A 51,132-nucleotide genomic window follows, 5' to 3' on the forward strand; every position below is an offset into this window, starting at 1 on the left:
GCCCGGATGGCAGTTATGCGCCGGCCGTGGTGCATATGACGATTGATCCCACGACGCTCATCGGCGTTTTGTCGGCGGATTCGAATGGCACTTGCCCGGGCGGTATCACCAGCGCGACGCCATTCCAGCTGAAAGCGGTCTGACACGCGATTTGTGGAGTTGTACCCGTAATGATTACGGGTACAACTCCACAAATCGCGGAGAGGGTTAGCGCTTGCCGGGGCGCCGCGCTCCCTTGGCGATGCCCAGCCCGACGACCGGTGCCTCGTCACCGACGACACGATCGTCACCGTTGGACGACGGCTTCGGGGCCTCGGTTGCGGCTTCCTCGGCGGGCTCGGTTTCCGGCTCGACAGCGGCTTCCGGCTCAACAGCTTCCGGCTCGGCTTCGGGTTCGGCGGGTGCGGCCGGCGCGGGAGCTGCCGCCTTCGGCGCGGCCTTGCGGGCGCCGGGACGGCGTGCCCCGGCGGCGATCCCGAGTCCGACGACCGGCGGTTCCGGCTTGGCCGCTTCCAGGCCCATATCGGAATCCGCGGTCTCTTCCTTGGCGCCGGCCTGCGCTTGATCCGGATCGACGTTGGGCGGCTGGGTGACCGTCGGTTCATCCTCGTTGGGAGCGGCCTTCGGCGCCGCAGCCTTCTTGGCCCCGGGACGGCGTGCGCCGGAGGCGATACCCAGACCCACCACGGGTGGTTCGGCCTTGGCGGGCTCGGCTTCGGCGGCCGGTGCTGCCTCAGCTGCCCGAGCCGCAGGCGCGGCTGCCGGAGCGGCCTTCTTGGCGCCGGGACGCTTGGCGCCGGCGGCCATGCCCAGTCCCTTGACCGGAGCGGCCTCGGCGGCCGGTGCAGCCTCAGCCGGAGCAGCGGCCGCAGCGGGCGCGGCCTTCTTGGCTCCCGGACGCTTCGCGCCGGTGGCCATGCCGAGTCCCTTGACCGGAGCTGCGGGAGTCTCGGCAGCCGGAGCGGCCTCTGCCGCAGGAGCGGCGGCCTTCTTGGCGCCGGGACGCTTGGCGCCACCGGCCATGCCCAGACCCTTGACCGGGGCTGCAGCAGGTGCTGCCTCGGCTGCCGGTGCGGCGGCCTTCTTGGCGCCCGGACGCTTCGCAGCGCCAGCCATCCCGAGACCGGTGACCGGCTTGGCCTCGGAGGCCGCGGCGGGAGCGTCGTCCTCTGCTTCTTCGACTTCCTCGACCGCCGGGGCGGCGGCTGCAGCCGCGGCTTCCGCCTCGGCCTCGGCTTCGGCACGCTTCTCGGCCAGCTCCGCGGACCACTTTGCGGCAGTGCCCTTTTCGGGCAGCGTGTAGACGCTGGTCTCCAGCGAGGCGAGCAGCAGCTGCGCCACGTCGAGCACCTCGGCCTTCTGCCGATCCGAGTCGGCGGTGACCTCGTCCACACCGTCGGTGATCATCACGCGGCAGAACGGGCAGCCGGTCGCGATCGCCGAGGCACCGGTGTCCAGGGCCTCCTCGGTGCGCTCCTGGTTGACGCGCTTGCCGATGTGCTCTTCCATCCACATCCGGGCACCGCCGGCGCCGCAGCACAGGCCGCGGTCGGCGTGGCGGGGCATCTCGGTGAGCTTCGCGCCGGCGGCGCCGACCAGCTCACGCGGAGCCTCGTACTCCTTGTTGTGGCGACCCAGGAAGCACGGGTCGTGGTAGGTGACCTCCTGGCCGACCGGGTTGATCGGGATCAGCCGCTTGTCCCGGACCAGCCGGTTGAGCAGCTGGGTGTGGTGCACGACCTGGTAGTCGGATCCCAGCTGGGGGTACTCGCGGTTGATCGTGTTGTAGCAGTGCGGGCAGGTCACCACGACCTTGCGCTGCGACGTCTCGACACCATCGAACAGCTCGTTGATGGTCTCGATGTTCTGCGCGGCCAGCTGCTGGAACAGGAACTCGTTGCCGGCGCGGCGGGCGGAATCGCCGGTGCAGGTCTCGCCGGTGCCGAGCACCAGGAACTTCACACCCGCGGTAGCCAGCAGTTCGGCGACGGCCTTGGTGGTCTTCTTGGCGCGGTCCTCGTACGCGCCGGCACAGCCGACCCAGAACAGGTACTCGAAGCCGTCGAAGGACTCCACGTCCTGGCCGTAGACCGGGACATCGAAGTCGACCTCGTCGATCCAGTTGGTGCGGTCCTTGGCGTTCTGGCCCCAGGGGTTGCCCTTGTTCTCCAGGTTCTTGAACAGCACGCCCAGCTCACCGGGGAACTCGGATTCGACCATCACCTGGTAGCGGCGCATGTCGACGATGTGGTCGATGTGCTCGATGTCCACCGGGCACTGCTCGACGCAGGCGCCGCAGTTGGTGCAGGACCACAACACGTCGGGGTCGATGACGCCGCCCTGTTCGGCGGTGCCGACCAGCGGGCGCAGTGCCTGCTCGGGGCCGTGGCCCTCGATGCGGGCGAAGCCGTCCTCGGGCACGCCGTGTCCGTGCAGGCTGTCGCCCAGCTCGGCGAAGTCGACCGAACCCTCCTCGGGCATCGGCTTGCCCTCGATCAGGTAGGGCGCCTTCGCGAACATGTGGTCGCGGAGGTTCATGATGACGAGCTTGGGGGACAGCGGCTTACCGGTGTTCCAGGCCGGGCACTGCGACTGGCAGCGGCCGCACTCGGTACAGGTGGTGAAGTCGAGGTAGCCCTTCCAGGTGAAGTCCTCGATCTTGCCGCGACCGAACACCGCGTCCTCGGCGGGATCGTCGAAATCGATCGGCTCGCCCTTGTGCTCCATCGGCAGCAGCGGTCCCAGGCCGTTCGGCAGTCGCTTGAAGGTGACGTTGATCGGAGCCAGACCGATGTGCAGGTGCTTGGAGTGCAGCACGATCAGCAGGAACACCAGCATGACGCCGATGTGGCCCAGCAGCGCGATGGTCTCGATCCACATGTTCGCGGTCGCACCGAGCGGGGCGAGCAGCCAGGCCATGCCGTCGGACAGGAATGCGCCGGACTGGTACGGGAAGGCCTCGCCGAGCACGTTGACCGCGGCACCGCGGAACACCACGTAGGTGGCGATGACCAGGAAGATCATGAACAGGATCTCCCAGGCGCCACCGGTGTGGGAGCCGTAGAACCGGGAGTCGCGGCCGACCTTCTTGGGTTCGCGGGCCACCCGGATGATCGCGAAGGTCACGATGCCCAGCAGCACCATGAGGGCGAAAAAGTCCTGCAGGAAGCCCAGCACCGCCCAGCGGCCGACGAACGGGATGTGGAACTCGGGGTCGAACAGCACACCGAAGGCCTCGACGTACACCGAGCCGAGGACGAAGAAGCCCCACATGGTGAAGAAGTGCGCGATACCGGGGATCGACCACTTCAGCAGCTTCGACTGGGCGAAGACTTCCTTGTTCTGGTTCAGGAAGCGCGTGACGATGTCGTCCTTGCGGCCGCGCTCGTCGCCGAGTTTCTGGCCGGAGTTGATCAACTTGGTCAGCCACAGCACACGCTTGGCGGCGAAGTACAAGACGACGGCGGTCGCCAGCATGGCGATGACCAACCTGGCCACTTCGAGCGTGTGTTGCACCGCGTGCCTCCCGAGATGTAGTTACTGATCGGTAACTTAAGGCTGGTTACTGATGAGTAACTTAGGCTATTTGCCTGCTCATAGTTACATCACGATTCCGGGCACCGCTAGCAAGGCTGACCTAACTAGTCGGTTGGTTACCCGATTGAACCGATTCAGGCAGGGGTGCCGAGAAGGGCTCGCAGCATCGACAACATCTCCGATCGGGACTCCGCGCCGAGGCGCCGACGGATGCGGGCAACGTGATGTTCGACGGTCTTGGCCGAGATGAACAATTGGCTGCCGATGTCGCGATAGGGCATGCCGAGCAGGAGGAGTTCGGCGACTTCGCGCTCGCGTTCCGACAGCCGTGAGGACGCCGGCCGCGACGACTCGGGGGGTGGCGCGGCACGCACCGCAACCGCGCCGCGCACCTCGGTATCGGTGGTGTGTGCAACATCACCGTCGTCGGCGATGGTGACCTTGAGGTCGCGGGCCAGTTGCAGCATCACCCCGGAGACCCGTGGATCCGGGGTCTGCAGCGCCGCTTGGCCGGCCAACCGGGTCGCATCCCAGGTCAGTCCGAACTGTGCCAGACCGCGCGCCGCCACCGTCACCTCATCGGCGTCCACCTGATTGGCCAGCACCCGCAGCCAGCCGCGCCCGGCGGCGGCCAGCGCGCGGGCGTACGGGCTGTGTGCGGCCGCCGCGGTCAGCGCATGCCCGTGTGGTGCGACCGCATCCGGCGCGTTGGCCAGGATGCCCGCGTGCACCCCGGACCAGTGCAGTGGCACCGCCCAGAGCACCGGCCGACCCAACCGATCCAGCAGGGCCGCCGCCGCGTCGAGGTGGTGCTGGATGCGGTCGACCTGCCGTAGCCGGGCGGCCGCGACCCACAGCTCGCCCAGCGGCAGCAGCGAGAACAGATCCACCGAGTACTCCGCCAACACCTCCATGGCGGCATACCAGTGCTGCTGGGTCGCACCGCTGTCCCCACCGCGGCGAGCGATCGCGGTACGCAACGTCGCCGCCCACAGCGCGTCCCGGCGGTGCAATGCCGCGCCGTCGACCGCCGCGAGCTCGGCCGCGGCGCCGGCGAGCTGTCCGTCGAGCATCCGGGACCACCCCAGCAGCAGCCGGTGCCGGTGCGAGGTGAACACCTCGCCGTCGGCGCGGGCCGCCCGCCCGATGATGCTGCGCGCCCGCACCGCGTCGCCCCCGTGCAACGCTGCCAGGGTGACCAGCGCCGGAGGGCTGTCCGGGATGACCGCACCGATCGGCCGGTCGGCATTGATTGCCTGACTCAGTTTCGCGATCGCGGTGGGAAACGGTTCGTCGAGCGTGCTGAGCAGTCCGACGGCCAGACTGCGGGCCGCCCGCGCGGTCGAGGTCGGCGGCCCGGAGTCCGGGACATCCAGTGCGGCCCGCGCGGCTGCGGCATCACCGGCGGCCACCGCGACGACGGTCGCGGCCGATCCGATCAACGCGTCCGGGTAGGGGCCGAGCCAGCCGAACAGATCCGCGGCCTGGGCCGCAGCACCGTCATGCATGGCGATGCTTGCCGCAATGCGCACCGCCGCGGCGCGCTGCACCGGGTCGGTGGAGCCGAGCAGGTCATCGGCCAGCCCGGCGGCGGCCGCGCAGTCCCCGGTGAGGGCCAGCGCGTCGGCCAGTTCGGTGCTCGGCTCGGTCGAACCGGCGTCGGCGGCGGCGCGGTAGAGCCGGGCCGCCTGCACCGGACGGTCGGCGTGCTGGGTGGCCAGAGCGGTCAGCGCCTCGGCCAGGCCGGGATCGCGCAGACCGTGTTCGGCCAGGTTGACCGCAAGCTCGGCGGACAGCGTCGTCATCTCGAGTTGTGAACGCAGCAGCGACATCTCGATGTCGTGGTGGTGGGCGGTGCCGACCACTTCGGCTGCGGCGCGGTGCACGGTGCGGGCGAAGGCGCGGTGCCGGCCCGGTTCCAGCAACCCGGTGGCGTGGGCGCGGTCGATCAACACCTGCGCCCGGTCCGGGTCGACCCGCAAGGCTGCGGCGACGTCATCGGGTCCCAGGCCGGGGCCCAGCGAACCGAGCAGCAGCGTGTCGAGGATCGGTTGGTCCAGCCGCCGCAGCCGCTCGATGAGGGCGAACCGGGCCGAGTCGGTGGGCGGGCGGGCGGGAGCGGCGACTGCGGCCGCCACCAGGAACGCCACGCCGCCGGTCGCCGTCGATACAGCCTGCACAAAATCCGGTGTGGCCAAGGACTTCTCGGCGACGAACCGGTGGATCTCAGCACCCGTCCACGGGTCGAGATGTACCGCGGGGGACTCGCGGGTGAGCGCCGCGGTCAGGGCGCGCAACCCGTCGTGGTGGGCGAGCGGTTCGGCGGCCACCACCACCGTCCGGTCCGTGGCGGCGGCGTGGTCGGCCAGCCGGGTCAGTTCGTCATCGTCGAGCAGGTGGGCGTCGTCGATGACCAGGGCCGCACCATCCGGATCGCCGGAACGTGGCGACCGGCTCAACACCGGCACACCGGCATCGCGCAGTGCCCCACGCACCGAGCCCAGCAGGGTTGTCTTACCGCTTCCCATTCCGCCGGTGACCAGCACCCGGACCGGAACGGTCGGGGCCTGCAGCAGCGCCGGGATCACGGCCGAACTAGGCCGAACCGTCGCCGGGATCAACCGGATCCGGCACCACCGGCTCGACGGGCTCCGGCTCGGGTTCCGGCTGTGGAGGCACCGTCGTGGTGACGACCGGCTGGGTTGTCGTCACCGGCTGGGTGGTGGTCGGTTGAGTGGTCGTCGTCGGGGGAGTGGTCGTGGTGGTGGTTGTCGTGGTCGTCGTCGTTGTGGTCGTCGTGGTGGTGGTCGTGGTCGACGAGGTGGTCGACGGCGTCGTGGTCGTCGTGGTGCTGCTCGACGGGGGCGGTGGAGGCGGCGGGATCTCCGAGGTCGTGATGACGCCGTTCTCACCCGTGACGGTCACCGTCTCGGTGGTCCGCACCGGCTCGGTGGAGAAACTGGTCGCGGTCTCGGTGACCGGCCCGCTGGGGCTGCTGGTCCCGGTCAGGGTGATGGCGAGCCCGCCGATCGCCACCAGGGCGGCCGCGGCGGCCGCACCGAACAGCAGCGGCGGACGCTTGTACCAGGGCAGTGGCGCGGGCTCGGCCGGGCCATCGTCCTCACCGGTGGCGAATTCCAGTTGCGGGCGTGCCTCGGTAGGGCTTGGCGTGTAACCGGTTTGGTAATCCGGACCCTGATAGGGGACCGGCTCGCCGGTCGGGGCGTCCTCGTCCTGGGACCAGGCCAGGCCGCCCGACGGACCCTCCTCGGCGGGCGGCGCACCGGCCCAGCCCATGGTCGGCGCCATCCCGGTGGGGGCGGAATCCGGCGTCGCCACCGGCGCGAGCCCGGTCGCCGCGCCCGCCTCGGAGGCGACATCGGCGACCAGCGCCGCACCCACCGCGGCACCGGTGGCCGCCTGTGGGGCGGTGAGCACCGGGGCCTGCAGCCGCTCCGAAAGTCGCTGGGTGACAAGCGGAATGGCTGCGCCGCCACCGACCGTCGCGACCGCGGCGAGATCGCTGCGGTCGATGTTGTTGTGCTGCAACAACTCATCGATCGCACCGAGCAGTCCGGCCAGCGGGGTCTCCATCAGCTGATCGAGTTCGGCCCGGGTGACCCGGACATCGGAACTGAACCCGGGCAGCTCGGCGGGCACCGCTGTCGCAGTATCGGCCGACAGCCTTTCCTTGGCGCGTCGGCATTCGTCTCGCAACCGGCCCAGTGATCCGACGGCGGCGGTCCCGGCCGGGTCGGCGTCACCGGCCGCGGTGATACCGCTGATGACATGGTTGAGCAGCGCCTGGTCGATATGGTCACCGGAGAAATCGGGGTAGCGCAGGGTCGTGCCGATCGGGGCGAGCTGGGCCCCGGCATCGGCCAGCGTGATGCTGGTGCCGCTGCCGCCGAGGTCGACGAGGGCGATCACCCCGGCCGCGGGCAGACCGCCGGCCGCGCGCAGACCCGCCAGCGCCGCCACCGAATCGGGCACCACCGCCGCGCCCGACAGGCCCGGCTTGTTGCGCAGCGCCGCCTGCAGGGCCGCAACCACATTGCCCGTCCAGTGCGCGGGCACCGCGATGGTGATCGGATTACCGCCGCCGACGGTGTGCGCCATGGCGTCCAACGCCTCGGCGAGCACCTGGTCACCGCGGTGCGAGGAGCCGTCGGAGGCCACCAGCGGAACCGGGTCGCCGACACGATCGACGAACCCGCCCAGCACCAGGCCGGGCCGGTCGAGGTTCGGGTTCTCGCTGGGGACGCCGACCTCGGGTGCCCGGTCGTTGAACACGGTCAGCACCGACCGGCGGACGACCGGCGCCCGCCCGTCGCGGGCGGCCACCAGATTGGTCGTCCCGACGGACAACCCCAGCGAGTCGCTCATCGATTGAGCCCCTCTCCTCATGAGTCAGCCCACACCTTATCGGCTGGGATACCGCCGCCGCGGGAATCCCCCTAACGTGTCGGAACCCCTAATGGGTCATCCCCTAACGGGTGTTGCCGACAGGTGGGTTCAACACCGATCTCGATGGACACTTCCGTCGATAACATCGGTGCACGAGCTTCAGGTGTAACGGAACAGGGACGGGGACTCATGAGCAATTCACTGCTCGACTTCGTGATGGCGTTGGTGCGTGATCCCGACGTCGCGGCGCAGTACGCCGCCGATCCTGCGCAGGCGATCGCTGCCGCCGGGTTGGTCGGTGTCAGCAGCGCCGACGTCGACCAGTTGATCCCGGTGGTGTCCGAGTCTGTCGCGGCGGTGGGTTCTGCGGCCTCGTCGGGTCCCGTCGCCGATGCCAACGTCTGGGCCAGTGGCGCGGCCACCGCCGCCTTCGATGCCTTCGGAATCGACGACTCGGTACCGGTCTCGGTCGCTGACCTGCATGATCTGGATATTCCGGCGATCGTCGACACCGCGCCCGAGGTCGTCACCCAGGTCGGTGGCATCGACGATGTGTTCGCACCGCAGGATCAACTGGTCAGTCCAGTGATCGACGAGGTGCCGATCGTCGACCCGGTCTTCGAGGCCGATGTCCCGGTCTGGGCCGCGCCGGACGCGCCGGTCGACCCCGCGCATCCGGACCTCGACCTGTTCGACTGATCTCCGACCGCGACGCCCGCCCACAGACATGTGGGCGGGCGTTTTTCATGTGCCGTCGGCTACCCCGACACCAGCCCCTAATCCCCTAATGGGGGCATCCCCCTAGGCCCCGTACGGGGTTGGTTCAGGAGGGGATTCTGCCCCGTTTCCGCCATGCCGGTGGGCCCATAACGTTGTCTCCAGATCGCCGGACAGCCAGCGACACGAACTCCAGACAGATTCAGACCACGACGAAAGGCACTGACATGACCACCATCATCGACTACATCCTCGACCTGTTCCGCAGCCCCGACCTGGCCGGCGCATTTGTCGCCAACCCCGAGCAGGCCATGCGCGATGCCGGTCTGCCCAACGTCACTGCCGCCCAGCTGCAGGCCGTCGCCGCCACCGCGGCCCCGGCCGGCGTGGCCCTCGGCGGCGGCGACCCGGTGCTCGGCCTGCAGCGTGCGGTCGCCGATCATCACAGCATCGCCAACTCGTTCGCCCCGATGTACGCCCCGCAGCGGACCTTCGCCCCCGAAACCGATATCGCCAGCCACAACCGGACCAACGCTGAGTTCCTCAGCCCCGACCAGAGCTCGGGCGCCAACTCCCAGGTCGGCGGGTTCAACCTGGGCTTCGGTGACATCACCTTCGGCAACAAGACCTCCAACACCGCCACCGACGGCGGCGTCGTGGTCGACGGTGACAACGCCGGCACCATCACCACCGGCAACGGCAACGTGGTGGGCGACGAGAACGTCGTCGGCGAGGACATCGTGGTGGGCGACGAGAACGTCGTCGGCGAGGACATCGTGGTCGGTGACGACAACACCAAGGTCGACGTCGAGACCGGAAACCACTCGCCCGTCATCATCGGCGACGACAACGATGTCGAGGACAACTCGCAGATCGCCGGCGACGACATCATCTCCGACAACAAGGGCCCGGTGCTCAACGATGTCGACACCAGCGGCGGCAACGGCGGCGGCTCGGTGGCCGGCGGCGGCCTGCTCGGCGGTGGCAACTCCGACGGTGGGGCCGGCGGCAACGGCGGCGGCATCGTCATCGTCGACAACTCCGGTGTCATCGACAACAGCGCCGACGACACCCTGGTCGACAACTCCCTGAACGTCGACACCGACATCGATAATTCAGTGGACAACTCCGTCGAGCTCAACAACGAGATCGACACCACCATCGAGACCAACGTCGACGCCGGGCTGTTCTGACAAGACCGGACACCGAGAACTGGCGGGGACCGCTTCCTGGTCCCCGCCAGTTCGCACGCCTACGGTTTGATGGTCAGGAGAGGACACCGATGAAGACGAACGCGCAGACCCACTCTGACCCGCGCAAGGTCAAGGTGATCGTCGAACTCATCGACCACACCACCAAGATCGCCGAGCTCTACGACCGCAACGACCTGATCGAGCGGCTGCGGGTGGCCAAGGCCAAGATCACCGACCCGCAGGTGCGGGTCGTGATCGCCGGTCAGCTCAAACAGGGCAAGAGCCAGCTGCTGAACTCGCTGCTGAACCTGCCGGTCGCCCGCGTCGGCGATGACGAGAGCACCGTGCTGGCCACCGTCGTCTCGCACGCCGAGGAACCCACCGCCCGTCTGGTGGTGATGGGCGCCGAAGGTCTGGAGTACGTGCCGATCGTGATGACCGACCTCAAACAGGATCTGCGCCGCTGGCCGGCCGCCGAGGGCCGCGAGGTGCTGCGGGTCGAGGTCGGCGCGCCCAGCCCGATGCTCAAGAACGGACTGGCCTTCATCGACACCCCCGGCGTCGGCGGGCACGGACAACCGCACCTGTCGGCGACGCTGGGTCTGCTGCCCGACGCCGATGCGGTCCTGATGGTCAGTGACACCAGCCAGGAGTTCACCGAACCCGAGCTGACCTTCATCCGTCAGGCCGTCGAGATCTGCCCGGTCGCGGCGGTCGTCGCCACCAAGACCGACCTGTACCCGCACTGGCGCGACATCGTCGCCGTCGACACCGCGCACCTGCAGCGTGCCCAGATAGACGTGCCGGTCATCCCGTCGAGCTCGGTGCTGCGCGGACATGCGATCTCGCTCAACGACAAGGAACTCAACGAGGAGTCGAACTTCCCGGCCATCATCAAGTTCCTCTCCGAGCGGGTGATGTCGCGTGAGAACGACCGGATCCGTGACCATGTGGTCAGCGAAATCCGCGCCGCCGCAGAACATCTGCGGCTGTCGATCGACACCGAACTGGCCGCACTGGATGATCCGGATACCCGGGAGAAGCTGACCGCGGAGCTGGAACGCCGCAAGGCCGAGGCGCAGGATGCGCTGCAGCAGACCGCGCTGTGGCAGCAGACGCTGAACGACGGTATCGCGGACCTGACTGCCGATATCGACCACGACCTGCGAAACCGCTTCCGGCACATCACCGCTCACACCGAGAAGGTCATCGACGGCTGCGACCCCACCCACCACTGGGCCGAGATCGGGGCCGAGCTCGAGGATGCCGTCGCCACCGCCGTCGGGGACAACTTCGTCTGGGCTTACCAGCGTGCCGACGCCTTGGCCGCCGAGGTCGCCCGGCTGTTCATGGAGGCCGGTCTGGACGCCGTCGAACTGCCCCAGGTAAGCGCCCGCGACATGGGGGCCGGGTTCGGTGAGTTCAAATCGTTGGCGCGGTTGGAGGCCAAACCGATCAAGGCCGGTCACAAGGTCGTCACCGGTATGCGTGGTTCCTACGGCGGCATCCTGATGTTCGGCATGCTCACCAGCTTCGCCGGGCTGGGCATGTTCAACCCGCTGTCGCTGGGCGCGGGATTCCTGTTGGGCCGCAAGGCCTATAAGGAAGACATGGAGAACCGCATGCTGCGGGTGCGCAACGAGGCCAAGACCAACATGCGCCGCTTCGTCGACGACGTCTCGTTCGTGGTGAACAAGGAATCCCGGGACCGGCTGCGGGCCATCCAGCGCCAGCTGCGCGATCACTACCGCAGCATCGCCGACCAGACCAGCCGCTCGCTCAACGAGTCATTGCAGGCCGCGCTCGCCGCGGCGAAGCTGGAGCAGGCCGAGCGTGACACCCGGATCAAGGATTTGCAGCGGCAGACGAACATCCTGCGACAGGTCATCGAGAACACCGACAAATTGGTTGCCTGAAGCTGATTAAGCTGGCCAGGTCATGAGTACCAGCGAACATGTGCGCGCCATCCTCGGCGGCACCATCCGGGCCTACCAGGCGGATCCGGCCTACCGGAACCGGCCCGAGGTGCACGCCGAGCTGGCCCGCATCGGCGACCGGCTCAACGAGCCGATGCGCATCGCGCTGGCCGGCACCCTCAAGGCCGGTAAGTCCACACTGGTCAACGCGCTGGTGGGCGAGGACATCGCCCCGACCGACGCCACCGAGGCCACGCGCATCGTCACCGCCTTCCGGCACGGACCGACACCGAAGGTGACGGCCAACCATCGCGACGGCCGTCGGTCCAATGTGCCGATCGCCCGGACCGCCGGCGAGCAGCAACGCAGCCTGACATTCAGTTTCGCCGGCCTGAACCCCGACGATATCGACGACCTGGACGTGCAGTGGCCGGCCGCCGAGCTGATCGACGCCACCATCATCGACACCCCGGGCACCTCCTCGTTGTCGCGCGATGTCTCCGAACGCACCCTGCGACTCCTGGTCCCCGAGGACGGTGTGCCACGTGTCGACGCCGTGGTGTTCCTGCTGCGCACCCTCAATGCCGCCGATATCGCGCTGCTCAAACAGATCGGCGAGCTGGTCGGCGGGGAGGCCGGTGCATCCGGCGCGCTGGGGGTGATCGGGGTGGCGTCGCGCGCCGACGAGATCGGGGCAGGCCGGCTCGACGCCATGCTGTCGGCCCGCGATGTGGCCACCCGGTTCACCGCCGAGATGGACAAGACCGGGATCTGCCAGGCCGTGGTGCCGGTGTCGGGGCTGCTCGCCCTGACTGCGCGCACCCTGCGGCAGAGCGAGTTCGTCGCGCTGGAGAAGCTCGCCGGTGCTGAACCCGCGGAACTGACCAAGGCGATGCTGAGTGTGGACCGGTTCGTCCGCGAGGACGACACCCTGCCCGTGGACGCCGCGACCCGTGCCGCGCTGCTGGAGCGGTTCGGCATGTTCGGACTGCGGATCTCGATCGCGGTGCTGCGCGCCGGGATCGGCGACTCGGTGGCACTGGCCGACGAACTGCTGGAACGCAGCGGTCTGATCGCACTGCGCGATGTCATCGACCAGCAGTTCGCGCAACGCTCGGATCTGCTCAAGGCGCACACCGCGCTGCTGGCGCTGCGCCGAATCGTCGTGGTGAACCCGATCTACGCGGCACGACAGATCCAGGCCGACATCGACCCACTGCTGGCCGACACCCACGCCTTCGAAGAACTCCGGCTGCTGAGCCAGTTACGTTCGCGGCCAACCACATTGACCGAGGAAGAGATGGCCTCGCTGCGTCGAATGATCGGTGCCGCCGGCACGGATGCGGCCAGCAGGCTGGGGCTCGGCCCACTCGCCCCCGATGACGGGCCGCGTGCCGCGTTCGCTGCCACCCAACGTTGGCGCCGGCGTGCCGAGCACCCGCTCAACGACCCGTTCACTGCGCGCGCCTGCCGGGCGGCGGTCCGCAGCGCCGAGGCCCTGGTCGCCGAGTTCCACGCTCTCGGCCGCTAGCGCGTCGGGTAGTTCGGGTACAGCGTCCGGGTCTCGTTCTGCCGATGCCGGCGGGTGGTGGTGGTTTCTTCTTCGTCGTCCTCATCGCGTTCCCGGGAGCGCGGGGTCCGCCGTGTGGTCGTGGTCTCCGAGGACGACGTGATTGACGGGGCCAGGATGTCGCTGGTCTCCGGCGGCACGTAGCTGCTGGTGGTGGAGGTCGATCCGGTGGTGGTCGAGGTGGCGCTGGATTCGTCGGCGAAGGTCGGTGTCACATATTCCGGCGGCGGGACAGGCTCGTTGACCTGACGGACCACAAAAAGGGACAGCCAGACCACCAATCCGATGGCGACCAACCCGGCCACACTCGCGGCGAGAAGGGTGGGCGTTCGCTCATGCCATTTGGGATCGCCCGTCACGGCCACCGATCGTAGCGGGCACTCAGTCCAGCTGCCGGATCACCTCGGAGGCGAAGAACGCCAGGTGGTCCAGATCGGACATGTCCAGTACCTGCAGGTAGGCCCGCTGCACCCCGGCCCGGGTGAACGCGCCGAGCTTGTCGACGATCTCCGAGGGGGTGCCGGCCACCGGCGAGTTCCCGCGCATCTCGTCGAGCTCCCGGCCGATCGCGGCGGCGCGGCGGGTCAGCTCCGGCTCGTCGGCACCGGCGCACAGCACAAACGCCGCCGAATAGGTAAGCGACTCCGGGGCCCGGCCCGCGGCGGCCACCGCCGCGGCCACCCGGTCGTACTGGGCGGTCAGGTCCTCCAGCGAGGCGAACGGGATGTTGAACTCGGCGGCGAACTGTGCGGTGAGTGCCGGGGTCCGCTTGGGCCCGAATCCACCGATGATGATCGGGACCGGCTGCTGTGTCGGCTTGGGCAGCGCGGGGGAGTCCTTGACCGTGTAGTGGGTGCCGGTGAAATCGTAGGTCTGTCCGACCGGGGTGTCCCACAGGCCGGTGAGGATCTGCAGCTGCTCGGTCAGTCGTTCGAACCGTTCGCCCAGCGGCGGGAACGGGATGGCATACGCCTGATGCTCGGCCTCGAACCAACCGGCCCCGATCCCGAGTTCGACGCGGCCGCCGCTCATCTCGTCGACCTGGGCGACGGCGATGGCCAACGGACCGGGGTGGCGGAAGGTGGCCGAGGTCACCATGGTGCCCAGCCGGATGGTGGTGGTTTCACGGGCGATACCGGCCAGCGTGACCCAGGAATCGGTGGGGCCGGGCAGCCCGTCGCCGGCCATCGCCAGGTAGTGGTCGGACCGGAAGAACGCGGAATACCCCAGCTCCTCGGCGGCACGGGCGACGGCGAGCTGGTCGGCGTAGCTCGCGCCCTGCTGCGGTTCGACGAATACCCGGAAATCGATGCTGGACATGGGTTCCACCCTAGCTTGGCGGCATCGGCACGATCGCGACGGAGAACTCGGACCGCTCGAACATCTCGGGTGTACAGGTGACCCCGGTGATGCACTCGGCGAGCGCGAAACCGGCGGCGCTCAGATCGAGCGAGGAGACGTCGTCGACATCGAGCGGGATGCCGACGGCCGCGATATCGGGCAGCAGTGCATCGGGCTGGGTACCGAAACGCTCCGTCGGGAACAGCAGATCCAGATCGGTCAGCAGCTCACCGCCGCGCCACCAGTTGAATCGTGATACCCCGTTGACATTGCGGAAGTGCGACACGATGGTGCGGCCCGCCGAGGCCGATTCGATGAGTTCCGTTGTGACACCCATGTATCCGTTCACCTCGGCGATCAGCGACCAGCCGTTGCCGGCATCGGTCACGCCGATCATCGCCGCGTTCGGATTATGGCTGGTGCCCCAGTGGTCGAGGCTGCGCTCGATCAGATCGTCGATCCCGGACACCCGCGCCACGGCGGCGCCGTCGAGCATGTCGAGCACCTGGGCCGGGTTGGCGTCACCGACGAGGGTGACACAGTGCGCCATGGCCCATTCGGGCCGAAACTCCCGCCACCACGAGTAGTCGTCGATGGTCGCGGACATCGGCTACAGGCCGCGGTGGCTGGCCGTCACCGCGGCGACTGCCTCGGCGGTGCCGTCGAATTCCACCCGGGCGGGTTCGCGGCCGACGGCGAACAACAGCAGTTCACCCGGATCGCCCGTGACGGTCACCGGGGCGCCCTTGCCCGCGGTGGCCAGGACGGTGCCGTCCGGTGTGCGCAGCGAGACCGTAGCCGGCGCCTTCGACAGCGTCATCCGCGCGAACTGGCGAACCTGCTTGGCCAGCGACGTCGTCGTCTCCTCATCGAGAACCCTTGGTTCCCAGCTGGTTCCGGCACGCCGGACATCTTCGTGGTGGATGAACATCTCGGCGACGTTGACGAACGGGTCGAGCACCTTGAACGGTGAATAGATCGGCGGTCCGTCGGCCACCTGGCCGAGCAATTCGGGCCAATCGGTGGAGGCGGTGACCTGCTCCTGCACGCGGGCGGTGTAACCGGCCAGTTTGGGTACCAGAATCCCGGGCGCGGCATCCAAGCGTCGTTCGCGGACCACCAGGTGTGCGGCCAGATCCCTTGTGGTCCAACCCTCGCACAGTGTCGGCGCATCGGGGCCGCTGGCGCGCATGGTCTCCACCAGTGCGGCGCGTTCGCGTCGGGCAACACTCATCAGTACGTCTCCACACCCTCGATCCGGACGAACATGCCGTGCCCGGTGCCGTCATTGGTGAACCGGGTGCCGTCCTCGCCCGCGACGATGGTCCAGCCGACCGCGGTGTAGGTGCGGTAATCCAGGGTGACGGTCGGGATATCGCCGAGATTGCCTGTCAGCCAGGTGACTTCACCGCCTGCGGTGACGTTGACACCGTTGGCTGGGAAGCCGTCGACCTCCGGGGAGTTCCGGAACTCGGCCTCACAGCCGACCGCCTTTTCGGAGAGTTGGCAGCGGGTCTGACCGGATTTGGTCTCGACGTAGACGTACCCGTTGCGCGGGGCCAGGTTCTCACCGCCCGGCGGCACGGTGGTCGGCGGTGGCGCGGGTGCCGGGGTGATCGGCTCGCGGGTGATGGTGGTGCGGTCCGGACGGGAGGTGGGGAAGTCCGGTTCGGTGCCGGTGGGGCCGGTGCCGACGGGATTGCCGTCGGTGCGCTCGGAGCACGCGCCGAGCAGTAGCGCCAGCGCGACACCACCGGTGCCGATGCATGCCGCTGTCCGTTTCGCCCCACCCGTCACAATTTTCAGGCTACCGTCGAGTCGGCGGTTAGGCGGGTATCAGCGCCCGCACGGCGGTTTCGGCCAATCGGCGCGCGTGTGATTCGGTCAGTGGATAGTGACCGGTGATCCGGCGAAAGATCAGCGGCCCGAACAAGATGTCGATCACGTCATCGATCGCCAGCTCGGCGCGCACATCGCCGCGGTCCAGTCCGCGTTGCCACAGTGTCGTGATGGCGGCCCGGCGGCCGTCCAGGAAATAGTGCCGGAAGTAGGCCGCGCCGTCGGGGTCCTCGACGCAGGCGGCGAGCAGCTGGGCGAACACGGTGCCGCGTGTGCTGGCGTAGAAGGCGGAGACCCGCACCACCTGCTCGACGAGATCGCCGACCGTGTCGCCGGAGTCGGGCAGCGGGAGCGCCTGGGCCATCATCTCGCCGAAGGCCTCGGCCGCCACCGCGGTGCGTGACGGCCAGTGCTTGTAGATGGTGGCCTTGCTGGCGCCCGAGCGCGCGGCGACCGCATCCACGGTGGCCGCCGGCAGCCCGCCCTCGTCGAGCAGTTCGGCGGTGGCGGCCAGGATGGCGGCGTGGATGCGGTCGCTGCGTGCCCCGGTGGGGCGGGTGAAATCAGGCATCAAAGTCGGTGGACTCGGCCAGCTCTCGCCACAGCGCCAGTTCGTTCTGCACCTGCGCGATCTTGGTCTCCACGACGTGCACCGTGTCGCGGCCCAGCGGCAGCCGCAGCGGTGCCCGGCCCGATTCGACGACGGCGATGATGGCCGCGGCTCCCTTGACCGGGTCGCCGGGCTGGTCGTGGTTGCGGTCGGCCGCGGTGATCCGCATCTGCCCGGCCGGGCCGTCGTCGTAGTCGACGATCCGCTGATCCTGGATCTGCAGGCTCGACGAGTCCAGGAAATCGGTGCGGAAATAACCGGGTTCGACGATCATCGCGTGCACCCCGAGCGGTGCCAGTTCATGGTGCAGTGCCTCGGTGAGGCCCTCGACGGCGAACTTGGTGGAGGCGTAGACACCCCAGCCCGGGGAGCCGGCGAATCCGCCGACCGAGGAGATGTTGACGATGGTGCCTGCGCGTTGGGCGCGCAGCACCGGGGTGACCGCCCGGGTGACCGCCAGCAGGCCGAAGACGTTGGCGTCGTAGACGGCGCGCACCTCGGCGTCGGTGGCCTCCTCGACGGCGCCGAGCAGGCCGCGCCCGGCGTTGTTGACCAGCACGTCGATCCGGCCGAAGCGGTCGACCGCGGCGGTGACGGCCGCCGTGGCCTGGGCTTGGTCGGTGACGTCCAATGAGACTGCCAGCAGATTGTCGCCGGCGTCGGGCAGGGCGGCGGTGACGGTGGCGGCGTCGCGTGCGGTGGCGACGACCTGATGGCCGCGGGACAGTGCGCCGCGGGCGATCTCGAGGCCGAATCCGCGGGACGCACCGGTGATGAACCAAACGCTCATGATGTGTGACCAGCCTTTTGACTCTTAACTGAACTGTACGATCAGTTTAGTTTAATGGGACGGCTGGTTCAACGGGTCGGGTCGGCAGGTTATTCCGGCTATTGATGCAGGGCGAGGCGGACGACTTCGGGCAGTGCGTTGACGGCCTCGGGTTCGCGGCCGAAATGCTCGATCATCACCACCTGGAGCTCGCCGACGACGCCACCGAGAATGGCGCCGACCGCGATCATGGTGGGTTCGTCATCCTTGAACACCGGCCGCAGGATGGACTCGTACTCCTCGTTGGTGAGCTGGCCCATCTTGTCGATGATGGTGTTCTCCAGATCGAGGGTTTTCATGGCGTAGTCCTGAGCCTCGACCAGTGTCGTCGGCAGCCGCTCCAAGACGATCTGGACCAGGTTGTCCTTCAGTGCGTTGTAGCGCTGGGTGCCGACCGCCAACTTGACCAGGGGCGTGGCCACGCCGGTCTGGGAGTCGATCGCAGCGCTGACCTCCTTGCCGACCAGGCTGAACAGTTTGTCGGCACCCGGTCCGCGCAACACCCCGTCGAACAGGATCTCGGGGGAGAACAGATCGTCGGCCAGGATGCGCGCGTAATCGCGGGTGACCTTGTCGCGCTGCGCGTGCAGCAGCCCCTGGAACGGGATGAAGCCCAGGTACTTCTTCGGCTCGATGGGCCGGAACAACATGTTCAGCGCGATGTAGTCGCTGATGAAACCGACACCGAAACCGAAGGCCGGCATGATCCACGGGTTCTGGAACAGCGCCCAGGCGAACATCTGCACCACGCCGATGACCAGCCCGAAGTAGATACCGCTGCGTCGGACGAACGCCATCGCGTCGTCGCCCATGCCGCGCATCAACTTGTTGAGCTTGTCCTTGTTGCGCACGAGCGTGGTCACGGCCAGGAACTGGACGTCGACGAACCGGGGCAGATCGGCTCGCATCTCGTTGAGCAACGACTCGACGACGCGGGGTGTCTCGTCCTGGATGCGCTTCTGGATGGCGCGGCGGGCCTGGTCGGGCAGGGCGTCCCACAGGCCGGGTCGGATCTGCTCGGCGATCTCACGGGAGACCTCGTCGATGGCCTCGGTCAGGGGTTCGCGGAGTGCCTCGACCGCCTCCCGGGCATCGACCCGTTCGAGCAGCTCCTCGGGTTTGAGCAGATTCTGGGTCAGCAGTTCGATGGTCTTGGAGCCCACCTTGCCTGCCCGGCGCGGCACGATCCCCTGCCAGCCGAACGGGCCGATGCCCTTGAATTCCATTGGCCGATAGAGCATCTCGACCGCGACGATCTTGGTGCTCCAGCCGACGAACGCAGCGATGAACGGCATGGACAGGTAGATGAACCAGTTGACCTCGAAATCGGCCGCGATCTCATGCCAGGACTGGATCGCGAGAATCGTCTCACTAGTCATTGGCGACGGCAGCCGCCCACAGGCCCTTGCCGAGCGCTGACAAACTCAGGGACAACTTCTCGGTCCGCGCGAGCAGCGGACCCTTGGAGGCACCCTTGACCGCCTTCAGCACCATCGGTTCGGCCATCAGCACCTCGTAGTCGGATTTCCTGGACGAGTCCTCCGGACCGGTCTCGACCAGACCAAGGGATAGCAGATGATCGACGTACTGCGGGACCATTTGCGGAAGTGCGACGTTTGCGGTGCGCCCGATGAGGCACGCATTTTGCAGCACGACCTGATTGCGGGACCGGCTGTAGACGTTGACCAGTGGAGAGGACGCGCCGTCGGACAGCGCGCCGATGATGCGTGCCTCGTCGGCCACCAGCTGGTCCAGCAGCCGGTGGTAGAGCTCCTGCTGGCTGCCCGCGGTGCTCTGGTCCAGCGCCCGGTCCAGCAGCCGGCCCAGCTTGGTGTGCAGCGAGTCGTGGGCCGAGGATTCGGATTGGGCGGGCTGCAGTGGCCGTGGGTTGGCGTCGATGGACTCCAGCCGGTTCTTGACGTAGGTCGCCACCTGTTCCTCGCCCCAGGTGGCCAGCTTCAGGCCGGTCTTGGCGGCGTCGACGGCACGGTCGGTGAGGCCCAGCGGGTCGAACCATTTCGGCACGACGGGCCGCTGTTTGGGGGTGCGGATGGCGATCGCGATATCTCCGAGCGGCGTGGCGATACGGAACCCCCGCCGCTGAAAACCGTTGCGCTTCACCGGGGCCTTGTCCGTCACGGTGCCCTCGACATGTTCGGGCTCCGGGGTCTCGATCGGCTCGGCCGGTTCGACGACGACACTGTCGTCGGCGGGGTCGGGATCGGAGATTTGCTGTGTCACGGTTGGCGCGACCCCCTGTTACATGATGAGTGGACGGCTCTGCGATCGACCCTGATCCTTTGCCGTGGCTTACGGCACGTTACCTATTGCGCTGCACTTATCGGACATCGGATCGCACCGTCGGCCTTGGGAGTCACCTTAGGAGCCGAACGGCGAAATTGGGATCGGTAGTCGACCCGAGGCCTTTTCCTACTTGCATGAAGATTCTCGTGTCGTCGCTGCCGGTGCTGGCCGCAGCATTGCTCGCCGGATGCTCCGGCGACGGGGAGGCGCCTGCTGACTCGACGCCGGCGGCCTCGGCTCCGGTGCCGACCACGACCGTCGTCGCCTCCCCGCCGGTGACGGTGACCGTCACCGCTCCGCCGGTTGTCGATACGACTCCGGTCCCGTGCACCGACGTCGACCTGGTGGTGTCGAACAAACCGTTGGAGTCGCAGGGCTCGGAGTACCGGCTGGTGCTGCTGTTCGAGAACGTCACCGCCAAGACGTGCACGCTGCAGGGCTATCCGGGCGCCGACATCGTCAACGAGACCGGGCCCGCGGTACACGTCGAGCGCCGCGAGCAGATCGCGGCGCCGCTGCTGACCCTGCAGCCCGGTGAGAACGCCGTCGCCGACCTGCAGTCCAGTGACACCCATCCCGAGACCGAGGGGCCGTGCCCGCGTTGGGGCGAGGTCACCGTGATCGCGCCGAACACCGTCCAGGAGCGCCATCTCGGTGTCGGGATGCCGTTGTGCAAGGCGCTGATCAGCTCGGTGACCTGAGCCCCCTATTTTGTTGGCGAAACTCGCGTACCCGGGGTTCGCGCGGCGGCCGTCGGAACCCCGGGTACGCGAGTTTCGCCGCATCTGAGTAGAGTCGTAGTGACCAAAGTTGCATATTCGGTCACTACGAAAGGTGGGCCATGCCCCGGCCATGCATCCCGGACCGGCGGGAGCGCATCCTGGCGGCGGCTCGCGGCCTCGCGCTCGACAAGGGGTGGTCGAGTACCACCATCGCCGATATCGCGACCGCGGCGGGCATTGGCAAAGGTGCTGTCTACCTTGAGTTTTCGGACAAGTCGGCGATCCTGGACGCGACGCTGATCCGCAGCATGGGAGTGCTCACCGCCGACGTGCATCGCCGCGTTCTGGAAGCCGCCGATGTCGTCGACCTGCCCACGGCCTACCGGTTCGGCGTCGAGGCGCTGCTGACGGAGCCGCTGATGCGCGCGCTCTACCTCGGTGACGAGGCGATCCTCGGGAGCCATGTCCGCGGCGTGACCGACGACCGCTACCAGCGTCGGTTCGACTGGCTGGCCGAATACGTCGCCGCCCTACAGGGCAGCGGCGTCATCGACCCCGACGTGGCCCTCGATCCCTTGGTGCGCATGCTCGGCGTCTTCACCATCGGGCTGCTGAACGCGCCCGGTGGCACCGATGACCAACTCCGCGAGGCCGTCGGGCTGTTCGCTGATCTGCTCGGGCGCGGCCTGGCCACCGAAGCGCCGGTGGATGCCGAAGCCGCACGACGTGCGCAGGTGACCCTGCTCGACAAGCTGGCCGCCCAACTCCGTGCGCTGGAGGAGATCTGATGTCGCATATCGATCTGACCATCTGCGGCGGCCCCGTCCGGCTGTACCGGGCGGGCGAGTCCGGTCCGGAGCTACTGCTGTTGCACGGTGCCATGCTCGACACCGGTAAGGGGGTGTGGCACGACGTCATCCCGGAGCTGGCGCGCGACCATCGTGTGTACGTCATCGACATGCCCCGGCACGGCGGCAGCCGGCCGTGGACCGGATGGCTCGACGACACCTTCTATCGGCGTTTCGTCCTGGCGCTGCTCGACGAGCTCGGGCTGGACCGGGTCGGACTGGTCGGCCTGTCGATGGGCGGCGGCGTGGCGGTGGGCTTCGCCCTGGACCACCCCGACCGGGTGCGCAGCCTGGTGGCGATCGGCCCCGGCGGCATCGACGACCGGCGCCCCTACCAATTCCTCACCTGGGCGACCATGTGTACGCCGGGTGTCCTGCGCTTGTCCAGCCGGCTGCTGGCCCGGTTCCCCGGTGTGATTCGGTCCTCGCTGGCGGCCAATCTGACCGCGGGCGTCGACACCCCGGGCTTCGGCCGCATCATGGCGTCGGCCGTCGAGGAGGCGCGAGCCAAGGACACGCACGGCGAGCCAGCGCTCGACGATTGGCAGGTCGCCGCCTACGGGCCGCGGGCGATGCGGCTGAACCTGGCACCTGAGCTGCACCGGCTGGCGGTGCCGACACTGTGGATGCGGGGTGACCGTGATCCGTTGGTGGGGGAGGCCGCGCTCGAAGCGGCACATGCGCTGACGCCGGATTCGCGGCTGGTCACGATTGCCGACGCCGGCCATATCGTGCCGTATGACCAGCCCGCGGAGTTCGTCCGCGTGGTGCGGCAGTTTCTGGCCAGGGTGCGCTGACCTGCGTGCGCAGGGCCCGGGAACAAATCCGGACGGCACCCCGTTGAGCAGATTGACAACTTGAGTGAAACAGACTCAAGTCTGACTTGACAGGACAATCCTCTCAGGTGCAGGCTTGAGCGAGGTTCACTCAGATACCTATTCAAGCCAACTCAGGAGGCAACAACTATGGCTCGTGCGGTCGGTATCGACCTCGGGACCACCAACTCCGTCGTCGCAGTGCTGGAAGGTGGCGACCCCGTCGTCGTCGCCAACTCCGAGGGCTCCCGGACCACCCCGTCGGTCGTCGCGTTCGCGCGCAACGGCGAGGTGCTGGTCGGCCAGCCCGCCAAGAACCAGGCGGTCACCAACGTCGACCGCACCATCCGCTCGGTGAAGCGTCACATGGGCAAGGAATGGTCGGTCGCGATCGACGGCAAGGACTACACGCCGCAGGAAATCAGCGCCCGCATCCTGCAGAAGCTCAAGCGCGATGCCGAGGCCTACCTCGGTGAAGACATCACCGACGCCGTCATCACGGTGCCCGCGTACTTCAACGACGCCGAGCGCCAGGCCACCAAGGAAGCCGGCCAGATCGCCGGCCTGAACGTGCTGCGCATCGTCAACGAGCCGACCGCGGCCGCGCTGGCCTACGGCCTGGACAAGGGCAGCAAGGAGCAGACCATCCTGGTCTTCGACCTCGGTGGTGGCACGTTCGACGTGTCCCTGCTGGAGATCGGTGACGGTGTCGTCGAGGTGCGCGCCACCTCCGGTGACAACCACCTCGGTGGCGACGACTGGGACGACCGGATCGTCGAATGGCTGGTCGACAAGTTCAAGAGCACCAGCGGCATCGACCTGACCAAGGACAAGATGGCCATGCAGCGGCTGCGTGAAGCCGCCGAGAAGGCCAAGATCGAACTGAGCTCCGGACAGAGCACCTCGATCAACCTGCCCTACATCACCGTCGACGCCGACAAGAACCCGCTGTTCCTCGACGAGCAGCTGACCCGCGCCGAATTCCAGCGCATCACCCAGGATCTGCTCGACCGCACCCGTGCGCCGTTCCAGCAGGTCATCAAGGATGCCGGTATCTCGGTCGGCGAGATCGACCACGTCGTGCTCGTCGGCGGCTCCACCCGGATGCCCGCCGTCACCGACCTGGTCAAGGAACTGACCGGTGGCAAGGAGCCCAACAAGGGCGTCAACCCCGACGAGGTCGTCGCCGCGGGTGCCGCGCTGCAGGCCGGTGTGCTCAAGGGTGAGGTGAAAGACGTTCTGCTGCTTGACGTCACCCCGCTGTCGCTCGGTATCGAGACCAAGGGCGGCGTGATGACCAAGCTCATCGAGCGCAACACCACCATCCCGACCAAGCGGTCGGAGACCTTCACCACGGCCGATGACAATCAGCCGTCGGTGCAGATCCAGGTGTTCCAGGGTGAGCGCGAAATCGCTTCGCACAACAAGCTGCTCGGCTCCTTCGAGCTGACCGGCATCCCGCCGGCCCCGCGCGGCGTGCCGCAGATCGAGGTCACCTTCGACATCGACGCCAACGGCATCGTGCACGTCACCGCCAAGGACAAGGGCACCGGCAAGGAGAACACGATCAAGATCCAGGAGGGCTCCGGCCTGTCCAAGGACGAGATCGACCGGATGATCAAGGACGCCGAGGCGCACGCCGACGAGGATCGTCAGCGTCGCGAAGAGGCGGATGTCCGCAACCAGGCCGAGTCGTTGGTCTACCAGACGGAGAAGTTCGTCAAGGAACAGCGCGAGGCCGAGGGCGGCTCCAAGGTCCCCGAGGAGACCCTCGCCAAGGTCGACGGCGCCATCGCCGGGGCCAAGACGGCGTTGGCCGGCACCGATATCGCCGCCATCAAGACGGCTATGGAGACGCTGGGCACCGAGAGCCAGGCCCTGGGCCAGGCGATCTACGAGGCCACCCAGGCCGAGCAGGCCGCCGGTGGATCCGACGGTCAGTCCGGTGCGGCCGCCGACGACAACGTGGTGGACGCCGAGGTTGTCGAGGATGACCAGGAGCGCAAGTGAGCCAGGCCGATTCGCACGAAGAGCCGGTGACCATCACCGACAAACGGCGCATCGACCCGGAGACCGGCGAAGTTCGTGAGCAGGAGTCGGCTCCTCAGGAAACCCCTGAGGAGCCGGCCTCGGCCGATGACGCCAAGGTCGCCGAACTGACCGCCGATCTGCAGCGGGTTCAGGCCGAATTCGCCAACTACCGCAAGCGTGCGCTGCGCGACCAGCAGGTCGCCGCGGACCGGGCCAAGGTCGGCGTCATCACCCAGCTGCTGGGTGTTCTCGACGATCTCGATCGCGCCCGCAGCCACGGTGACCTGGAATCCGGGCCGCTCAAGGCGGTCGCCGAGAAGTTGGCGACCACCCTGGAGGGGCTGGGGCTCAGCTCCTTCGGCGCCGAGGGCGATCCCTTCGACCCATCGCTGCACGAGGCCGTCCAGCATGAGGGTGACGGATCGGCTCCGGTAGTGGGCACCGTGATGCGCCGCGGCTACAAGGTCGGCGACGTCGTGGTCCGCCACGCGATGGTCGGTGTGGTCGACACGGTCGAGAATGCCGACGCCGGCAGTGCACAACCCGCAGAATCAGAAGACTAGTCCGCTAGAGGAGGTGACGTATGGCCCAACGTGAATGGGTCGAGAAGGACTTCTACAAGGAGCTCGGTGTCACCTCTGATGCCGGCAAGGACGAGATCAAGCGCGCCGCGCGCAAGATCCTGGCCGAGAACCACCCGGACCGCAATCCGGGCGACGCCGCGGCCGAGGAGCGGTACAAGGCCGCCTCCGAGGCCAAGGAAGTGCTGACCGACGACGCCAAACGCAAGGAGTACGACGAGACCCGTCGGCTGTTTGCCAACGGTGGCTTCGGCCGTCGCGGCGGTGGTGGTGCCGGTGGTGGATTCGGCGGATTCTCCAGTGAGGGTGCCGATTTCAACCTCGGCGACCTGTTCGACCAGGCCGGCCAGGCCGGTGGGGCGAACATCGGCGATCTGTTCGGTGGGCTGTTCGGCCGGGGAGCTCAGCAGCCCCGGCCGAGCCGCCCCCGGCGCGGCAACGATCTGGAGACCGAGACCGAGCTGTCGTTCCTGGAGGCGACCAAGGGCGTGGCGATGCCCTTGCGGCTCACCAGCCCGGCCCCCTGCACCAATTGCCATGGCAGTGGCGCACGCCCGGGCACCAGCCCGAAGGTGTGCCCCAGCTGTAACGGCGCCGGGGTCATCAACCGCAATCAGGGTGCGTTCGGCTTCTCCGAGCCGTGCACCGAATGCCGCGGCAGCGGGTCGATCATCGAGCACCCCTGCGACGAGTGCAAGGGCACCGGTGTCACCACCCGGACTCGCACCATCAACGTCCGGATCCCGCCGGGTGTCGAGGACGGACAGCGGATTCGACTGGCCGGTCAGGGCGAGGCGGGGCTGCGCGGTGCGCCCTCGGGTGACCTCTATGTCACGGTCCATGTCCGCGCCGACAAGGTGTTCGGCCGGGACGGCGATGACCTGACGGTGACCGTCCCGGTGGCCTTCCACGAGTTGGCGCTGGGTACAACGCTTTCCGTTCCCACCCTGGAGGGCAAGGTCGGCGTGCGGGTGCCCAAGGGCACCTCCGACGGCCGGATCCTGCGGGTGCGCGGCCGCGGTGTGCCCAAACGGTCCGGCGGTCACGGTGACCTGCTGGTCACGGTGAAGGTCGCGGTACCGCCGAACCTGGAAGGTGAGGCGGCCGAGGCCCTGGAGACCTATGCAAAGGCCGAGCGCGCCACCGGATTCGATCCGCGTGCCGGCTGGGCGGGCAATGTCACATGAGCAAGCGTGACCCCAGCTCTTCTGCCCGGACTTTTCTCATTTCGGTGGCCGCCGAGCTGGCCGGGATGCATGCGCAGACCCTGCGCACCTATGACCGGCTGGGATTGGTCAGCCCGCAGCGCAGCTCCGGAGGAGGTCGACGTTACTCGCAGCACGACGTCGATCTGCTCCGCGAGGTGCAGCGGCTGTCCCAGGACGAAGGTGTCAACCTCGCCGGGATCAAACGCATCATCGAGCTGACCAATCAGGTGGAGGCGCTGCAGAGCCGGGTGGCCGAGCTGACCGCTGAGGTGGAGCGGATGCGCAAACCGAGTACGGCCCTGGTGCTCTGGCAGCCTCGGGGGAAACGCTAGCTGGCCTCGTCGAAACTGACGAAATGGGGGAATCTATTCGACATTTCACGCCCGTTTGTTCGTTTGGGCAGTACTTTCAGTCGACGGTGATCGAGAATTCACACGTCGCCGGTATGCCCGCGGCCACTCGGTACCCACCCTGGCGCAGCGCATCTGTCGGCGCGGCCATCGGCTCGATGGCGATCAGGTCCTCGCCGGGGGGCGCGAACAACTGCGCGGCCGGATAGCCGCGGGTGAAGCGGATCTCGATCCGGTGCCCGCCGCCGGCGACCGAGAACACCGCGCCCTCGACCACCCCGTCGAACCCGTCGTCGAGCACCCGCTCACCCAGTGGCGCCGATTCGGCCGACCATTGATCCTGCGCTCCGGTGGGCAGGCCCCGTTCGTCGACCGGAAGATGTCGCATCGCCGGGGTCGTCAGCGTCCAATCCGACCGGGGCACACCCGGAATCGTGAAGTACGGGTGGTATCCGAAGCACATCGGCACGGCCACCTCGGCCTGCGGCGCCACCGTGGTGGTCACCGTCAACGTGCGGTCGGCCAGTCCCATCCGCTGGGTCAGCACATGAGGAAAGGGGAAGGAGGCCAGCAGATCCGGTGTCGTGTAGTCGACCACCGCGGTCAGCACATTCGGCGACTGTTCCACCTGCCAGCCCGGGTGCGCGGTGAGCACCCCGTGGATGGGCGAACCGTGCGGGTCCGGGCGCACACCGGCGGCGCCGTCCAACTGCACCGTGGTGCCGTTGACGGAGTATTCCCAGCCGCTCAACCGATTGGCCCACGGGTAGAGGATGGGCAGCCCCATGGTCTTGGCGTCCTCGACGTAGGCCTGCAGCCCGCGGCGCAAGCCCAGGAACTCCAGCCCGTTCTCGGCGAGCGAGGTTCCGATCATCCCCGCACCCGGCACAAAGGTCGCGGTCAGTGCGGACGACGGATCCTGCAGGGTGACACTCTCGAAATCCGGCACACCGGGCATTCTTTCACGCCAACGGGTCGTGCTGGATCCGCTCCGGCGGCGCGCCCTTGGCGATCAGTGCCGCTCGCGTCGCGGCCACCATCTCCGGCCCACCACAGATGAGGATCTGACGGTCACCCCACCCGCCGTAGCGCGTCACCACCTCGGGCAGCGTGCCGGTCTGTCGCACATGCAACCCGCGCGGCGGTTCGTGGTCCGGATACTCGGTCGCCCAGGGCGGATTGGTCGAGTACTCAGACACCGGCGTCACCGACAGCCATGGGTTGGTGGACGCGATCTGCCACAGGACGGGCAGGTCGTAGAGATCGCATGGGTACCGCCCGCCGAAGAAGAGATGGACCCGCGGGTTCACCGCATCGCGGCACAGGTCCATGACCACGTTCCGCAACGGTGCCAGGCCGGTGCTGCCGGCCACCATCAACACATCGCCACCGTTGCGGTCGACGTGGAGCCCACCGTGTGGATGGGAGAGCCGCCACCGGTCACCCGGCCGGGTCTCCCCGACGATGGCGGTGCTGACCATGCCGCCACTGACCGACCTGATGTGGAACTCGATCGCACCGCTGCCGTCGGCCGGGATCGACGGGCTCAGATAGCGCCAGCGTCGCGGCCACTGCGGCACCTGCACGGTGACGTACTGGCCGGGGTGATACGGCAGCGGCTGGTCGAGTTGCAGCCGGACGATCGAGACGTCACGGGTGGCGCGGATATGTTCGAGCACGGTGCCGTCACAAAACGGTGGACCCTGTTCGGCGTTGGCGGCCCCGCGCATGACCCCGACGACGAGTTGGACAAAATCCTGGGTGGCTTCGGCGATCCGACCGTCCCACACATAGGTGAGGTGCCCCTGCAGGGTGGCCAACAGTGCTTCCCGCATGGTGTCGTAATGCTGTTCTGTCACACCGTATTTGCGATGATCGCGACCGAGCTGGGCCAGAAACGCGACCGGCTCGTCGGCTCGCCGGGCGATCATCTCGGTGAGCAGCCAACTCAGTGCCTGCCCGAACGCCCGGCGCTGCTGGGTGAGGTCGGGTGGGAACAGATCGCGCGCGGTCGGATCGATCGCGAACCAGCGCGTGTAGAACCTCCCGATCAGCGCATCGGAGTGTGGCGCCTGCGGATCGACGGCCGCGCGCAGCGTCTGCAGCGCATCCCGATCGTCGATTCCCACAGGCGCCGAGTGTAATCAGCCCCGAATGCGCGCCCGGAGGATCGTCACAGCCCGTGCAGGCCCTTGTAGAGCACCATGATGCCGATCACCAACAGGATCGCGGCCACCAGCGTGGCGTGCTGGTGCTCCATCCATTCCCGCAGCCGCCGCAACGGCGCGGCCAACCGGTCACCGGAGACCACGTAACCCAGCACCGGCAGGATCACCGTCGATCCGGCCACCAGGACGTAGTACGGCACCGCCAGCCACGCGTGTTCGAGGCCGACACCGGCGCTGCCGATCGCCAAACCCGCTGCGATGCAGATGAACAACACCTTGGGGTTGACGACCACCAGCACGGCGGCGGTCACCACCGCCCGGGCCGGGGTCAGACCGCTCAGCTTGCGCATCCACGCCGGCGAATGCTCGGATTTGGTGCGGGTGGCGAATTTGTAGATGCCGAACGCGATCAGCAGTGCGCCGACGACGATGCGCAGCCACGACGCCCAACTCGGCGGCTCGTCGAACGACCCGATCAGGCCGGACGCGGCGACGAAGATCGACGTCAGCGCACCGAGCCCGATCAGCCAGCCACCCAGGAAGGCCAGCCCGGTCTCGCGCGGCCGGTCGCTGTCCAGGGCCAGGACCGCCGGAATGATCGTCAGCGGCGACAGTGCGATCACCAGTCCCAGCGGGATCAGTTCAGCGAGGATCGATCCCCAACCAGCCGTCATGCAGCAGAAGGTAGCAAGTCACGGTTACCGATCGGCGTCAGTACTCGCACCATTTCCATTCACCTTTCTCGAAGGCGAACGCGATGTCATCGGCATCGGCACCGTGGTTCTCGATGATCGACTGGGCGTAATCACCGCCGACGTCCAGATCGATGATCGTCAACTCCAGGGTGCCTTCGGAGCGGGCGTCGGCGAGTTCGTCGTCACTGAAGACATCCTCGGCGAGCAACTCCTCGCACAGCATGCGCCGCAATCCGTCGTAATCGCGGGTGTTCCAGGCGCGCTCGAACTCGACGACCAGATCGCGGATCTGTTCCTCCGCCGAGAACGGCCGCACATCCGCGGGAGCGGCGGCGGTCCCGGTGACGGCCCGGGAGCAGCCCGTGAGTACGACGGCCGAACAGATCAGCATCACGAGGGAGCGCATGGCATCAGTTTCCCTGGTGCCGGGCCCGCTCTTCCAATTCAGTGCCGGCCTTCCACATGGTTGTGGCCGAGAGTGTCGACGAACCGCGGCCCAGTCCGGTCCAGCTCGTCGCCATAGTCGGTGGCCCAATCGCCGAACGGCACATGCGCCAGATACTCGTTGCGGAAGCGCTCGTCCTCGGAGACCTCGGTGGCGCAGAACGCCGGGATCGTCAGGTCCACCACCGGGGCGTTGCGTTCGACCTCGGCCAGCAGCAGCGGCGCGTTGCGACCCAGGAACCGGTCGATGATCCAGCCGTCCTCGCCCAGCCACGCCGAGTAGCGGACCTTGATCACCACATGCTCGGCGCGGGCGACGATCTGACCGGCGACCGTCGGATCCAGATCGCGCTCGGCCTCGTAGCGGGTTCCGCCGGCGGCCGGTCCCTTGGCGGTCATGGTGCCGATCGCGTCACCGCCCAGTGCGTAGACCAGTTCGGCGGGTGCGGCGTCCAGCTCGGCGGGTGCGGGCCCCTGCAGACGGACGCGGACCGCGTAACCGTCGGCGGCGAACAGGTAGGCCTGCACGATCAGCACAGGCCGCGGATCGAGCGCGGCGACGGCGGGCAGTTCCCGGACGTAGAACTTCCGCTCGAACTCGAAGTCCCCGAAATCCCGGCTATCGGACTCAGACATATGTCGACGTTAGTCCCTAGCCACCGCGGATCCGGGCGCGCAGGGTGTGTGTCAGGCGCGTCAAAAAAAGTTAGACTTGAGCGGAACAGACTCAACCTTGACTGCGTTGAACAACACGACAAGCATTTTTACCCAGCTGCACAACCTAGAAAGGTAGGTGTCGTGGACTCGTTCAATCCGACCACGAAGACCCAGGCGGCACTGACCTCGGCCTTGCAGGCGGCCACCTCCGCCGGCAATCCGCAGATCACTCCCGCTCATCTGTTGATGGCGTTGCTGACGCAGAACGATGGCATCGCCGCGCCCCTGTTGGAAGCGGTCGGAGTCGAACCCGCCACGGTCCGGGCCGAGGCCGAGCGACTGATCTCCCGGCTGCCCAGCGCATCCGGTTCCAGCTCACAACCCCAACTGAGCCCCGACGCGATCTCGTCGATCACCACGGCCCAGCATCTGGCCACCGAGATGGACGACGAGTACGTCTCCACCGAACACCTGCTGTTCGGCCTCGCCAGCGGCGACTCCGACACCGCCAAGCTGCTCAGCGGCGCCGGCGCTTCTCCGCAGGCTCTGCGCGACGCCTTCGTGAAGGTGCGCGGCAGCGCGCGGGTCACCAGCCCCGATCCCGAGGGCACCTATCAGGCGCTGGAGAAGTACTCCACCGACCTGACCGCCCGGGCGCGTGAGGGCAAGCTCGACCCGGTCATCGGGCGCGACAACGAGATTCGTCGTGTCGTGCAGGTGCTGAGCCGCCGGACCAAGAACAACCCGGTGCTCATTGGTGAACCCGGTGTCGGCAAGACCGCCATCGTCGAGGGCCTGGCCCAGCGCATCATCGCCGGCGACGTGCCGGAGTCGTTGCGCGACAAGACCGTTGTCTCGCTGGATCTCGGCTCGATGGTGGCCGGCGCCAAGTATCGCGGTGAATTCGAGGAGCGGCTCAAGGCCGTCCTGGACGACATCAAGAACTCGGCCGGTCAGGTCATCACGTTCATCGACGAGCTGCACACCATCGTCGGCGCCGGCGCCACCGGTGAATCGGCGATGGACGCCGGCAACATGATCAAGCCGATGCTGGCCCGCGGTGAGCTGCGCCTGGTCGGAGCCACCACGCTCGATGAGTACCGCAAGTACATCGAGAAGGACGCCGCCCTGGAGCGCCGCTTCCAGCAGGTGCTGGTCGGTGAGCCCTCTGTCGAGGACACCGTCGGCATCCTGCGCGGCCTCAAGGACCGCTACGAGGTGCACCACGGTGTGCGCATCACCGACTCCGCCCTGGTCGCCGCAGCCACCCTGTCGGACCGCTATATCACCAGCCGGTTCCTGCCGGACAAGGCGATCGACCTGGTCGACGAGGCCGGCTCCCGGCTGCGGATGGAGATCGACTCCCGGCCCGTCGAGATCGACGAGGTCGAGCGGCTCGTCCGTCGACTCGAGATCGAGGAGATGGCGCTGGCCAAGGAGGAGGACGACGCCTCCAAGGATCGGCTGGAGAAGCTGCGCGCCGAACTCGCCGACAAGAAGGAGCACCTGGCCGAGCTCACCACCCGGTGGCAGAACGAGAAGGGTGCCATCGACATCGTCCGCGAGCTCAAGGAGCAGCTGGACACCCTGCGCGGGGCCGCCGACCGGGCCGAACGCGACGGGGATCTGGCCAAGGCCTCCGAGCTGCGGTACGGCCGCATCCCGGAGGTCGAGAAGAAGCTCGACGCTGCGCTGCCGGTCGCCGAGGCCCGCGAGAATGTGATGCTCAAGGAGGAGGTCGGCCCCGACGACATCGCCGAGGTGGTGGAGGCCTGGACCGGCATCCCCGCCGGGCGCATGCTCGAAGGCGAGACCGCCAAGCTGCTGCGTATGGAGGAGGAGCTGGGCCGGCGCGTCATCGGTCAGAAGGCCGCCGTGCAGGCCGTCTCCGACGCGGTGCGCCGCTCACGGGCCGGCGTCGCCGACCCGAACCGGCCGACCGGCTCGTTCATGTTCCTCGGGCCGACGGGTGTCGGTAAGACCGAGCTGGCCAAGGCGTTGGCGGAGTTCCTGTTCGACGACGAACGCGCCATGGTCCGCATCGACATGAGCGAGTACGGCGAGAAGCACTCCGTCGCCCGCCTGGTCGGTGCGCCTCCGGGCTACATCGGCTACGACCAGGGCGGTCAGCTCACCGAGGCGGTGCGCCGCCGTCCGTACACCGTGGTGCTGTTCGACGAGATCGAGAAGGCCCACCCGGACGTGTTCGACGTGCTGCTGCAGGTCCTCGACGAAGGTCGGCTGACCGACGGCCAGGGCCGCACGGTCGACTTCCGCAACACCATCCTGATCCTGACATCCAACCTGGGCGCCGGGGGCACCGAGGAGCAGGTGATGGCGGCGGTGCGGGCGGCGTTCAAGCCGGAGTTCATCAACCGGCTCGACGACGTGCTGATGTTCGACGCGCTGAACCCCGAGGAACTGGTGTCGATCGTGGACATCCAGCTCGATCAGCTGCAGAAGCGCCTCGCCCAGCGTCGCCTCACCCTCGAGGTGTCGCTGCCCGCCAAGCACTGGCTGGCCGAGCGCGGTTTCGACCCGCTCTACGGCGCCCGCCCGCTGCGTCGGCTGGTGCAGCAGGCGATCGGCGACCAGTTGGCCAAGATGCTGCTGGCCGGCCAGGTGCACGACGGCGATGTCGTCCCCGTCAACGTCAATGCCGACGGTGACGGCCTGGTTCTGGGCTGACCCACCCGGCGAGCAGTCGCGAATGGTCCCCGCACACGGCGTGTCGGGGGCCATTTGCGTCTTCTCGGCAATGGAGGCGGGATTTGTGACCATCTCGAGTTCTGGCGAAACCGGCCTCAGCAAGTACGCTGAGGGCAATGGTTCCTCTCTGGTTCACGCTGTCCGCGCTCTGCTTTGTGGGCGCGGCAGTCCTGTTGTACGTGGATATCGACCGCCGCCGAGGTCTCGGCAGGCGGCGTAAGTCGTGGGCGAAGTCGCACGGTTTCGACTACGAACACGAATCTGCCGACATCCTGAGCCGCTGGAAGCGCGGCGTGATGTCGACCGTCGGTGACAGTGCCCACGCCCGCAATGTGGTGCTGGGACAGATCCGCGGTGAAGCGGTGTTCATCTTCGATCTCGACGATGTGGCGACCGTGATCGCCCTGCACCGCAAGGTCGGTACCAATGTGGTCGTCGACCTGCGGCTCAAGGACATCAAGGAACCCCGCGAAAGCGATATCTGGCTGCTCGGCGCGATCGGTCCGCGGATGGTCTACTCGACCAACCTCGATGCCGCCCGCCGGGCCTGCGACCGGCGGATGGTGACCTTCGCCCACACCGCGCCGGACTGCGCCGAGATCATGTGGAACGAGCAGAACTGGACGTTGGTGGCCATGCCGGTCACCAGCACGCGCGCCCAGTGGGACGAGGGCCTGCGCACGGTGCGCCAGTTCAACGACCTGCTGCGGGTGCTCCCGCCGATCCAGCAGCCGGGGCACAACGGCGCACGTGCCGGTCAGCCCGCGCTGGCTCGCCGCAACGGCTCACCCAGCCGTCCGCTGCTGCCTCGCCCCGCCGAACTTCCCGCCGGGCGCGGCGATCTGCCGCCCGGGCGTGGCGACGTCGGCCGCTACACCCAGCAGCGGCCCCCGGTGCACCAGCCCCGCCAGGCGCCGCACTACCAGCGCTAGATGCAGGTACTGATCACCGGCCCGACCTCCGGACTCGGTGCAGGATTCGCACGTCGGTACGCCGCGGACGGCCATGACCTCATCCTGGTCGCCCGCGACGCGGTCCGGCTGAACACGTTGGCTGCCGAACTGACCGATCACCACGGTGTGTCCGTCGAGGTGATCTGCGCCGACCTTGCCGAGCAGGCCGGTCGGGATGCCGTCTGCGAACGTCTCCGCGACGGGGTGCGGGTCCTGGTCAACAACGCCGGCTTCGGCACCTCCGGTGAATTCTGGACGGCCGATTACGCGCTGCTGCAGTCCCAGCTCGATGTCAACGTCACCGCCGTCATGGCGCTGACCCACGCCGCCCTGCCCCCGATGCTCGCCGCGGGCACCGGCACCGTCATCAACGTGGCCAGCGTGGCCGGTCTGATGCCGGGCCGTGGATCGACCTACTCGGCCTCGAAGTCCTGGGTCATCGCGTTCTCCGAGGGCCTGGCCAACGGGCTCGGTGGCAGCGGAGTCGGCGTGCACGCGCTGTGTCCCGGATTCGTCCGCACCGAGTTCCACGAGCGCGCCGGTATCGACATGGCCGGCACCCCGTCCTGGTTCTGGCTCGAGGTCGACGATGTCGTGCGGGACACCCTGACCGCCGTCACCAAGGGAGAAGTGGTGATCGTGCCCGGTCTGCAATATCAGGTGCTCACCACCGGCAGTCGACTACTGCCGCGAACCCTGTTGCGCGGCTTGACCAAACGGGTCGGCCGCGGGCGCGAACGGACATGATGCGGCGACTGGTGGCGCTGTGTGCGGCGGCGGTCCTGCTGCTGGCCGGCTGCTCGGGCGATGATGACCACGGCGGTCCGTTCGGAGCTCAGCAGGCCACGATCGGCGAGGCGCTGTCCCTGCTGGGCTGGAACATCTCGGTGGCGAACCTGCGGTTCGAGGGTGACCAGGTGCTCATCGACATCGATGCCGCGGTCGCCGACGAGAATGCCGACCACGTCGCCGCCGACAGCCTGCGCTTCGGTCTCTACGGTGCATTGGCACATCCGTTGGAGGCCAACGTGATCGGCGGTTGTGACGCGGTCACCGACCTGAATTTGCAACCGGTCACCGGTGTCGACCCGAAAAGGCTCAGCGGCACAGTGTGTCTCGGCCCGCTGCGCGACCAGAGCCAGGTGCGCGGGGTCTACCTGTATTCGCCACAGGACCGGATGCCGCAGACCACGGTGGCCTACGCCGCAGCGTTCCCGGTCGGGCTGTCGCCGACCCCGGACACCGACACCGGGCTGGTCATCAGCTCCACCTCGGTCGACGGATTCGCCGCGGACGGTTCACAATTGCGGCCCGAGTCGATCGGCGACCCGAACGCGTTCACCGGTAACGGGTACATGCTGCTCGGCCTGTCCATCGACGGGCTGGCGCAGCGGTATCGCGACGACTCCGAAAAGCGCGGCGGTCCGCTGATGCTGCTGACCGGGCCGACCCTGCCGGGCAAGGGCCTCTCACACGCCTGCTCGGTGTACGGCTCCTCGCTGCTGGTGATGCCCGACGAATCCCGCGATGCCGTCGCGATCCGGGCCTCGATGTGCACCCAGGGTGAGATCAACGCCGCGCTGCTGTACCCGACGGTCTCGGTGGTCGGCACCCACGCCGCGCTGTGGACCACCCAGCAATGACCGGTCCCACCGAGTGGGGCGAGTCCCCTGGGGTCGGCCCCTGGAAAGGTGACCCGCCGGACGACCCGCGTTATGACCCCGACCTGCTGCGCGACGGAGACACCCGCAATGTCGTCGACGCCTACCGGTACTGGACCCGCGAGGCGATCATCGCCGATATCGACCGCCGCAGGCACCCGCTGCACATCGCCATCGAGAACTTCGGCAGCGACGCGAACATCGGCACCGTGGTGCGCACCGCCAATGCGTTCGCCGTGGACACCGTGCACATCGTCGGACGGCGCCGCTGGAACCGCCGCGGCGCCATGGTGACCGACCGCTATCAGCGGTTGCGGCATCACGACAGCACCGCCGACCTGCTGGCTTTCGCCGCGACCGCCGGGCTCACCGTCGTCGCCGTCGACAATGTGCCCGGCTCGTTACCGCTGGAGACCGCGGTGCTGCCGCGCGACTGCCTGCTGGTGTTCGGGCAGGAAGGCCCGGGGATCACCCCGGAGACCGGTGCCGGCGCGTCCATGACGGTATCCATCGCGCAGTTCGGCTCGACCCGCAGTATCAATGCCGGGGTGGCCGCCGGGATCGCGATGCACGCCTGGATCCGCGCTCATGCCGACACAACCCAGGCCTGGTGAGGCAAAATCTAAGCCATGGTTCAGGTGTGGGCTAATCGCGCGGCAAGCTCGGAGGCCGCTGTCACCAAGCGGCACCTGCGACGCCTCTGGGGTCTGCCAGGCACCCAGCTCGGGGTGACCGCCTGGCCGGCCGCGCGCAAACAGACCCTGTTCGGCACCTGGCACTACTGGTGGCAGGCGCACCTGTTGGACTGCCTGGTGGACGCCCAGCTGCGCGACCCGCAACCGCAGCGGCTCACCCGGATCAACCGGCAGATCCGCGGTCACCACCTACGCAACAACCTGCGCTGGACCAACAACTACTACGACGATATGGCCTGGCTCGCGCTGGCCCTGGAACGCTCGGGCCGCCTTGTCGACATCGGCCGTCCCAAGGCGCTGGACACCTTCGCCGACCAATTCCTGAACTCCTGGGTGCCCGAGGACGGCGGCGGAATTCCTTGGCGCAAACAGGATCAGTTCTTCAACGCCCCGGCCAACGGCCCGGCAGGCATCTTCCTGGCCCGCCACGACGACCGCCTGCGCCGCGCCCAGCAGATGGCCGACTGGATCGAGGACACCCTGATCGATCCGGAGACCAAGCTGATTTTCGACGGCATCAAGGCCGGGTCGCTGGTGCGCGCGCAGTACACCTACTGCCAGGGTGTGGTGCTCGGCCTCGAGGTCGAACTGGCCAGGCGCACCGAGGATCCCGAGCATGCCGAGCGGGTGCACCGGTTGGTCGCCGCCGTCGACGAACACATGACAACCGACGGTGTCATCCGCGGCGCCGGTGGCGGCGACGGCGGCCTGTTCAACGCCATCACCGCGCGCTACCTGGCGCTGGTCGCCACCGATCTGCCGGGCGACACGCCAGCCGACGAGCAGGCCCGCGCCACCGCCCGTCGCATCGTGCTCACCTCAGCGCAGTCGGCCTGGGATTACCGCCAGACCGTCGACGGATTACCGCTGTTCGGCGCGTTCTGGGATCGTAACGCCGAGGTCCCGACCGCCGGTGGCGGGCAGGCAGAATCCGTCGATGGTGCGGTCAACGCATCGACGATCCCGGAACGGGATCTGTCCGTCCAGCTGTCGGGCTGGATGCTGATGGAGGTCGCCCACACCCTCGACGAGGGTGGCACGCCAGAGTGATCCGTCGTACCCCGACCGCCGCGCACAGCGGCGAGACCACCGCTGCCGCACTGCTGCTGATCTTCACCCTGATCGCCATCCTGTGGTCCAATTCGCCTTGGTCGCACAGCTATACGGAGTTCTGGGACACCCATGTCGGGCTGACGTTCGGCAGCATGCACGCCGACATGTCGGTCAAGCACCTCGTCAACGACGCATTGATGACGTTCTTCTTCTTCCTGGTCGGCCTGGAGGTCAAGAGCCAGTTCGTCATCGGCGAGCTGACCGATCGCTCCCGGGCGGCGGTCCCGGTGCTGGCGGCGCTCGCCGGTCTGATCGTTCCGGCGGTGGTGTTCTTCCTGTTCAACCCCAGCGGTGACGAGGCGCGCGCCTGGGGTGTCGTCATCTCCACCGATACCGCCTTCCTGGTCGGGGCGCTGGCCATCATCGGCCCCAAACATCCGTCCCGGCTGCGGACCTTCCTGCTGACATTGGCGGTCGTCGACGATGTCGGCGCGCTGCTGGCGATCGCGTTGTTCTACTCCGAGCAGGTGCAGATCTGGCCGCTGGTCATCTCGGTGCTGCTGATCGCGGCGTTGGCTGCGGTGCGGTTGCTATCCGCCGGACGCGGGCCCGCGTATCTCGCATTGGGCGTCGGCTTGTGGCTGGCCCTGCTGCAGGGCGGTGTGCACCCCACCTTGGCCGGTGTCGCGGTGGCCCTGCTGATCCCGGTGTTCACCCCGGAACGCGACCGGGTCGAGGAGGCCGCCGAGATGATCGGCGCCTTCCGACAGTCACCGAACTCCGAGTACGCGCGGGAGGCCTCGCGGCGGCTGCGCGATTCGATCTCGATCAACGAACGCCTGCAGACCTCGTTCGCGCCATACGTGTCGTATCTGGTGCTGCCGTTGTTCGCCCTGGCCAATGCCGGTGTGCAGTTCAACATGGAGACCATCGAGATGGCCGTCGGTTCCCCGCTGACCTGGGGCATCGTCGCGGGCTTGGTGGTCGGCAAGTTCGTCGGCATCACCGCGGCGACGGCGATCGTGCGGGCCACCGGTCTCGGTGCACTGGCGCCGGGCCTGACGCTGCGCCGGGTCGCAGGCGGTGCCGCGTTGTCCGGTATCGGGTTCACCATCTCGCTGTTCATCGTCGATATCGCCATCACCGATCCGGTGAGCCAGGATCTGGCCCGGGCCGGTGTGCTGGTGGCCTCGGTGGTCGCCTTCGCGCTCGGCTGGTTGCTGTTCACCGTCACCGACCGGCTGAGCCCGCCCGTCGCAGTCGGCGCCACCCTGCTGCGCGAGGTGGACCCGGAGCGCGATCACATCGCGGGCAACCCGAATGCCGAGCTGACGCTGGTCGAGTACGCCGACTTCGAATGCCCGTTCTGCAGCCGTGCCACCGGATCCATCGACGAGGTGCGCGAGTACTTCGGTGACCGGCTGCGCTACGTCTGGCGGCACCTGCCGCTGGAGAAGGTGCACCCGCATTCGGTGGATGCCGCCCGGGCCAGCGAGGCCGCCGCGCTACAAGGCCGGTTTTTCGAGATGGGTGCCCGCATGTTCGAGTATCAGGATCACCTGGAGTGGCAGCACATCTATCGCTACGCCGACGGAGTCGGTTGTGATATCGCGAAATTCGACGAGGACGTGCAGGCGGCCAAGGTGCTGCACCGGGTCCAGGACGATATGGACGACGCCGAGTTGATGGACCTGAGTGGGACGCCCACGTTCTTCGTCAACGGCGTCCGGCACACCGGACCGTACGACTCGGCCAGCCTGATCCGCGCGCTGGAGGCCTAACCGCGCCGGCTGCGCCAGATCCCGAAGGCCACCAACGCTGCGGCCAGTGCGGTCAGTGTCAGGCCCGCGACGGTCACGGCGTGGTGGAACTGCGTGGTCTGCGCGACACTCCAATGTGTCGCGGCGATCGACCCGGTGAACAGCGCGGCGATGATGGTGCCGGTCACCGCCGTGCCGATCCCGGAGGTCACCTGCGCGGCGGTATCGGCCAGCGCGGTGCCCAGCGTGGTCCGGGTGTCCGGCAGCCCGCGCAACACATTGAGGGCGGCGACCACACCGACCACCCGCATGCCCGCGGCGACCAGTACGAGTGCCGTTGCGACCCAGGGGTATCCGACGTTTCCGAGCAGCGCGTACACAGCGAGCCCGGCCATCACGGCACCGGCGCTGATCCAGGCGGCGCGTTCGGGTCCCGCCCGCGCCACGAACGGGTCGACAAACGCGCTGCCGGCGATCAGCACGACGACCTGGGGAAGCATGCCAAGGGCGGCCAGTGCCGGCGGCCATCCCCAGTCGAAAAATTTAGTGAGTCAACATAGGGGAGTGAATGCCCAGGACATCGCAACGTGGCGGGCCGTTGACGCGCCGGAAGATCTCCGATGTCGCGACGGCGCTGTTTCTCGGCCGGGGATTCGACACGGTCACCGTCGCCGAGGTGGCCCGGGAGGCCGGCGTCTCCAGCGTCACGGTGTTCAAACACTTCCCGCGCAAGGAGGATCTGCTGTTCGACCGCGTCGACGACGCCGTCGAGATCCTGCGGGCAGGGGTGCGCGAGCGGTCGGCCGGCACCGACGTCCTGACATCCCTGCGCGAGCGCAGCTTCGGACTCGTCGATGACCGGCATGCCCTGTCCGGCGTCAAGGAGGGGTCCATCCCGTTCTTCCGCACCGTCGCGGACTCACCCGCGCTGATCGCGCGGGCACGTGAGATCGGCACCGAGTTGCAGCAGACGCTGACCGCGGAACTGGACGACGACACGGACTTCGGCGGCGACGCGGCATTGTTCGCCGCGCTGTTCATCGCCGGTTACACACAGGTGCTGACCGAGACCGCACGCCGCGTCATCGCGCAGGGCGCACCGGACCCGGTCGTGGCCGACCACCGGGATCGGTTGGGTCGGCTCTTCGACGCCCTACGTGACGGCGTGCCGACCTAGCCGGCCTCGGGTTCGGGGCTGCCGAGCTTCTTGGCTTCCTTACGCCGCTTGTACCACTCGATGGCGATCGGCAGCACCGACAGGATGACGATGCCGATGACGATCGGCTCCAGCAGCTTCTGGATGATCTCGAATCGGCCCAGCCAGAAGCCGAGCAGGGTCAGGCCACATCCCCAGACGATGGCGCCGACGGCGTTGTACAGCGTGAACACCGCGTAGTTCATCTTGGCTGCGCCCGCTGTGATCGGGGCCAGGGTGCGCACGATCGGCACGAAACGGGCGATGACGATGGCGAACGGGCCGCGCTGCTCGAAGAACAGGTGCGCCTCGTCGAGGTACTTCTGCTTCAGGAACCGCGCATCGGGCTTGAACATCGCCGTGCCGACATTGCGCCCGATCCAATAGCCGACCTGGGCGCCCAGCACCGCGGCGATCGGGATGAACAGCAGCAGCTGCCAGAGCTGGAAGTTGACGACCGCGGTGTTGCCCTCGGCGGACTCGGCCGCGATACCAGCGGCCAGCATGCCCGCCACGAACAGCAGCGAGTCGCCGGGCAGGATCGGGAACAGCACCCCGGACTCGACGAAGACGACCACCAGCAGGCCGATCAGCGCCCAGGTGCCGAAGTAGCTGAGCAGGTTGATCGGATCCATGAAATCCGGCATGAGCGCCAGAGTGGTGGTCATGGGGCATCAAGATACCGGCTCAGGCTGGGGGACAGGCCACGGCGATCCGGTAGCCGGAGTCCACGGTCCGGGCCGGATCGGCGGAATCGGTGCCGCTGCCGGAGCCCGTGACGATCAGTGTGGTGCCGTTGCGCAGCGCGGTCGGTGCCTTGCCCGCGGCCCCGACGGCGAACCCGAGCGCCACCCCTCCCACGTCACCGATGCTGACCGAGCGCACCGCGGGCGGGTCGTCATCGGTGACGATGACGGTCACCCCGAGGGAGCCGTCGCCGATGCTGATGGTCGTCAGGCCGGCGGCGGTGGAGCAGGCCACCGGTCCGGTGGGGCCGGCGTCACCGTTGACGATGATCTGGGCGCGCCCGCGCGGCACCGAGTCCGCCTGCATGGGCGGTTCGGATGCGACCGGGGTCGGGGTGGGCACCGGAGTCGGTGCCGGCGGTTGTGCGCAACCCGCGGCCAGGGTGCAAGCCACCACGAGCAGGACCGGCCGGGCGCGCATTTCTGCAACGCTAACCCGTCCACCCGGTATCCGCCCTGCTGCCGTCGCGGCGATGTTTGAGATACTGCCTGGAAAGTGCACGCGACCCAGGAGGAAGTCCATGCCCATCGCCACGCCCGAGGTATACGCCGAGATGCTGGGCCGTGCCAAGGAGCACTCGTTTGCCTTCCCGGCGATCAACTGTGTCGGTTCCGAGAGCATCAACGCCGCGATCAAGGGCTTCGCCGACGCCGGCAGTGACGGAATCATCCAGTTCTCCACCGGCGGTGCGGAATTCGGTTCCGGCCTCGGCGTGAAGGACATGGTGACCGGCGCGACCGCGCTCGCAGAGTTCGCGCACGTCGTCGCCGCCAAGTACGACATCACCGTCGCGTTGCACACCGACCACTGCCCCAAGGACAAGCTGGACGGCTTCGTCCGCCCGCTGCTGGCCATCTCGGCCGAGCGCGTGAAGAACGGCCAGAACCCGCTGTTCCAGTCGCACATGTGGGACGGCTCCGCGGTTCCGATCGATGAAAACCTAGAGATTGCGCGTGAGCTCCTCCAGCTCTCGGCAGCTGCCAAGATCATTCTGGAGATCGAGATCGGCGTCGTCGGCGGCGAAGAGGACGGTGTCGAGGCCGAGATCAACGAGAAGCTGTACACCTCGGCCGAGGACTTCGAGAAGACCATCGACGCCCTCGGCGCCGGCGAGAACGGCAAGTACCTGCTGGCCGCCACCTTCGGCAACGTGCACGGCGTGTACAAGCCGGGCAACGTCGTGCTCAAGCCGGAGATCCTGGCCGAGGGCCAGAAGGTCGCCGCCGCCAAGCTGGGCCTCGGTGGTGACGCCAAGCCGTTCGACTTCGTCTTCCACGGCGGCTCGGGCTCGCTGAAGTCGGAGATCGAGGACTCGCTGCGCTACGGCGTGGTGAAGATGAACGTCGACACCGACACCCAATACGCCTTCAGCCGTCCCATCGCCGGGCACTTCTTCACCAACTACGACGGGGTGCTCAAGGTCGACGGTGAGGTGGGCAACAAGAAGGTCTACGACCCGCGCAGCTACCTGAAGAAGGCCGAGGCCGGGATGACCGAGCGTGTCATCGAGGCCTGCAACGACCTGCACAGCGCAGGCCGCAGCGTTTCTGCGGGCTGAGCCGGCCTTCGGCCGGGAGGGCTAGTTCTTGTCGTCGGGCTCCCAACCGCCTGGCAGCATGGGGCTGACCGCCGCGCCACCGAACTGATCGGTGCGCACGGTGGTCAGCCCTTTTGCGTCGATGCCCCCGCGCTGCGAGGTGCCGACCCAGGATTCACCGCGAGGTGCCGAGTCAACCGGATCGTCCTCCTCGGGTTCGTAGTCGACGTAGGCGTCGGCGTAGGCGCGGTCCTCGATCATGGCCGCCTTCTTGCGGCGTCGACGGCGCTGCGCCGCAGAGGTGGCAGCGACACCGGCCGCTGCGGCCGGGATGCCGGAGGCGGGGGCCTGGGCGGCGGTCTTGTCGCGCAGCGTGGGGGTGAAACCCTCGCCCGGATCGCGGCCGGCCACCGCGTAGGGGATCAGAGGCGCGGCTGCCGGCGCCGCCGGGGCAGCGGGTGCCGCCGCAGTTGCCGTCCCGGCTGGGGCCGGGGCTGCCGCCGTCGCCGACGCGCCGCCGGCCGGGATCGCCGCCGCGGAGAACTGTTGCTGTTCACCCGGCGCTTGCGGGGCAGGATCACCGAGTACCAGCGGCGGCAGGTCCAGCAGCTTGAGCAGCTTCATGATCTCGTTGACGATCACCCCGATGACGATGCCCAGCACCGCGCCCGCCGCCGCGAACGGCGCCAGGAACAGCGCCGGGTAGGTGGTCAGCGCGCCCACCCAGGAGATCGCCTGATAGGCGACCGCGGCCAGGAACGGCCCCCAGGTCTGCACCGCCGCTGCCGGGTTAGTCAGGAAATCCCGGACCAGCGCGATGCTGTTGCCCAACGGGTCCTGCAGGAAGTCCCACAGCAGATCGCCGCCGGGCAGCGAGTCGAAGTATCCGCGCAGCGCCTCCGCGAGTGCGTCGGACGAGTTCAGCGCCGCCGCGGCATCACCTGCCTGCGGTACGGCCGCCAGTTGCGCCAGCGCCGAGACCTCGCCGACGCCGGGCAGCAGGATCGGCGGGGGCGGTGTGCTGGCCGGGGCCGCAGTCACCGCTGCGCCGGCGACGGCCTGGTAGGTGCTCATGGTGGTGGCAGCCTGCACCCACATCCGGGCGTAGTCGGCCTCGTTGACGGCGATCGGAATCGTGTTGATACCGAAGAAGTTCGTGGCCACCAAGACGGCCCGGGTGGAGTGGTTGAGCGCGATCTCGGGCAGCGTCGGCATGGCCGCCAGTGCGGCGGTGTGGGCGGCCGCGGCGGTCTCGTGCCGGGCCGCGGTCGCGGCGCTGTCGGCACTGGCCTGCGCCAGCCAGGCCAGGTACGGGGTGTGTGCGGCGAGGTACTGTTCGGCGCTCGGCCCCTGCCAGGCGCCGGCCTGCACGCCACCGAGCACCTGGGTCAATTCTGCTGCCGCTGTGGCGTATTCGATGCTCAGCCGGTGCCACGAGGCGGCCGCGGTCAGCAGTGGCCCGGACCCGGGGCCGGTACTGAGCAACGCCGAATGGACCTCCGGGGGCAATGCCATCCACAACACGAAAGGCACTATCGCACAAGCCAACTCGGTATGAGTTGCCTACACTTTGCGAACGCAAGAGCCGTAAATGGTTGTCCGGGTGGCCGAACTTTTGCGGCCGGTCAGCCGTTCTGGCAGATCTTCCACTGATCGTCGCGGAACTGCAGATCGAAGCTGCGGGTCGAGCGGGTTTGCGGTGCATAGGCCATGAAGGTGGTGACGTTGGCCTCGGCGTGGTCGTCGACCACGACGACCTCGTCGATGCTGGCGACCACGGGGTACTGCTTGGCGGCCGCGACCCGGCGGTGGGTATCGGTCCATGCGTTGTCGTCATAGTGGACGTAGCTGTCCCGGGTGGCGCCGCAGGTGAGGCCGCGCAGCGCGGCCAGGTCGCCCTTCTGGATGGCCACGTCGAAGCTCTCGATGGTGGAGCGGACCTGATCCTCCTGGGAGGTCGCGCCGGCGTTGCCCCGGGTCAGCAGCACCGTGCCCAGGATTGCCAGGGCGGCCACCGCGGCGATGACCAGTACCACGGCGATCACCCACCCCCAGCTGCGTCGCCGCTGTTGCGGTGGCTTGGGTGCGTCCTCGCGGGGCGGGATCATCTGCGGTGAGGCTGCTTTGGCACTGTCGGTGATGGCGGCGGAATCGATGACCTCGGTGGGCTCACCTGCGGAGAACATCTCGGTGACGGGCTCGGGCACCGCGTCGATGATCTGTGTGGAACCGTCGAACCCCGATGGCGCGGTGAACCGACGTTCGGAGGAGTCTTCGCCCTCCGGTGCGTCCGGGGTTGGCTCCGGCTTCCCGTCCTCGGGTTCTGTTGGGTTCGACATCCCTACTGCAGTCCTCCCTCGCGAACGCTCTCCGCAAGCCTAATCACTGGCGGCATATCCCCGCACGGCACAATAAGCCCATGACGCGAATGGGCGATCTTCTGGGGCCAGATCCGGTACTGCTGCCGGGTGACACCGAGGCGGAAGGGGATCTCGCCGCCGGCGAGGATCCCACCCACGTCGCGGCCGCGCATCCGAGTGCGTCGGTGGCCTGGGCGGCGCTGGCCGAGGCGGCGCTCGCCGACGATCAGCCGGTGACCGCCTACGCGTACGCCCGCACCGGGTATCACCGCGGGCTCGATCAGCTGCGCCGCAACGGGTGGAAGGGTTTCGGCCCGGTGCCGTACGCCCACGAGCCCAACCGGGGATTCCTGCGGTGTGTGGCATCGCTGGCCCGCGCCGCGCAGATCATCGGCGAGACCCCGGAGTACGCCCGCTGCCTGGACCTGCTCGACGACTGCGATCCGGGTGCGCGCGGCGCGCTCGGACTGGGCTAGCAGTTTCCGGTCCCGCAATCGCGTTCGGCGGGATCCACCTGCACGGTGGCGTGCTCGAGGCCGCGGGCCGACAGCACCGCCTGGGCGTCGCTGAGGACCCGTGCGGAGTCCGAGCTGCTGGTCAGGTGGGCGGTGGCCATATCGCGGCCCGGCACCAACGTCCACACGTGCAGGTCGTGAACATCGGTGACACCGTCGACGGCTGCCAGGGCGGCGCGCAGTTCGTCGACATCAATATGTCGTGGTGAGGTCTCGCTGAGGATCCGTAGCGCGGCGCGGGCCAGGGCGAAGGCGCGCGGCAGCACCCACAGCGCGACCAGGACCGCGACGACGACATCGGCGTAGGGCCAGCCCGTGGTGACGGTGACGATGCCGGCGATCAGCACGCCGATGCTGCCGACGGTGTCGGCCACCACCTCCATGTAGGCACCCTTCACGGCGAGGCTGCGTTCGGAGTCCGAGCGCAGCAGCAGCACCACGACGGCGTTGGCGGCCAGGCCGGCCAGGGCGACGACGATCAGCGGCACACCGGGCACCTCGGGTGCATCGCCGAGGCGTTCGAAGGCCTCATACAGGATGAAACCGGCGACGCCGAGCAGTAGAGCGGCATTGGCGACGGCGGTGAACACCTCGGCGCGATGCCAGCCGTAGGTGCGGGCCGCCGAGGTGGACCCGCGGCGGGCGAGCAGGACCGCGGTCAGTCCCATGAACATGGCGACCAGGTCGGTGAGCATGTGTCCGGCGTCGGCGAGCAGCGCGATCGAATTGATCAGCAGTGCGGTCGTGAGCTCCAGCACGAAGAAGACCGCGAGAATGGCCGCGCCGATGACCATCCGGCCGACGCGTGTGTCGCCACCGCCATGGCTGTGCCCGTGGCTGTGGTCATGTCCGGCGCCCATACGGCCGAATATATGCGTAAGTACGCATGTATCGCAAGGGTCTACAGCCAGTCCGACCAGAACCGGGTCAGCCCACCACCCAGCGACACCAGTTGGCTGGACGTGCCGAACAGCTCCACCACCCAGAAGACCGCGCCGAAGAACACCTGGTTGAGCTGCGGGACCAGCAGCACGATCAGCAGGATCAGGAAGCCCCAGCCCTTGACCGGCTCCAGAGCGCGCTGGGTTTCCGGTTTCAGATGCGGTTCCAGTGCGCCGTAACCATCCAGGCCGGGGATCGGCAGCAGGTTCAGCAGCAGCGCGGTCACCTGCAGGAAGCCCAGGAACGCCACGCCTCCCCAGAACACCGCGCGGGCCGGGTCGAAGAACAGTGCGGTCGCCGACAGCAGCAGAACTGCCAGCACCAGGTTGGCGGCGGGCCCGGCCAGGCTGACCTGTGTGCGCTGCCGGGCCGTCATCCATGAGGTGTGCAGATACACCGCGCCGCCCGGCAGGCCGATGCCGCCGATCGCGATGAACAGCATGGGCAGACCCAGCGACAGCAGCGGGTTGGCGTACTTCAGCGGGTTCAGCGTCAGGTAGCCGCGCACCTCGACGTTGTGGTCGCCGAGCTTCCACGCGGTGTAAGCGTGGCCGAACTCGTGCAGGCACAGTGACACCAGCCAGCCGGCGATAACCAGGACGAACACCGACACATGGGACAGCGGTTCCACCCGGTCGGCGCAGAACCAGGCGCCCACCCCGCCGGCGATGGTCAGCGCGACGATCGCCAGGAAGATCGGGCTGGGACGCACCGACTGACGCAGAGGTCTGATGTTCACGTCCCGACGCTACCGGCGTTTCGGGTCACCGGACGGGGCTGGTAGCGCCGGACTCCTCGCTGCGCTCGTCACCGGACGGAAAACCAGCCCTCCGTGTGCCGGTAGAACGTCGACCGTTTCACGGTCCTGGTGCTCAGCTCGCCGTCGCGGATGACGAATGCGCCAGGGGTGCCCAACTGCGCGGCACGACCGGTCACCCAGCGTCCGGGCCGCATGTGCCGGGACAGCACGGTGGCGCGCAGGCCGGGCTGGGTGGCCGTCGGCTCGACCCGCACCGCGGTCACCTCGCCGTCGAACAGCACGGTGTCGTCGACGACGGCCTCGCCGGTCAGCTTGGCCGGCGCATCACCCTTCTCCAGGCCCTGCTCGCCGACCCAGACCGCGGCGCCCACGATGACCGAGCCGGTTTCGTCCCTGATCAACGGCACTTTTACGGCGCTGCGCGTCAGCGCCTTGCCGGCGTGCCACGACCGACGGACGTGGGCGACCTCGATATCCAGGCGATCCGCACGCAGCAGCTGCTTGAGGACGACGGCCAGATCCGCGTCCGCGCCCACCACGATCACCCGGCGGAAATCGGTCAGCTGGTCGGGTGAAATCGTCGGCAATCCGCGAAGCGCACGGGGTGTCCGGCGGCCGCCGAACAGCAAAACGCCCACGTCATTCGTGGCCAACGCAACTCCTTTGGCTTCGCTCAGATAGGGTGGGTCACCGGCTGCATCACTTTAAGCGGGAGAAATGCCATGCCGGCAATCGTGCTCATCGGGGCCCAGTGGGGCGACGAGGGCAAAGGTAAGGCCACCGACCTTCTCGGTGGACGGGTCCAATGGGTAGTTCGCTACCAGGGTGGTAACAACGCGGGTCACACCGTGGTGCTGCCGACCGGGGAGAACTTCGCCCTACATCTGATCCCCTCGGGGATCCTCACCCCGGGTGTCACCAACGTCATCGGCAACGGTGTCGTCGTCGACCCCGGCGTGCTGCTCACGGAGCTGTCCGGGCTCGAGGAGCGGGGTGTGGACACCTCCGGGCTGCTGATCTCGGCCGATGCGCATCTGCTCATGCCATACCACGTTGCCATCGACAAGGTGACCGAGCGCTACATGGGCAGCAAGAAGATCGGCACCACCGGCCGTGGCATCGGGCCCTGTTACCAGGACAAGGTCGCTCGCCTGGGCATCCGAGCCGCCGATGTGCTCGACGAGGAGCTACTGGCCGCCAAGATCGAAGCCGCGCTGGACTTCAAGAACCAGGTGCTGGTCAAGATCTACAACCGCAAGGCGCTCGAACCCGCCGAGGTCCTGGAGAACCTGCTGACCCAGGCCGCCGGTTTCAAGCACCGCATCTCCGATGCGCGACTGCTGCTCAACGAGGCGCTGGGACGCGGTGAGATCGTGCTGCTGGAAGGCTCGCAGGGCACCCTGCTCGACGTCGACCACGGCACCTATCCGTTCGTCACCTCGTCCAACCCGACCGCGGGTGGAGCGTCGGTCGGGTCCGGCATCGGGCCGACCCGGATCACCACGGTGCTGGGCATCCTGAAGGCGTACACCACCCGGGTGGGTTCGGGTCCGTTCCCCACGGAGCTGTTCGACGAGCACGGGGCGTATCTGGCCAAGACCGGCGGCGAGGTCGGCGTGACGACCGGGCGCGCGCGGCGTTGTGGTTGGTTCGACGCCGTGATCGCCCGCTACGCGACCCGCGTCAACGGCATCACCGACTACTTCCTGACCAAGCTCGACGTGCTGTCCAGTCTGGAGACGGTGCCGGTGTGTGTGGGTTACACCGTCGACGGCAAGCGCACCGACGAGATGCCGATGACGCAGGCCGATATCCACAAGGCCGTGCCGATCTACGAGGAACTGCCCGGTTGGTGGGAGGACATCTCCGGCGCGCGTGAGTTCGAAGACCTACCCAAGAATGCGCGTGACTACGTGCTGCGGCTGGAAGAGCTTGCCGGAGCGCAGGTCTCCTGCATCGGTGTCGGTCCGGGCCGGGATCAGACGATCGTGCGCCGGGACATCCTGGCGTGACGGACTTCGGGCTGGACCCGCGCCGCGCCGACCCCGAGTACGACCGGCACGGCGGGTTCCCGGTCTTCGAGGCGGCCGATCCGGGGCCTGGGTTCGAGCGCTTCCTGACCGCGATGCGCCGGGCTCAGGATCTGGCCGTGTCGGCGAACCCGGACAGCGAGACCTGGCTGGAGGCAGCCGATCTGGCCGAGAAGCTGGTTGCGGTGCTGGAGCCGCACCAGGCCGGCGAGGGTGTCGGTCCGGCCAACCGGGTGGTGTCGCTGCCTGGGGCGGGCAGCCTGCTGATGCCGCCGTGGCACGTCGCCAAGTTCGAGTCCGACGGTGTCGAGTTGACGGTGCAGTTCAGTCGCTACCACGTGGGCGGTAACAACGCCGTGCACGGTGGAGTGCTGCCGCTGCTCTTCGATTCGGTGTTCGGCATGGTGATCCATGCGACGGGTCGTCCGATCAGCCGCACCGCGTTCCTGCATGTCGACTACCGTCGGGTGACCCCGATCGACACACCGTTGAAGGTGCGCGGCTGGCTGCGGGAAGCCGAGGGTCGCAAGGCCTTTGTGAACGCCGAGCTGCTCGACGCCGAGGACAACGTGTTGGCCGAGAGCAATGGACTGATGATCAGATTGCTGCCGGGGCAGCCGTAGTCGTGTGACCATGTCTGCGTGACGCATCCGGCCGACAGGCATCTACGCAGACTCACCACTCCGCGGGCCGCTGCGACCGCCGGTGTGTTGTTCGCCGTGCTGTTCGGTACCGCGCTGGTGCTGATCCATCTGTCTCTTCCCGAGGGTGCCGAGCCCGGTTCGCAGTGGATCGACGGTGCGAGTGGCAAGCTGCACTTGTCGTCGGTGCTGATGCCCTTCGCCGGGATCACCTTCCTGTGGTTCATCGGGGTGATCCGGGACGGGTTCGGGTCCTACGAGGACAAGTTCTTCGCCACCGTGTTCATCGGCAGCGGACTGTTGTTTCTGGCCATGCTGTTCACTTCGTCCGCGGTGGCCACCGGGTTGGCGTCGAGCCGTGCCGGCCAACCCGATGTCACCGCGCTCGACGAGGTCGCGATCTTCGGACAGGGGATGCTGCACACCCTGACGGCCACCTACGGGATCCGGATGGCGGCGGTGTTCATGATCTCGCTGGCCACCATCTGGTTGCGCACCGGGCTGATGCCGCGCTGGCTGGTCGGACTGACTTACCTTGTGGCCGTGGGACTTCTGGTGGCCGGCGATATCAGCATGTGGATGGTGCTGGCCTTCCCGGTCTGGGTTCTTGTGGTGAGCACGCTGCTACTCGTGCGGGCCGGAGTGATCGACCTGCACCACGACGCCCAGGAGGGCACGCCCGGTTAGAAGGGCGGTGGGTTGGCTTCGATGTCGGCGCGGTTGAGGGCGCGTTCGTGGGCGATGCGGTAGGCGCGTGATTGTGCGCGGGTGCGGCTGCGTTTGGGGGCGGCC

General features: G+C 67.9%; 50 protein-coding genes (1 of these 50 cut by a window edge). 25 read left to right on the plus strand and 25 right to left on the minus strand.

The window, feature by feature from the left end; all coding sequences use genetic code 11:
* On the plus strand, nt 1–143 hold the final stretch of the coding sequence (locus ACLBYA_RS27795; RefSeq protein ID WP_447712700.1) for a hypothetical protein. The gene continues 226 nt to the left of window position 1, outside the view; 143 of the gene's 369 nt are visible here — the last part of the coding sequence; its start codon lies off the left edge, out of view; its stop codon occupies nt 141–143.
* A gap of 64 nt (nt 144–207) precedes the next feature.
* Here the strand turns inward: ACLBYA_RS27795 and ACLBYA_RS27800 are convergent, their stop codons facing one another.
* The 3 genes from ACLBYA_RS27800 to ACLBYA_RS27810 all read right to left on the minus strand — a co-directional run bounded on the left by ACLBYA_RS27800 (nt 208) and on the right by ACLBYA_RS27810 (nt 7,923).
* On the minus strand, nt 208–3,477 hold the full coding sequence (locus ACLBYA_RS27800; RefSeq protein WP_447712750.1) for a heterodisulfide reductase-related iron-sulfur binding cluster: 3,270 nt from the start codon (nt 3,475–3,477) through the stop codon (nt 208–210).
* Between the two features lie 194 nt (nt 3,478–3,671).
* Nucleotides 3,672–6,125 carry an isoniazid response ATPase/transcriptional regulator IniR gene (gene iniR, locus ACLBYA_RS27805; protein WP_447712701.1) on the minus strand — a complete coding sequence of 818 codons (2,454 nt, stop codon included), beginning with the start codon at nt 6,123–6,125 and terminating at the stop codon, nt 3,672–3,674.
* 7 nt (nt 6,126–6,132) lie between these two features.
* The gene (locus ACLBYA_RS27810; RefSeq protein ID WP_447712702.1) at nt 6,133–7,923 is read right to left on the minus strand and encodes an Hsp70 family protein; all 1,791 of its coding nucleotides are present in this window, start codon (nt 7,921–7,923) and stop codon (nt 6,133–6,135) included.
* A 210-nt stretch (nt 7,924–8,133) separates the two neighbouring features.
* On the opposite strand from ACLBYA_RS27810, the gene ACLBYA_RS27815 reads away from it, so the two are divergent.
* The 4 genes from ACLBYA_RS27815 (at nt 8,134) to ACLBYA_RS27830 (ending at nt 13,301) form a co-directional block, all read left to right on the plus strand.
* Nucleotides 8,134–8,643 (plus strand): Rv0340 family IniB-related protein, encoded by a 510-nt coding sequence (locus tag ACLBYA_RS27815; protein ID WP_447712703.1) that lies wholly within the window; start codon nt 8,134–8,136, stop codon nt 8,641–8,643.
* Between the two features lie 245 nt (nt 8,644–8,888).
* Nucleotides 8,889–9,854: an IniB N-terminal domain-containing protein gene (locus ACLBYA_RS27820; RefSeq protein WP_447712704.1), complete on the plus strand. Its 966-nt coding sequence runs from the start codon at nt 8,889–8,891 to the stop codon at nt 9,852–9,854.
* Nucleotides 9,855–9,943: 89 nt separating this feature from the next.
* Nucleotides 9,944–11,770: a dynamin family protein gene (locus ACLBYA_RS27825; RefSeq protein WP_447712705.1), complete on the plus strand. Its 1,827-nt coding sequence runs from the start codon at nt 9,944–9,946 to the stop codon at nt 11,768–11,770.
* 22 nt (nt 11,771–11,792) lie between these two features.
* A complete protein-coding gene (locus tag ACLBYA_RS27830) occupies nt 11,793–13,301 on the plus strand; it encodes a dynamin family protein (protein ID WP_447712706.1) in 1,509 nt (502 codons plus the stop codon).
* On the opposite strand, the gene ACLBYA_RS27835 is transcribed toward ACLBYA_RS27830, so the two are convergent.
* The 9 genes from ACLBYA_RS27835 to ACLBYA_RS27875 form a co-directional block, all read right to left on the minus strand.
* Entirely contained in the window at nt 13,298–13,699 is a 402-nt protein-coding gene (locus tag ACLBYA_RS27835) for a hypothetical protein (RefSeq protein WP_447712707.1), read from the minus strand. The genes ACLBYA_RS27830 and ACLBYA_RS27835 overlap by 4 nt on opposite strands.
* A gap of 22 nt (nt 13,700–13,721) precedes the next feature.
* The gene (locus tag ACLBYA_RS27840) at nt 13,722–14,660 is read right to left on the minus strand and encodes an LLM class F420-dependent oxidoreductase (protein ID WP_447712708.1); all 939 of its coding nucleotides are present in this window, start codon (nt 14,658–14,660) and stop codon (nt 13,722–13,724) included.
* Between the two features lie 10 nt (nt 14,661–14,670).
* The gene (locus ACLBYA_RS27845; RefSeq protein ID WP_447712709.1) at nt 14,671–15,288 is read right to left on the minus strand and encodes a DUF6461 domain-containing protein; all 618 of its coding nucleotides are present in this window, start codon (nt 15,286–15,288) and stop codon (nt 14,671–14,673) included.
* Between the two features lie 3 nt (nt 15,289–15,291).
* Nucleotides 15,292–15,915 (minus strand): TIGR03085 family metal-binding protein, encoded by a 624-nt coding sequence (locus ACLBYA_RS27850; RefSeq protein WP_447712710.1) that lies wholly within the window; start codon nt 15,913–15,915, stop codon nt 15,292–15,294.
* Complete coding sequence (locus ACLBYA_RS27855; protein WP_447712711.1) at nt 15,915–16,478, minus strand: hypothetical protein; 564 nt, start codon at nt 16,476–16,478, stop codon at nt 15,915–15,917. The genes ACLBYA_RS27850 and ACLBYA_RS27855 overlap by 1 nt, the downstream gene beginning before the upstream one ends.
* Before the next feature lie 28 nt (nt 16,479–16,506).
* Nucleotides 16,507–17,091: a TetR/AcrR family transcriptional regulator gene (locus ACLBYA_RS27860; protein WP_447712712.1), complete on the minus strand. Its 585-nt coding sequence runs from the start codon at nt 17,089–17,091 to the stop codon at nt 16,507–16,509.
* Nucleotides 17,084–17,920, minus strand: coding sequence for an oxidoreductase (locus tag ACLBYA_RS27865; protein WP_447712713.1), 837 nt, complete (start codon nt 17,918–17,920; stop codon nt 17,084–17,086). The genes ACLBYA_RS27860 and ACLBYA_RS27865 overlap by 8 nt, the downstream gene beginning before the upstream one ends.
* A gap of 98 nt (nt 17,921–18,018) precedes the next feature.
* Complete coding sequence (locus ACLBYA_RS27870; RefSeq protein WP_447712714.1) at nt 18,019–19,338, minus strand: DUF445 family protein; 1,320 nt, start codon at nt 19,336–19,338, stop codon at nt 18,019–18,021.
* On the minus strand, nt 19,331–20,200 hold the full coding sequence (locus ACLBYA_RS27875) for an Abi-alpha family protein (protein ID WP_447712715.1): 870 nt from the start codon (nt 20,198–20,200) through the stop codon (nt 19,331–19,333). Before ACLBYA_RS27875 ends, ACLBYA_RS27870 begins: the two co-directional genes overlap by 8 nt.
* A 197-nt stretch (nt 20,201–20,397) precedes the next feature.
* Here ACLBYA_RS27875 and ACLBYA_RS27880 point away from each other — a divergent pair, with 197 nt between their 5' ends.
* From ACLBYA_RS27880 to ACLBYA_RS27910, 7 genes are all read left to right on the plus strand, one after another.
* Nucleotides 20,398–20,964, plus strand: a complete 567-nt coding sequence (locus ACLBYA_RS27880; protein ID WP_447712716.1) for a DUF4232 domain-containing protein — start codon at nt 20,398–20,400, stop codon at nt 20,962–20,964.
* Between the two features lie 140 nt (nt 20,965–21,104).
* Nucleotides 21,105–21,773 (plus strand): TetR/AcrR family transcriptional regulator, encoded by a 669-nt coding sequence (locus ACLBYA_RS27885; protein WP_447712717.1) that lies wholly within the window; start codon nt 21,105–21,107, stop codon nt 21,771–21,773.
* Complete coding sequence (locus ACLBYA_RS27890; protein WP_447712718.1) at nt 21,773–22,630, plus strand: alpha/beta fold hydrolase; 858 nt, start codon at nt 21,773–21,775, stop codon at nt 22,628–22,630. The genes ACLBYA_RS27885 and ACLBYA_RS27890 overlap by 1 nt, the downstream gene beginning before the upstream one ends.
* Before the next feature lie 168 nt (nt 22,631–22,798).
* Nucleotides 22,799–24,658: a molecular chaperone DnaK gene (gene dnaK, locus ACLBYA_RS27895; protein ID WP_447712719.1), complete on the plus strand. Its 1,860-nt coding sequence runs from the start codon at nt 22,799–22,801 to the stop codon at nt 24,656–24,658.
* Nucleotides 24,655–25,242 (plus strand): nucleotide exchange factor GrpE, encoded by a 588-nt coding sequence (gene grpE / locus ACLBYA_RS27900; protein WP_447712720.1) that lies wholly within the window; start codon nt 24,655–24,657, stop codon nt 25,240–25,242. Before dnaK ends, grpE begins: the two co-directional genes overlap by 4 nt.
* A gap of 20 nt (nt 25,243–25,262) precedes the next feature.
* Entirely contained in the window at nt 25,263–26,447 is a 1,185-nt protein-coding gene (gene dnaJ, locus ACLBYA_RS27905) for a molecular chaperone DnaJ (RefSeq protein WP_447712721.1), read from the plus strand.
* Nucleotides 26,444–26,800, plus strand: a complete 357-nt coding sequence (locus tag ACLBYA_RS27910; protein WP_447712722.1) for a heat shock protein transcriptional repressor HspR — start codon at nt 26,444–26,446, stop codon at nt 26,798–26,800. The genes dnaJ and ACLBYA_RS27910 overlap by 4 nt, the downstream gene beginning before the upstream one ends.
* Before the next feature lie 76 nt (nt 26,801–26,876).
* Here ACLBYA_RS27910 and ACLBYA_RS27915 read toward each other — a convergent pair whose 3' ends face one another.
* From ACLBYA_RS27915 to ACLBYA_RS27935, 5 genes are read right to left on the minus strand one after another with little or no spacing between them, the layout of a single operon-like run.
* Nucleotides 26,877–27,767, minus strand: a complete 891-nt coding sequence (locus ACLBYA_RS27915) for an aldose 1-epimerase (protein ID WP_447712751.1) — start codon at nt 27,765–27,767, stop codon at nt 26,877–26,879.
* A gap of 13 nt (nt 27,768–27,780) precedes the next feature.
* Nucleotides 27,781–28,947: a globin domain-containing protein gene (locus ACLBYA_RS27920; RefSeq protein ID WP_447712723.1), complete on the minus strand. Its 1,167-nt coding sequence runs from the start codon at nt 28,945–28,947 to the stop codon at nt 27,781–27,783.
* 44 nt (nt 28,948–28,991) lie between these two features.
* On the minus strand, nt 28,992–29,660 hold the full coding sequence (locus tag ACLBYA_RS27925; protein WP_447712724.1) for a GAP family protein: 669 nt from the start codon (nt 29,658–29,660) through the stop codon (nt 28,992–28,994).
* A gap of 37 nt (nt 29,661–29,697) precedes the next feature.
* Nucleotides 29,698–30,087: an Rv0361 family membrane protein gene (locus ACLBYA_RS27930; protein ID WP_447712725.1), complete on the minus strand. Its 390-nt coding sequence runs from the start codon at nt 30,085–30,087 to the stop codon at nt 29,698–29,700.
* 38 nt (nt 30,088–30,125) lie between these two features.
* Nucleotides 30,126–30,761: a hypothetical protein gene (locus ACLBYA_RS27935; protein WP_447712726.1), complete on the minus strand. Its 636-nt coding sequence runs from the start codon at nt 30,759–30,761 to the stop codon at nt 30,126–30,128.
* 162 nt (nt 30,762–30,923) lie between these two features.
* Between ACLBYA_RS27935 and clpB the strand changes: the two genes are divergently transcribed.
* The 7 genes from clpB (at nt 30,924) to nhaA (ending at nt 39,634) form a co-directional block, all read left to right on the plus strand.
* Entirely contained in the window at nt 30,924–33,470 is a 2,547-nt protein-coding gene (gene clpB / locus ACLBYA_RS27940) for an ATP-dependent chaperone ClpB (protein WP_447712727.1), read from the plus strand.
* Between the two features lie 137 nt (nt 33,471–33,607).
* A complete protein-coding gene (gene ttfA / locus ACLBYA_RS27945) occupies nt 33,608–34,423 on the plus strand; it encodes a trehalose monomycolate transport factor TtfA (RefSeq protein ID WP_447712728.1) in 816 nt (271 codons plus the stop codon).
* Nucleotides 34,424–35,191, plus strand: a complete 768-nt coding sequence (locus ACLBYA_RS27950) for an SDR family NAD(P)-dependent oxidoreductase (RefSeq protein ID WP_447712729.1) — start codon at nt 34,424–34,426, stop codon at nt 35,189–35,191.
* A complete protein-coding gene (locus ACLBYA_RS27955; RefSeq protein WP_447712752.1) occupies nt 35,191–36,087 on the plus strand; it encodes a hypothetical protein in 897 nt (298 codons plus the stop codon). Before ACLBYA_RS27950 ends, ACLBYA_RS27955 begins: the two co-directional genes overlap by 1 nt.
* Nucleotides 36,084–36,719 (plus strand): TrmH family RNA methyltransferase, encoded by a 636-nt coding sequence (locus ACLBYA_RS27960; RefSeq protein WP_447712730.1) that lies wholly within the window; start codon nt 36,084–36,086, stop codon nt 36,717–36,719. The genes ACLBYA_RS27955 and ACLBYA_RS27960 overlap by 4 nt, the downstream gene beginning before the upstream one ends.
* 15 nt (nt 36,720–36,734) lie before the next feature.
* The gene (locus ACLBYA_RS27965) at nt 36,735–37,850 is read left to right on the plus strand and encodes a glycoside hydrolase family 76 protein (protein ID WP_447712731.1); all 1,116 of its coding nucleotides are present in this window, start codon (nt 36,735–36,737) and stop codon (nt 37,848–37,850) included.
* Nucleotides 37,847–39,634, plus strand: a complete 1,788-nt coding sequence (gene nhaA, locus ACLBYA_RS27970; RefSeq protein WP_447712732.1) for a Na+/H+ antiporter NhaA — start codon at nt 37,847–37,849, stop codon at nt 39,632–39,634. Before ACLBYA_RS27965 ends, nhaA begins: the two co-directional genes overlap by 4 nt.
* Here the strand turns inward: nhaA and ACLBYA_RS27975 are convergent.
* The gene (locus ACLBYA_RS27975; RefSeq protein WP_447712733.1) at nt 39,631–40,113 is read right to left on the minus strand and encodes a hypothetical protein; all 483 of its coding nucleotides are present in this window, start codon (nt 40,111–40,113) and stop codon (nt 39,631–39,633) included. The two genes, nhaA and ACLBYA_RS27975, sit on opposite strands and share 4 nt — an antisense overlap.
* A gap of 98 nt (nt 40,114–40,211) precedes the next feature.
* Between ACLBYA_RS27975 and ACLBYA_RS27980 the strand changes: the two genes are divergently transcribed.
* Nucleotides 40,212–40,790 (plus strand): TetR/AcrR family transcriptional regulator, encoded by a 579-nt coding sequence (locus ACLBYA_RS27980; RefSeq protein WP_447712734.1) that lies wholly within the window; start codon nt 40,212–40,214, stop codon nt 40,788–40,790.
* Here ACLBYA_RS27980 and ACLBYA_RS27985 read toward each other — a convergent pair.
* Together ACLBYA_RS27985 and ACLBYA_RS27990 are read right to left on the minus strand one after the other, a co-directional pair.
* Nucleotides 40,787–41,476 (minus strand): DedA family protein, encoded by a 690-nt coding sequence (locus ACLBYA_RS27985; protein ID WP_447712735.1) that lies wholly within the window; start codon nt 41,474–41,476, stop codon nt 40,787–40,789. The genes ACLBYA_RS27980 and ACLBYA_RS27985 overlap by 4 nt on opposite strands.
* Nucleotides 41,477–41,495: 19 nt before the next feature.
* A complete protein-coding gene (locus ACLBYA_RS27990; protein WP_447712736.1) occupies nt 41,496–41,975 on the minus strand; it encodes a lipoprotein LpqH in 480 nt (159 codons plus the stop codon).
* Between the two features lie 100 nt (nt 41,976–42,075).
* Here ACLBYA_RS27990 and fbaA point away from each other — a divergent pair, with 100 nt between their 5' ends.
* Nucleotides 42,076–43,113, plus strand: coding sequence for a class II fructose-bisphosphate aldolase (fbaA, locus tag ACLBYA_RS27995; RefSeq protein WP_447712737.1), 1,038 nt, complete (start codon nt 42,076–42,078; stop codon nt 43,111–43,113).
* A 21-nt stretch (nt 43,114–43,134) separates the two neighbouring features.
* On the opposite strand, the gene ACLBYA_RS28000 is transcribed toward fbaA, so the two are convergent.
* Both ACLBYA_RS28000 and ACLBYA_RS28005 read right to left on the minus strand, forming a co-directional pair.
* Nucleotides 43,135–44,607, minus strand: a complete 1,473-nt coding sequence (locus ACLBYA_RS28000) for a PPE domain-containing protein (RefSeq protein WP_447712738.1) — start codon at nt 44,605–44,607, stop codon at nt 43,135–43,137.
* Nucleotides 44,608–44,717: 110 nt separating this feature from the next.
* Entirely contained in the window at nt 44,718–45,431 is a 714-nt protein-coding gene (locus ACLBYA_RS28005) for an Rv0361 family membrane protein (RefSeq protein WP_447712739.1), read from the minus strand.
* Nucleotides 45,432–45,511: 80 nt separating this feature from the next.
* On the opposite strand from ACLBYA_RS28005, the gene ACLBYA_RS28010 reads away from it, so the two are divergent.
* Nucleotides 45,512–45,928 carry a DUF3151 domain-containing protein gene (locus tag ACLBYA_RS28010; protein ID WP_447712740.1) on the plus strand — a complete coding sequence of 139 codons (417 nt, stop codon included), beginning with the start codon at nt 45,512–45,514 and terminating at the stop codon, nt 45,926–45,928.
* Here ACLBYA_RS28010 and ACLBYA_RS28015 read toward each other — a convergent pair.
* The 3 genes from ACLBYA_RS28015 to ACLBYA_RS28025 all read right to left on the minus strand — a co-directional run bounded on the left by ACLBYA_RS28015 (nt 45,925) and on the right by ACLBYA_RS28025 (nt 48,322).
* Nucleotides 45,925–46,827 (minus strand): cation diffusion facilitator family transporter, encoded by a 903-nt coding sequence (locus ACLBYA_RS28015; RefSeq protein WP_447712741.1) that lies wholly within the window; start codon nt 46,825–46,827, stop codon nt 45,925–45,927. The two genes, ACLBYA_RS28010 and ACLBYA_RS28015, sit on opposite strands and share 4 nt — an antisense overlap.
* Nucleotides 46,828–46,868: 41 nt before the next feature.
* Complete coding sequence (locus ACLBYA_RS28020) at nt 46,869–47,648, minus strand: site-2 protease family protein (RefSeq protein ID WP_447712742.1); 780 nt, start codon at nt 47,646–47,648, stop codon at nt 46,869–46,871.
* Nucleotides 47,649–47,716: 68 nt separating this feature from the next.
* A complete protein-coding gene (locus tag ACLBYA_RS28025) occupies nt 47,717–48,322 on the minus strand; it encodes a peptidase M50 (RefSeq protein WP_447712743.1) in 606 nt (201 codons plus the stop codon).
* Between the two features lie 69 nt (nt 48,323–48,391).
* Between ACLBYA_RS28025 and ACLBYA_RS28030 the strand changes: the two genes are divergently transcribed.
* From ACLBYA_RS28030 to ACLBYA_RS28040, 3 genes are read left to right on the plus strand one after another with little or no spacing between them, the layout of a single operon-like run.
* Nucleotides 48,392–49,681 (plus strand): adenylosuccinate synthase, encoded by a 1,290-nt coding sequence (locus ACLBYA_RS28030; protein WP_447712744.1) that lies wholly within the window; start codon nt 48,392–48,394, stop codon nt 49,679–49,681.
* A complete protein-coding gene (locus ACLBYA_RS28035) occupies nt 49,678–50,322 on the plus strand; it encodes a PaaI family thioesterase (RefSeq protein WP_447712745.1) in 645 nt (214 codons plus the stop codon). The genes ACLBYA_RS28030 and ACLBYA_RS28035 overlap by 4 nt, the downstream gene beginning before the upstream one ends.
* A gap of 18 nt (nt 50,323–50,340) precedes the next feature.
* Nucleotides 50,341–51,027 carry a hypothetical protein gene (locus ACLBYA_RS28040; RefSeq protein ID WP_447712746.1) on the plus strand — a complete coding sequence of 229 codons (687 nt, stop codon included), beginning with the start codon at nt 50,341–50,343 and terminating at the stop codon, nt 51,025–51,027.
* The last annotated feature ends 105 nt before the right edge of the window (nt 51,028–51,132 follow it).

The sequence above is a fragment of the Mycobacterium sp. C31M genome (assembly GCF_053345865.1).

Excerpts from the sequence above, each read along its gene's own strand:
- ACLBYA_RS27800 (WP_447712750.1), bottom strand. The coding sequence starts at position 3,477 with ATGCTGGCGACCGCCGTCGTCTTGTACTTCGCCGCCAAGCGTGTGCTG.
- ACLBYA_RS27810 (WP_447712702.1), bottom strand. The coding sequence starts at position 7,923 with ATGAGCGACTCGCTGGGGTTGTCCGTCGGGACGACCAATCTGGTGGCC.
- ACLBYA_RS27815 (WP_447712703.1), top strand. The coding sequence starts at position 8,134 with ATGAGCAATTCACTGCTCGACTTCGTGATGGCGTTGGTGCGTGATCCC.
- ACLBYA_RS27820 (WP_447712704.1), top strand. The coding sequence starts at position 8,889 with ATGACCACCATCATCGACTACATCCTCGACCTGTTCCGCAGCCCCGAC.
- ACLBYA_RS27825 (WP_447712705.1), top strand. The coding sequence starts at position 9,944 with ATGAAGACGAACGCGCAGACCCACTCTGACCCGCGCAAGGTCAAGGTG.
- ACLBYA_RS27830 (WP_447712706.1), top strand. The coding sequence starts at position 11,793 with ATGAGTACCAGCGAACATGTGCGCGCCATCCTCGGCGGCACCATCCGG.
- ACLBYA_RS27840 (WP_447712708.1), bottom strand. The coding sequence starts at position 14,660 with ATGTCCAGCATCGATTTCCGGGTATTCGTCGAACCGCAGCAGGGCGCG.
- ACLBYA_RS27845 (WP_447712709.1), bottom strand. The coding sequence starts at position 15,288 with ATGTCCGCGACCATCGACGACTACTCGTGGTGGCGGGAGTTTCGGCCC.
- ACLBYA_RS27850 (WP_447712710.1), bottom strand. The coding sequence starts at position 15,915 with ATGAGTGTTGCCCGACGCGAACGCGCCGCACTGGTGGAGACCATGCGC.
- ACLBYA_RS27860 (WP_447712712.1), bottom strand. The coding sequence starts at position 17,091 with ATGCCTGATTTCACCCGCCCCACCGGGGCACGCAGCGACCGCATCCAC.
- ACLBYA_RS27865 (WP_447712713.1), bottom strand. The coding sequence starts at position 17,920 with ATGAGCGTTTGGTTCATCACCGGTGCGTCCCGCGGATTCGGCCTCGAG.
- ACLBYA_RS27870 (WP_447712714.1), bottom strand. The coding sequence starts at position 19,338 with ATGACTAGTGAGACGATTCTCGCGATCCAGTCCTGGCATGAGATCGCG.
- ACLBYA_RS27880 (WP_447712716.1), top strand. The coding sequence starts at position 20,398 with ATGAAGATTCTCGTGTCGTCGCTGCCGGTGCTGGCCGCAGCATTGCTC.
- ACLBYA_RS27885 (WP_447712717.1), top strand. The coding sequence starts at position 21,105 with ATGCCCCGGCCATGCATCCCGGACCGGCGGGAGCGCATCCTGGCGGCG.
- ACLBYA_RS27890 (WP_447712718.1), top strand. The coding sequence starts at position 21,773 with ATGTCGCATATCGATCTGACCATCTGCGGCGGCCCCGTCCGGCTGTAC.
- dnaK (WP_447712719.1), top strand. The coding sequence starts at position 22,799 with ATGGCTCGTGCGGTCGGTATCGACCTCGGGACCACCAACTCCGTCGTC.
- dnaJ (WP_447712721.1), top strand. The coding sequence starts at position 25,263 with ATGGCCCAACGTGAATGGGTCGAGAAGGACTTCTACAAGGAGCTCGGT.
- ACLBYA_RS27910 (WP_447712722.1), top strand. The coding sequence starts at position 26,444 with ATGAGCAAGCGTGACCCCAGCTCTTCTGCCCGGACTTTTCTCATTTCG.
- ACLBYA_RS27925 (WP_447712724.1), bottom strand. The coding sequence starts at position 29,660 with ATGACGGCTGGTTGGGGATCGATCCTCGCTGAACTGATCCCGCTGGGA.
- ACLBYA_RS27930 (WP_447712725.1), bottom strand. The coding sequence starts at position 30,087 with ATGCGCTCCCTCGTGATGCTGATCTGTTCGGCCGTCGTACTCACGGGC.
- ACLBYA_RS27935 (WP_447712726.1), bottom strand. The coding sequence starts at position 30,761 with ATGTCTGAGTCCGATAGCCGGGATTTCGGGGACTTCGAGTTCGAGCGG.
- ttfA (WP_447712728.1), top strand. The coding sequence starts at position 33,608 with ATGGTTCCTCTCTGGTTCACGCTGTCCGCGCTCTGCTTTGTGGGCGCG.
- ACLBYA_RS27950 (WP_447712729.1), top strand. The coding sequence starts at position 34,424 with ATGCAGGTACTGATCACCGGCCCGACCTCCGGACTCGGTGCAGGATTC.
- ACLBYA_RS27955 (WP_447712752.1), top strand. The coding sequence starts at position 35,191 with ATGCGGCGACTGGTGGCGCTGTGTGCGGCGGCGGTCCTGCTGCTGGCC.
- ACLBYA_RS27960 (WP_447712730.1), top strand. The coding sequence starts at position 36,084 with ATGACCGGTCCCACCGAGTGGGGCGAGTCCCCTGGGGTCGGCCCCTGG.
- ACLBYA_RS27965 (WP_447712731.1), top strand. The coding sequence starts at position 36,735 with ATGGTTCAGGTGTGGGCTAATCGCGCGGCAAGCTCGGAGGCCGCTGTC.
- ACLBYA_RS27975 (WP_447712733.1), bottom strand. The coding sequence starts at position 40,113 with ATGCTTCCCCAGGTCGTCGTGCTGATCGCCGGCAGCGCGTTTGTCGAC.
- ACLBYA_RS27985 (WP_447712735.1), bottom strand. The coding sequence starts at position 41,476 with ATGACCACCACTCTGGCGCTCATGCCGGATTTCATGGATCCGATCAAC.
- ACLBYA_RS27990 (WP_447712736.1), bottom strand. The coding sequence starts at position 41,975 with ATGCGCGCCCGGCCGGTCCTGCTCGTGGTGGCTTGCACCCTGGCCGCG.
- fbaA (WP_447712737.1), top strand. The coding sequence starts at position 42,076 with ATGCCCATCGCCACGCCCGAGGTATACGCCGAGATGCTGGGCCGTGCC.
- ACLBYA_RS28000 (WP_447712738.1), bottom strand. The coding sequence starts at position 44,607 with ATGGCATTGCCCCCGGAGGTCCATTCGGCGTTGCTCAGTACCGGCCCC.
- ACLBYA_RS28005 (WP_447712739.1), bottom strand. The coding sequence starts at position 45,431 with ATGTCGAACCCAACAGAACCCGAGGACGGGAAGCCGGAGCCAACCCCG.
- ACLBYA_RS28010 (WP_447712740.1), top strand. The coding sequence starts at position 45,512 with ATGACGCGAATGGGCGATCTTCTGGGGCCAGATCCGGTACTGCTGCCG.
- ACLBYA_RS28015 (WP_447712741.1), bottom strand. The coding sequence starts at position 46,827 with ATGGGCGCCGGACATGACCACAGCCACGGGCACAGCCATGGCGGTGGC.
- ACLBYA_RS28030 (WP_447712744.1), top strand. The coding sequence starts at position 48,392 with ATGCCGGCAATCGTGCTCATCGGGGCCCAGTGGGGCGACGAGGGCAAA.